This window comes from Balneola vulgaris DSM 17893 (genome assembly GCF_000375465.1).
GTDB classification, from domain to species: domain Bacteria; phylum Bacteroidota; class Rhodothermia; order Balneolales; family Balneolaceae; genus Balneola; species Balneola vulgaris.
The window spans coordinates 865,072-922,742 of the sequence record NZ_AQXH01000001.1 but is presented as its reverse complement, the minus strand read 5'-3'; the positions used below and the strand labels follow the sequence as shown (position 1 = coordinate 922,742).

Sequence of the window (57,671 nt, the reverse complement as noted above, 5' to 3'; positions counted from 1 at the left end):
TTTCTGATCGGAAACCATCGGGAGGTTATCCGCAGAACCTTGCCTTTGACGCCCTTTCAAGTACTTTTGAAGTCGCTCTGCGTCAATGAACTGTGACTTTTCAAGCACCACCAATTGCTCAGCTACGTTCCTAAGTTCTCTGATATTTCCCGGCCATCGGTAAGAAATAAGTAGTTCACGAGCTTCGTCAGAAAAGCCTTTGAATACAGAATCATACCTAGATGAAAACTCTTGAACAAATTTTCTGAATATTGGGATGATATCTTCTTGGCGGTCGCGTAGGGGTGGAAGATGAATTTGTACAGTATCTAAGCGATAGTAGAGGTCTTCACGGAAGGTACCATCTTGTACAAGCTTCCAAAGGTTTAAATTGGTAGCGGCAATTACACGAACATCGGTAGTTTGGACTTTACTCGAACCAACGCGGAAGAATTCTCCATTTTCAAGTACACGTAATAACTTTACTTGAACATTTTTTGGGGTATCACCGATTTCATCCAAAAAGATGGTTCCACCATTCGCCTTCTCGAAGTATCCTTCCCGACTTTCATTGGCTCCTGTAAAGGCTCCTTTTTCATGTCCGAATAGTTCACTTTCAATGATCCCTTCTGGTATAGCGCCACAGTTTACAATAATAAGATTATTACGTTTGCGCTCTGAAAGGGCATGAATTGCACGTGCGGTTACATCTTTTCCAACCCCACTTTCGCCCTGAAGAAGTACACTAATGTCGGTTTTTGCCACCTGCATGATCTTATCAATCACTTGGCGCATTTCGTTCGAAGTGCCTAATAAACCAAATTGCTCTTGAAAAACTTCGCGATCCATTTCTAGTTATTTTTTTCTGACATTATGACGCAAAGTTACACATTACTTCGCTCGTAAGTAACTTAAATCTCAATTAAATTCGTGGAGTTCGATTATTTAATAATCTCAGTTGCTTGCTCAATAGGCAACGAACGAGTTTCCTTAAAACTAGATAGAACGAGGTTCGAACGGGTTTTACTTACGCCTTTCCATGATTGAATACGAGAAAGTAAGCGTTCAAATGAGGAGGTGTTTTTAGTGCGCACTTTTAAGAAATGTGAGCCATCACCAGTTATAGAATGACATTCTAAAATTTCCTTTTCAGTAGCTGCTTCTTCCACAAATGAGGGATAATTCTCGGAACCATCTACCTGAACGAATATGAATGCAGTGATATCAAAGTGAAAGGCTTTGGCATCTAAAACCGCATTATAGCTCGATATAAGCCCCTTTTCTTCTAATTTTCGCATTCGTTCTGAAACCGATGGCACACTTAAGCCAACCATTTCTGCTATTTTATTTCTCTGTGCTCTACCGTTCTCTTGTAAATGATTTAAAATGGCGATGTCTATATCATCAAGTAAGTTGCTCATTGTTAGTATACCTTATTTATTATTTGGGTCTTTCCCTAGTTTCAAGACCTTTGTAGTAATAGGAAGTGTTAAGAACTTAATCAGGAATCTTTTAAAAAAAGGGTAAAAGAAAACAGTAATAGCTCTTATCTTCTTGTCTCAATAAAAATTATAGGAATAATGTTAGACATCAACTTTATAAAAGAAAACAAGGAAATTGTAAAAAAGGGCATGATCGATAAAGGTGAAAAAGACTCATCTTTGGTTGATCAAGTTATCGCAAAAGACGAAGAATGGAGATCACAAGTCCATAAAGTTGATGCATTGCGAAGCGAAAGTAATGCCAAAGCAAAGCAAATTGGTGCGTTGATGGGGCAAGGTAAAAAGGAAGAAGCTCAGGCTATAATTGCGGAGACTTCAAAAGATAAAGACACCATTAAGCAACTTGAAGAACAGCTTAAGACGCTTCAAGAGGAGCGAGAAGAATTGTTACTTCGTATTCCTAATGTGCCACACCCTTCTGTTCCTGTAGGGGCTTCTGAAAACGACAATGAGACGTTTGCTACTTGGGGAGAGCCAAATAAAGAAGAGTGGAGGAAGCCACATTGGGATATCGTGGAGCGATATGGTTGGGTAGATTTCGAGCGTGGTGTTAAAGTAACAGGTGCTGGTTTCCCATTCTATGTTGGGCCGGTAGCTCAGCTTCAGCGAGCTTTGATTAATTATTTTATTAATGAAGCAGGAGATGCAGGTTATACTGAATTACAAGCTCCATATTTCGTAAATGAAGATTCAGCGCGAGGTACAGGTCAAATTCCTGACAAAGAGGATATGATGTATGTAGTGCCTAGGGATGAGTTTTTTGCTATTCCTACTGCAGAGGTGCCGGTTACAAACTTCCACCGCGATGAGATATTAAGTGAAGAGCAACTTCCAGTTAAGTACGTATGTTATACCCCATGCTGGCGACGTGAAGCGGGTTCTTACGGAAAAGATGTTCGTGGATTAAATCGCCTGCATCAGTTTGATAAAGTTGAGTTGGTTAAAATCGTTAAGCCTGAAGAATCATACGAGGAATTGGAAAGTCTTCGCCTTCATTCTGAAAAACTACTACAAGCATTAGAACTCCCTTACAGAACCTTATTGATGTGTACGGGCGATATGGGCTTCACCCAAACAAAAAAATATGATTTAGAAGTTTGGAGTCCAGGACAACAGCGTTGGTTGGAAGTGAGCTCTTGCTCAAATTTTGAAAGCTTCCAAGCTCGAAGAATGCAGCTTCGCTATCGGAAAGAGGAAAAGAAAACAGAGATGGTTCATACCTTAAATGGATCGGCGCTGGCATTACCAAGAGTGGTAAGTGCAATCTTAGAAGCGTACCAAGAAGAGAATGGAAAGGTACGTGTGCCGGAAGTACTGAAGCCTTTCTTAGGAAGAGATTACTTATAAAGTAGCTTCCACTTAGAATGAATTAAGGTCAGTGTGTGGAGCTAAATGCTTTACAGGCTGACCTATTTTTTTTTGGCTAACCACCAGATTCCCCAACCGATGCCGATGAGTGCTAGAGCAATTCCAAAGCCTCCAAGGAATGCATAAAGTAAGTAGGGGATAACCATGCTAATAACTACACCAGCGATTGCCTTCACTGGGCTTGCTGCTACACCTGCAGTACCAACAATTGATCTTAAAACGCGTGCTAATCGTGCCAACATAATGTCTCCAATTTTTTAACTGGGGTGAGGGTACGAGGCTTTAATGAAAAAGATGCGTACTAGCTTAAAGCGTAAAACTCTTCTTCTTTGAAGTTCAGTAGAATTTCTAAAATAGGATCCATCGTGTCGTACTTCATGAGCTCTAAACGAAGTTTTTTACCATTTCTAACTCCTTTTAGGTACTGCCCATAGTGCTTCTTCATAATGATGACACCGTAACGTTCGCCTTGATGTTCAACAGACAGTCGAAGTTGATGAGCACAGGTCTGAAGTTTTTGCTCTAAGGTTGGTTCAGGAAGTAATTCACCCGTTTCAATGTAATGGCGAGATTGTTCAAAAATCCATGGGTTACCAATTGCACCTCGACCAATCATTACTCCATCAACACCTGTTTCATCAAACATTTTTTGGGCGAGTTGAGGTGTGGTAACATCGCCATTACCAATAATAGGAATTTCAAGACCGGGAGTATTTTTGAGTTTTTTTAGAAACTCCCATCGAGCATCGCCTTTGTATTTTTGGGCACGAGTTCGAGCGTGAACGGTGAGTGCTTTCACTCCAATTTTTTGAAGCATCAATGCTACTTCTTGAATACGAATGGTGTTGTCGTCCCAGCCGAGGCGTGTTTTTACAGTAACGGGGCGATCTTTTACAGCATCTACAACCGTGCCTGCCATGCGTTCCATCATGGCTAGATCTTTAAGACAAGCCGCACCGGCTCCTTTATTTACCACTTTATAAACGGGGCACCCAAAGTTGATATCAACCACATCTGGATTGTTATTTAGGGCCACTTGAGCAGCTCCATGCATCGCTTCTTCACGCCCTCCAAATATTTGAATTCCAAAAGGGCGTTCGATTTCATTATAACTCATTTTATGCAGCGCAACTTCTGAATCACGTATTAACGCTTCAGAACTGATGAACTCAGTGAATACAATATCTGCTCCCTTCTGGCGGCAAATTTGACGAAACGGGGAGTCCGTAACGTCTTCCATTGGGGCTAAAAAAAGTGGTTTTTCGGGTAATTGTAGATCGTCAATTTTCATGAAACAAAGATAAGGAAACTAAATCGTAATTTAGAATAGGCTTTCTTAAACAGGAGTTAGTCATTTCGTTGATTTAGTCCTATATTTTGGGCTTTCAATTCAACAATAATAAGGGAAGAAATATGTCACTTGGAACTAAAAGTATCGAAGAGCTTCTTGGAAGTGAAGCATCATACTTACTAGACCACGTTAGTCAAACTATAAGCAAAGATCGTTTGGTTAAGCCATCTGCAAGCTATGTGGATGATGTATGGTACCATTCAGATCGCAACAACAGAGTTTTAGGTAACCTACAATGGTTGCTAGATCACGGGAGACTTGGAGGAACAGGGTACGTTTCTATTTTACCTGTAGATCAAGGTATTGAGCATTCAGGAGGTGCTTCATTTGCTAAGAACCCAGATTACTTTGACCCAGAGCATATCGTAAAGCTTGCCATTGAGGCTGGGTGTAATGGTGTAGCTTCAACATTTGGAGCCTTAGCTAGTGTATCAAGAAAGTATGCACATAAAATCCCTTTTATTGTAAAGATCAATCACAATGAGTTACTGACCTATCCAAACTCATTCGATCAAATTATGTTTGGTAACATCGAGCAAGCGTATAACATGGGCGCTGCTGCTGTAGGTGCTACTATTTATTTCGGTTCGGAAGAAAGTGGCCGTCAGATTCAAGAAGTAGCAGACGCTTTTGCATATGCACACGAGCTTGGAATGGCTACCATTTTATGGTGCTACATGCGTAACAGTGCATTTAAAGTAGACGGTGTTGATTACCACACTTCAGCAGATTTAACAGGCCAAGCTAACCACATCGGTGTTACTGTTGGTGCTGATATCATCAAGCAAAAGCAGCCCAATGTGAATGGTGGTTATACGGCTATGAATGCATCTGAGAGCTTCGGTAAAACTGATGATTTAGTGTATTCTGAACTGAGTTCTGATCACCCAATCGACTTAACACGTTACCAAGTAATTAACTGTTATGCAGGCCGTGCTGGTTTAATTAACTCAGGTGGTGCATCAGGTAATAACGATTTTGCTGACGCTGTTAAAACGGCCATCATCAACAAAAGAGCTGGTGGCATGGGTTTAATTAGTGGTCGTAAAGCTTTCCAACGTCCATTGAAAGAAGGTATTCAGTTATTGAATATGATTCAGGACGTGTATTTAAACGACGAAATTACTTTAGCGTAATTTTTCGGATAATAACTTTGAGCCTTACTGGTTTACCGGTAAGGCTTTTTTTTACTTTACGATTCCAATCCAAATTTTTTGAGCACAGACACTATACATACATCTAAACCTCAGAACTTTATATCCAAAAAGTATCTGGTTCTATCGATTAGCTTGAGTGTTGCTACTATGGCGGGGGTAATATGGTATACCTATACCCCAGGTGTGTTAGATCATTTGGCTTTGAAACGATTGCCAGGACTTGGTATCGCGGTAGTGGTTTCATTTCTTCGAGTATGGTTTTCAGCTGCAAAAATCCGCTTCCTATCTGAAAAAACCATTGGATGGTTTGCTTCCTTTCGGATTATGTTGGCATGGGATTTTACCAGTGCAGTAACCCCATCAACTATAGGTGGGGCCCCCATGGCAACCTATGCTATGACAAAAGAGGGGCTTAAACTAGGTTCAGCCACAGCCATTATTTTATATGGGGTTTTATTAGATCAAATATGGTTTGCAACGGCAATACCGATTCTACTCATAGCTGGTGCATTTTATGAAGTAGTTCCACCAGAAATAGGTTTGGTTGGAGAAGCCTCTATGGTGCTCTTATATATTGGCTTACTGAGTTATGCGAGTTTACTTGCCTATGGAGTATTAGTGAATCCGGCGGCTATTAAAAAAGTAGTTCTGGTTATTTTCAGACTACCCTTTTTGAGAAAGTACAAAGATAAGGTAGCCGAAGAAGCAGAGAATTTAGAAGTATATGCCCATCAGCTAAAAGAAAAACCACCATCATTTTTATTGAAAGCATTCTTCTTATCCACAATGTCGTGGGTATGTAGAATTGCACTTGCTACCATTGTAGTATTGAGTTTATTACCAGCTCCCGAAGTCCTTTCTGTATTGAGAAGTTTAGCGATGAACTTGGCCTTTTTAGTGGTTCCAACACCTGGCGGTAGTGGGGGAGTTGAAGGACTGTTTGTGTTATTTCAAGGTCCGCTAATAGCAAGGCAGTCATTTATTGGATTAGCCGTATTCCTATGGAGGATAATCAGTTACTATATCACTATTGCCTTAGGTATGATGGCTACAACGTGGTATATCAATCGTTCTGTTGTTGAGAACTCCAATTCCGATGACTAATGGCAAAGCAACGATCTCAATTTGAGTGCAACGAATGTGGACACATCTCTCCTAAATGGTTAGGAAGCTGCCCTTCTTGTGGTAGGTGGAACACCTTTGAAGAAAAAAAGGTAGAGCAGAAACAAGTAGCTCACAAAGCAAAAGTTGCGGGTTTAGAAGCGGATGAAAAGCCCAAAAAAATATCAGAAGTAGAAACTTCAGAAAAGTCGCGATTCCAAAGTAAGATAAGCGAATTAGATCGTGTTCTAGGGGGAGGCTTTTTACCAGGAGCTTATATCCTAATAGGTGGTGAACCAGGAGTAGGGAAGAGTACCTTAACACTTCAGATAGCTCAGGCTAATCCAGAGCTAAAGATTTTATATTGTGCCGGTGAGGAATCGGCTGGCCAGATTAAACAGCGAGCTTTACGATTGGGTGTGAGTTCAGATAACCTATTGATCTATAATGAGACTCAGGTCAATAAGATTATTGATGAAGCTCAAAAGGTAAACCCAGATTTACTGATTGTCGATTCTATTCAAACGGTGTATAGAACAGAGCTGCAAAGTATGCCGGGCAGTATACAGCAGGTAAAAGAGTGTGCCGCTTTATTTCAGCAGTTAGCTAAAAAGAAAAATATAACCACTTTGGTTATAGGCCATGTTACCAAAGAAGGGGACATAGCAGGCCCTAGAGTATTGGAGCATATGGTAGATACGGTACTCCAATTTGAGGGCGATAAAAACTATACATACCGATTGCTGAGAAGTCTTAAGAATCGTTTTGGTGCCGCTCAAGAAGTTGGTGTTTTCGAAATGAAAGAGACCGGATTAGTGGAAGTATCTAATCCATCGGAGTTATTTATCTCCGATAAAACTACTGGCGTAAGTGGCAATGCCGTTGTATGTACGATGGAAGGTTCAAGGCCTCTGTTGATAGAAGTTCAGGCATTAGTTTCTCCATCGGCTTATGGCACACCACAGCGCACTGCAAATGGCTTTGATCGGAATCGATTAGCACTCTTACTAGCTGTGTTAGAGAAACGAGCAGGCTATGGGTTCTCCAATCATGATGTGTACTTAAATATTGCGGGCGGGTTTAAACTCAACGACCCTGCAGGAGACTTAGGAGTTTGTTGTGCCCTAGTATCTAGCTTAGTTGATGAGCCTATAAATCAACAAATGGCATTTATAGGTGAAGTTGGGTTAGGTGGCGAAGTGCGTGTGGTTCCTCATACCGAGCAAAGAATTAAAGAAGCTGCTAAACTTGGGTTTAACCATTCAGTGCATCCTCAATCAAAAGGTAAAGAGGGTATTCGATACGTAATTGAAGCCATAAAAAAAGCCTTACCGAAACGGTAAGGCTTAAATCTGTGACGACAGCGAGAATTTAGTAATTCTCACGTTGACGGCGACGTTGCTCGCGAACAGCCTTTTTCATGGCTTCACGGCGCTCAATAGATGGCTTAGTAAACTGTTGTCTGTCCTTGTATTCGTTTAGAATACGAGAACGAGTAACAAGCTTTTTAAACCTATTTATCGCGCGTTCAACACTTTCGTTGTCTTTAACTTCAACACCTAGCATTGAGTCTCACTTCCTTTCATTTGTTTTATTATTCCCATAATTGGGACGTCAAATATACGAATTTATTTCTGTTATTCGAAGGTGTGAAAAAATCCTAAAGTTCAACATTGTATCGTCGGATTAAATCGCCATCCTCTTCACTTTGATACACACTATATAACTGATTGCCAACCACATGATGAATTGTATCATACGTTGATAGCATGAGCTTGCCAACGGCTTGTCCTTCCATATCTAGCACCACAATTTCTTTGCCATCTTCATTAGTATCTGTAAGTAACCAGATATGAGTATTGGTAACCCAAGCATTTAAGTAGGTTGGTTTAACATCATGCATTCGTTGGGTGATTTCTGATTTAAAACGAGTATCAATATTTCGCGTTGAATATGCAATGTCAGCAGAAGAGAGTGGTCTTTCAACGGTTTTGAATGGAATGCGTTTAATTTCTTGATGCTGGTTATTAAACAGGGTGAAGAAAGCACTATCTGGTCGAGCTATCATATACTGGCTATCGTCTATAAATCGGATTCGATCAGTGTTTCGATAAGGAATAGTATTGATATGAATACCGCCATCAATTTGTGATAAATGAGGAAAGGGTACTTTTAAAAAGTGTACAGAATCCGTTGCTATTTCACCATGTCTATCCGTTTCAGCAATTAAACTCAAACGATAGTCATCTAGATTCTGAAAATATCGAGAAGCATCTTTGATGACTAAAGATTCGGTAGATAAGAACTTACCATCTCCAACGTAGCCATTTGGGGTAAAACGACGAGGGTTTTTATCTGGCATTACGGAATGTGAAAAAGCGAAAGTGCCATCCGCTGTAGGAGCGTAAGTATTAACTTGGCTAGATTGTTGTCGAACTACTAAAGTATCGTCGGGATTATAGCTCATCGAGAAATAGTTAGCTAGTTCACCAGGCCCGCCACCTTCTTGAGCTATACGAGCTAAGTGCGTTCCATTTTGATCGAACTGTTCAATGCTAATGGAGGAATAATCTGACACTAAGATGTGCCCATTCTGGGTAACGATAATATCGGCAATTTGACCGGGGAGGTAGTCTTCGCTCTCTTTGATCTCTAAATCAACATCTAAAGCCAAGGTTGATAGTTCAGAGTAGTCGATTACTGCAACTTGGTTTTGTTTAGAATTGCCGGAACAGGCTGCTAGCAAAATGCCGCCAATAATGATTAGAGCACCTACATAAGTTGATGTAGTGCGTTGAAACTTGTTTGATTTCATAAATCCCTGATAGTATTGTTTTTATAAGTTTAATACGCCTAAGCCAAATAAGGCGAAGTCGTATTTTGCTGGATCGTTTGGATCCAATATTCTTAAACGATTTGTGAGCTCTTCAACAGCTTTCCAGTCGTTTTGTTTGCGAGTTAATAGTTTTAATTCCCTAGCATGACGAGCTACATGAACATCTAGTGGTATCATGAGTTCACTTTTGTCCATAAAATTCATAATTCCTAAGTCAACTGGCCCATTTCGAATGCACCAGCGTAGATACATATAGAGGCGTTTGCAGGAACTATTTTTTTCGGAATTTGAGATGTGTTTGTACGAACGCGAAGGTATTTGTGGGTAGAACTGAAAAAACTGTTCTTTAAAAACAGCAATAAGTTCACGATCTGTTTGAGTGCCAATTTGGTAGCAATGTGCCCAAAATGCTTCAAATGACTGGTGTTTTTTGAGGATGGCTTGTAAACATTTTATGAACCAAAAAATATCAACCGGCTTGAAAGTTCGGTGTTTAAACCCATCCAATATCCCCAACTGTTCATCATCGAAATTGAGAATGAAATGATAGGGTTGATAATTCATACGAGATAGCAAATCATCTACTTTTGAAATCACTATATCTCTTCGTCCCCAAGCCATGATGGCTGCAAAAAAACCGGCTAGTTCCATATCTCTTTTATCTGGGTAGGCATGCATGAATTGAATGGGATCGTCATCTATAAAAGACGGAGTTTCAACTTTTGCTACTAACTCATCAAGAGTGGGTTTTAATTCTAAAAGCTTTTTCTTTGAAATGGGGCGCGGCATGATAACTAAGAATCGAGGAGCTTTTCGGTAAGTACTTTATTGGCTTTAGGAAATGGATATTTAGTAAGCTCGGATTTTGGCACCCATTTAATCTGTTGACTTTCTTTTGGTGATGGGGTGCCTTCGATAATTCGGCATAGGAAGGCATACATATTTATAGAGAAGTGAGAGTAGGTATGCTTTAAGTTCATGAACTCTTTCACAGGAGCAACAGTCACTCCAAGCTCTTCTTTTAGTTCACGAACTAGGGTATGTTCTAGCTCCTCACCACTTTCTTGTTTACCGCCAGGAAATTCCCATAAACCACCCAGCATAGCTTCTTCAGGTCTAAGAGCGATAAGCACTTCGTCTTGGTCGTTTTCGATGATTCCGACCGCAATATGATAATGTGGTTTTTTCTTTGCAGGGCTTTTGTAGGGGATGACATCCGTTTTTGCCAATTGGCTAGCAATACATCCAACCTGAATAGGACAGCTTGAACATGATGGATTTGATGGAGTACAAACTGTGGCGCCAAGTTCCATCATCGCTTGATTGAAGTCCGAGGGATACTCCGTATCAATCAATTCATTTACATGAGCTTGGACGGCTTTGGTAGTTTTTGAAGAACGAACGTCCTCTTCAATACCTAAATAGCGTGTAATCACTCGAACTACATTTCCATCTACAACGGCGTTGGGTTTGCCAAAGGCTATACTTGTAATGGCCGCAGCGGTATAAGGCCCAATGCCTTTTAGTTTAATAATCTCGTCATATTCTTCAGGGATTATTCCATTGTATTCATTTACAATAGTTTTAGCCGCATGATGCAGGTTTCGAGCACGGCTGTAATACCCTAAGCCTTCCCAAGCTTTTAATACTTCTTGTTGCTCGGCTTCAGCTAATTCAAAAACCGTATGAAAGGCCGACATAAATCGTTCAAAATAAGGCCAAGCTTGATCAACCCGAGTTTGTTGAAGCATGATTTCTGAGATCCAGATTTTATAAGGATCTAGTTCTCCACGCCATGGCATTTCACGTTTATTTTGGTGGTACCAGTCTAATAATTGTTTGTTGAAATCTTCTCGGGAAAGGGTTTCCAAGCTCAGTTGCCACCTCGTGTTATATCCAATACTGTAAGTGTTATGTCTTGTGAAGACGCCGCTCCGAGCTGATCGGTCGCAATTACTCTAAAAGTAAATTCACCTACTTGCTTTGCGGAAGGTTTCCAACTAAACATGCCAGTTTCTTCGTTCAATTTGGCTCCTTCTGGTAAATCAACACCTAAGTATCGAATCAGTGAATTTGAAGGCTCTTCAGGGTCTATAGCTTGAATCTGTAGTTCATAATCCTCGTTAATAGCAATGGCATTTGTACGAACCGGGCTAAACCTTGGAGGGGTATTAAATGAACGCACATCAACGGTAAAGCGAGTGCTGTCAACGTCGCCTGCTGTATTAGTAGCTAAAACGGTAAACCAATTCATCCCAATTTGAGAAGGGGATGGCTGCCAGTAAAAACCTTGCTTTTTCACACTTACATTTTGAGCATTTGAACGGATGGAAAACTCAACATTCTTTGGTGAATGCCCGTTATCGAGCTCAAGTGGTAATAGCAGCGCATTGGGGTAAGTCAGAATTTGATTAGGGATATCTTTGATTTTGAATGGCCCAGTTACTTGTTTCGCATCATTTGTTGTTACTGTTGAAGTAGCCACATTAGCAATCTTGTCATTTTCTGCAATCCATAATTGATTGCCGCTATGTGCGATTAGGTTTCCAGACACTGAGTCGCTTTTCCAAATTTTAAGAGCATTCCGGTTTTCTGAGTACCAGAGTTTCCCACTTTGAGTGCGAACCATTGTAAAGTTATTCCATTGGAGAATATTCAATACGGGTTCAGATGTAGACCCTAGTTTTTTACCGATACCGTTTGCGGTAATCTCAAATACGTCACCATTTGTAGTGCTTCCCCAAAGTTTATCTTCATCTATAAACAAGCGATTTAGGCGTTCATTAAGAGAAACACTTTTGCTTAGCGTTAACAAACTATCCGAACCATCTGAAGTATAGATTACAAGCTTGTTATTGTTGGTAAGTACAAATAATTGATTGGTTAATGGAGCTGCAGCTATATCTAAAACGGCAACATCGTTAAGTCCTTCGGTGATAATAGTAGGAGGTGAATCTACAGTTTCTGGCGACTCCAACGACAGTTGTCCAAGTCCAGCTTCGTTCATGGCTACATACAAGTAGTTATGCAAACGAACAGCTTTTGAAGGCTGTGCTGGTAGAAGAGTGGAGGAGTAAACTCCTAAAACGGAGGTAGGTTCAATTACAGTTAATCTTCTGGAGTCTCCATATAGGTAGGCAAATCGTGCATCAGCAGAAATAGTATTCCCACGGCGTTGCATGCCAGATGAAGTATATAACCATTGAAGGCCTGATGGTTTAATACGGAATACAGCAAGTCCTTCTTGTTGCGATAAAACATAGAGATGTGAAGAGGAAGCTCCCATCGTTTTGATGGCAGGTATACTCATGCTCTGAGCATAAACTTGCACTAAACTCAGTTGGCTAAATGTTGGTGTAGCCAATCCAATAACGATAAATAGAAAGAGGGGTATGAATTTTTTCATCATAGCTGATTTACAACCAATTGTGTTTTTTATACCAATGAATGGTTTTAGAAATTCCTTCTTCAATGCTCACCTTTGGTGAATAACCGAGTTCGTTTATGGCTTTTGTTGAACTGCATGTCCATTCCATCACTAACTCATTTGCTTTTTCTTTATTTACAACGGGGTATTTCCCAATTAATGATGCAGTGTTTTCAATTACCGCTGCTAGCTTTTTAACCATTGAAGGTTTTAACTTAATTTTGAGAGCTTTTTTACCCATCACTCTGCCTGTGATAGCACTTATCTGATTCCAGTTATAAGTATCGGCTCCACTGATAAAATACGTATGCACCCCAGTGTCATTTTTCTGAGCGGCTTTAAGTATCCCATCTACTAAGTCACTTACATACACCATCGAAAGCCTAGGATGGTTCCCGTCGCCCACCATAGTACAAATTCCTTTACTGTATGTTTTAAAAAAAGTATAAATCTGATCCTCTCTTGGGCCATATACAGCAGGTGGACGAATTATTTTAATAGAATCGTTTGGCGAAGCAATTTTATGAGTCATGCGCTCCATAGCCACTTTAGATCGCCCATACATGCTAATGGGGTTGAAGTCATCTGATTCATCAACTGGATCTCCAAAGCTAGGGCCAACCGCTGCTAAGGAAGATAAAAGCACTATGTTCTGAACCCCTTTGCGCTGAGCAACTCGAATTAAATTCTCTGTGGCTTCAACATTCGCGATCGTAAATTCTTTTTGTGTGGGTGCTTTTACTATAGCTGCCAGATGAAAAATAACATCCACACCATCAATGCCTTCAGTGATAGCTTGGATATTATTTAGATCTCCAGAAACTTTTTTAAAATCTTTCCCAGTTAACCATTTGTCGCTTGAACGAACTAAACAACGGATTTCGGTGTATGCTTGGGAGGCTATGAGAGCATCAACAAGATGACTTCCAATAAAACCCGTTCCACCAGTTACAAAGGCTTTCATTAATTCCTTATATTCTCAGGTTATTTATTTGAGCTAAAAAAAATTTGAACTCGATATCGTAAGATACATATCTACGATTTCCTTTTAAACTTTTATGACTGAACTTCGCGTTGCCTTATTTACTGGCAACTACAATCACATTAAAGATGGCGTTTCGCTAACTCTAAACAGACTAGTAAAGTATTTAGAGAGTCAAAATATCCCTGTTTTAGTATTCGGGCCATCCATAGAAAATCCTGTTATTGATCATAACGGAGAGTTAGTAGTAACCCCTTCCATTCCGATGGTAGTATCGGGTAGAGATGAGTATAGAATTGCTCTACGTTTCCCAGATTACGCACGAGAGCGTCTGGAAGAGTTTAAACCAACACTTGTACACGTAGCTACTCCGGATGGACTTGGATACAAAGCACTCAAGTGGGCACAGCAAAATCAAGTGCAATTGGTTTCTTCGTATCACACTCACTTCACATCATATTTTCAATATTATGGTTTAGAGCCTATTGAGTTCTTTGCTTGGAGATATTTTAACTGGTTCTATAGCCAGTGTACACACACCTATGTGCCTTCACAGTCAATGATTGATGAACTAGCAGATCATGGGATTGACAAGGGTATGAAAGTGTGGGCAAGGGGTGTTAATACGGCTCTGTTCAGCCCAGAAAAAAGAGATATGGATTTCCGTAGATCGGTAGGTTTTAAAGATGATGAAACGGTAGTTACATTCGTATCGAGATTGGTGTGGGAAAAGGAATTACGCACTTTTGTTGAAAGTGTGAAAAATGTACAAGCTAAAAATCCTAAAGTACGGGCAATGATTGTAGGCGATGGTCCTGCACGTGCTGAAGTTGAAGAGCTGCTACCTGAAGCTCATTTCACAGGATTCGTGAACGGTGAAGAATTAGCCAGAGCCTATGCAAGTAGCGATGTGTTCTTATTTCCATCGCATACAGAAACGTTTGGCAATGTAACACTAGAAGCTATGGCCAGTGGATTACCTTGTTTAGTAGCGGATGCTATTGGAAGTAAATCATTAGTAGATGATGGTGTGAACGGACGTTGGGCTAAAAAACAGAGCATTCGGGATTTTACCGATAAGCTGGAATGGATTATTGCAGACAAGGATAGAATGAAGGAACTAGGCGAGGCTTCCCGTCGGATGTCATTAAACTATGAATGGGACAAGATTAATGCAGGCCTTGTAAAAAACTATCGTGAAGCACTTAGCATGCCGAAACCGCAATTAAAGTTTTAAGACCTTGAGGATACTTTATATATCACATTTGCACCCGCCCAAAGATGCCACATTGAAAAATATTGGTGGTATGCAGCGTGTAAGTATGCAATTAGTGAGTGAGTTAGAAAAGCGGGATGATATTACCATCAAAACGGTTATTCAACATGCACCGTGGAAAGGCATTGAGCTACGAACGGTCTTCTTTTTGATTCGTTTGATAAGAGAACTGCCCAAAATGGTTGATGAGTTCAAGCCCGATGTGATTTTGTTTTCATCGATGGTAACGGCTTCATTAGCTAAATTTACACGAAGAAAAATTGAAGTGCCGATGGTTACTATAAACCATGGCCAAGATGTGAAAATGCCTATCGGTATCTATCAGAATTTTGTACCAAAGGTGTTTAACGCCCTAGATGGTGTGATTTCAGTTTCAAAAGCCACTCGTGAAGAATGTATCAAGCGCGGGATGCAACCCGATAAGGGGGTGGCTCTTCCTAATGGTTTCGATATGGAAGACTTTAGTGATGTGCCAGATAAAGAGTCTGCTATTCAAGAAATCGAAAAAGAGTTTAAAGTTTCACTAGAAGGGAAGTCGCTATTACTTACCGTTGGTAGGCAAGTAAAGAGAAAAGGCCATGAATGGTTTATTTCTGAAGTGCTCCCAAAAATTAAATCGAATGTGATTTATATGGCCATAGGTGATGGACCAGAGCATGAAAATTTAAATCAGCTTTTAGAAAATTCTTCAGTAAGAGATCAAGTTTTATTAGTAGGTAAGCAACCCGATAAAGTACTGAAGCAAGCATATGCGGCTGCTGATGTGTTTATCATGCCTAATATTCCGATACCAGGTGATATGGAAGGATTTGGAATTGTACTTCTAGAAGCCAATTTAGCGGGAACTCCTGCTGTTGCGGCCGACTTAGAAGGAATCAAAGATGTGGTGAAAAATGGCCATAATGGATATAAAATTGGCGTGAGGCAATCACAAGACTTTGCAAATACTGTTGATGAGTTGATACAGAGCAACTTAGAAGAAATGAGTGAGACAGCTCGTGAGTTTGTGCTCGAAAACTTTACTTGGAATAAAGTAGCACAGCAATATATTTCCTATCTTAAGGATGTTGTTGAGAAGAAAGTGCATCAGCTAAGTTAGCCTGAAGGCAGGCAGAATTTGATAGAAAATTAATACTAGGTATATTTCGCCGTTAAAAAAGAATATTTGAGGATCAATCGCATGGCCGATACTAAAACCGACGTAGCCAAAAACGACATTTTTGCGAAAGCATATAATTTTACCAAGGCCGATGAAGTAAAAGAGCTAGGGTTATACCCATACTTCAAGCCATTGGAGGCTACGGATGGAACTATCGTGGAAATTGAAGGCCACGAAGTAATTATGGCAGGCTCCAATAACTACTTGGGGTTAACCAACGATCAAAGAACAATTGAGGCTGCACAGAAAGCATTAACGAAATATGGTACGGGTTGTACTGGATCACGTTATTTAAATGGTACGCTTGATATCCATTTAGAGCTGGAAGAAAAGCTGGCTAAGTTTCTGAATAAAGAAAATTGTGTTCTCTTCAGTACCGGCTACCAAACTAACGAGGGTACTATTCAGACCATCGCTGGTAGAAATGACATTATTTTCTCTGACCGCGATAACCATGCATGTATTGTTGTAGGAACACTTTGCTCTAACGCTAAAACAGTGCGTTATCAGCATAACGACATGGGACAACTGCGTAAAATGCTTGAAAAAGCTGATCCTAATGCAGGTAAGATTATAATTTCAGACGGTGTATTCTCAATGTCTGGAACCCTTGCTAAAGTTCCTGAACTTGTAGCCTTGGCGAAAGAATTTAACGCACGCTTATACCTTGATGATGCTCACGCGGTGGGTGTAATTGGAGATGGAGGTAGAGGTTCTGCTTCTGTGTTCGGCTTAACAGATGATGTTGATTTAATTAGTGGAACCTTCTCTAAGTCATTCGCCTCTTTAGGTGGATTTATTGTAGGGGCCAGAGAAGTAATCGAATATATTCGTCATTCTTCACCCGCACATATTTTTAGTGCATCTATGCCTCCAGCTAACGTAGCTACGGTACTTAAGGCTCTAGAAATTCTGCAAGAAGAAACTTGGAGAATCGAACGTCTAGAAGAGATTTCAATTTACATGCGTACTGAGTTAAAGAAACTTGGATTCAACGTATGGTCGAGTGAGTCGCCAATTGTACCGGTTGTAATTGGAGACATGATGAGCTGCTTCAAGTTCTGGAAAGATCTATTTGAAGAAGGTGTTTACGCTAATGCCGTAGTTCCTCCAGCAGTGCCTAAAGGGCAATCTCTGCTTAGAACTAGTTACATGGCTAGCCACACTGATGATCATTTAAACCGAATTTTAGAGGCCTTCAGGAAAGTAGGTATCAAACATGGGATTATTGACCAAAACGGTCATTCAGCTGTATAAATAAACTGCTTGTATGAATACAAATGGGGTAACCATCGTCACAACCGACGATGAACGAAAGAAATTTATTGAGTTTCCATACGGCCATTATGCTGATAATGACGTATGGGTTCCCCCACTCCGAATGGATCAGAAAAAACTGATCGATACGAAGAAAAATCCTTACTACGACAACGCTGAAATCGCTTTATTCATCGCCGAGCACAACGGTGAGATTGCCGGTCGTATATCTGCAGTAGTAGATCATCGTTTTAATAAAGAGCATAATTCTAAAACTGGTCATTTTGGTTTTTTTGAATGTATTGATGATCAAAATACAGCCGATCTTTTATTCCGAGTGGCCTGCGATTGGTTAAAAGAAAAGGGCATGACCGACGTGCTTGGACCCGCAAGCCCTGGTATGATGGACACTATTGGACTTTTAGTGGATGGCTTCGACAAGCAACCATATCTGATGATGCCTTACAACAAGCCTTACTATGAGAAGTTAATTCTTGGTGCAGGCTTTGAACATGAGATGGACTTGTTAGCCTATGTGGTAGATCAGCAAGATATGGATATGTCTCGTTTTGAAAGAGCTTTGAATCTTGTTTATAAGCGATATCCAGGTTTGAAAATTCGTGAAGTAAATAAGAGAAAACTAAACGAAGAAGTTGAGATAGTACGTCAAATCTATAATCAAGCGTGGAAAGATAACTGGGGTTTTCTTCCACTTACAAAGGCTGAGTTACAAGCCACAGCCGAAGACTTTAAACTTATTTTAGATACAGATTTCGCTCATATAGCTGAAATTGACGGTAAGCCTGTTGCATTCTCCATTGCTTTGCTGGATTACAACCAGCTGTTTAAAACCATGAATGGGAATTTATTTCCATTTGGCTTCTTGAAAATTCTATTTCAGAAGAAAAAAATTACCCGATTAAGAACAGCGTTGCTTGGAGTAATCCCTGAATACAAAGGTAAGGGTATAGATGCGATTCTTACTCAAAAGGCTATAGAAAAAGGTATTCCAAGAAACCTAACCAGATCAGAATTAAGTTGGGTGTTGGGTACCAATACTAGCATGATTCGACTAGCTGAAAAGATCAATGGTCGTTTAGATAAAACCTATCGCATGTATCGTAAGCAATTGTAGGTTACCGTTGTATAGAATTTTAACCTATTCGTGTAATATTTTTAGAAAATATTGAATTAAAGGACTCTTTTTGTATCCTTAGTCTGTGAAAATCTTCAAACCACATAGCATTCTATCTGCTTTCGTAAGCATCAATATTCTATTGAGTATGACGGCTTCATTATGTTCTATGGAGATGGTAGATGCAATTTGTGATACAATGGAGACTTCTGAAGTTCATATGACCTCCAATGCTATGGAGCATATGAATCATCAAATGGATGACACTTCTAGCCACACTCAATCTCACGAATCGAAAGAACATTGTGATATGGCTATTGATTGTGAGTGTGAAATAGATACGAACAAGCAGGCCGTTATTTCATCCAAAAGTTTTGCTAAAGTTATCCCAACTAGATTTCTGATAAACTATCAGATTATCAACGATTCTGATACCTCATCTCAACAGCATTATAATCTTGCGCTAGATGAATCGTATTCGCCACCCCCGCTCTTCTTGGCGAACGAGACCTTCCTGATTTAGAAATAACTACGTCTAATATTTCTGCATTTCTGAATAGTGAGCTTTAGTTCAGAAACCAGAGTAGAAAAACAGTTATGCCATTTTAAGCAGGCCCGATTCTCGGTTACTTCAAACGAGATGGCTTATAAAACTCAGTCTTAGTTATTCTAAAATCATACCAATGTTAAATAAAACCATACGCTTTTTTCTGGAAAACAAATTAGTTGCAGTGCTATTGCTTCTTGTTTTGGTAGGATGGGGATTGGTTTCCACCCCATTTTCATGGAATTTGGATTTTCTTCCCAAAGACCCAGTTCCAGTTGACGCTATTCCAGACTTAGGTGAGAATCAGCAAATTGTTTATACCGAATGGGCAGGACAATCACCACAAGATGTAGAAGACCAAATCACATATCCACTAACAACCCAGCTTTTGACTGTTCCAGGAGTAAAGACAATTAGAAGTACTTCAATGATCGGTCTTTCTAGCATTTATGTGATCTTTGAAGAAGGTGTAGAATTTTATTGGAGTCGTTCCCGAATTCTTGAAAAATTGAACTCGTTGCCAAAAGGAACACTGCCGCAAGACGTACAGCCATCTTTAGGTCCCGATGCAACAGCACTTGGGCAAGTTTTTTGGTATACATTGGAAGGAAGAGATAAAGATGGAAATCCAGCTGGAGGATGGGATCCTCAGGAACTAAGAAGTATACAGGATTTTTATATTGGATATGCACTTTCAGGAGCGCAAGGAGTGGCGGAAGTATCACCAATTGGGGGGTTCGTAAAAGAATATCAGATCGATGTAAACCCAAATGCACTTTTAAATTATGATATTTCTCTTGCTCAGGTTTTTGATGCAGTTCGAAAAACAAACGCGGATGTAGGAGCTCAGACCATTGAGATCAATAATGCTGAGTATTTAGTTCGTGGACTTGGGTACATACAGAACATTGAAGACATAGAAGAAACGGTACTCAAAGTTGTTGATAATATTCCTGTTCGTATCAAAGATGTTGCTTTTGTAACTACAGGGCCTGCTCAGCGACGTGGAGCATTAGATAAAGGAGGTGCGGATGCTGTGGGGGCTGTTGTTGTGGCAAGACAGGGAGCAAACCCTCAGGAAGTGATTGACAATATCAAAGAGAAGATCAATGAATTGTCAACAGGTTTGCCATCAAAAACGTTGGATGATGGTACGGTTTCTAAAGTCACGATTGTACCGTTTTATGATCGTTCAGAATTGATTGGGGAAACATTAGGAACTCTTGAAGAAGCTTTATCTCTCGAAATATTGATTACTATTATTGTAATTGTAGTGATGGTAATGAACTTAAGAACTTCATTTCTGATCTCAGCTATGTTGCCTGTTGCAGTCCTCATGACTTTTATCGCTATGAAGTATGCGAATGTAGATGCCAACATAGTGGCGCTTTCAGGAATAGCCATTGCCATCGGGACGATTGTGGATATGGGTGTCATTCTGTCTGAAAATATGCTCCGACATATGGAGAATATGAAAGAAGGAGATTCTCTTTTAGAAGTGATTTACACAGCCACAGTAGAAGTAGCTTCTGCAGTAATAACGGCAGTTTCTACAACTATAGTTAGTTTTTTGCCAGTATTCACCATGATTGCGGCCGAAGGTAAATTATTTAAACCGCTGGCTTATACTAAAACATTTGCGCTGATCGCTTCCATTATAATTGCTATTACATTAATTCCACCTTTTGCTCACTGGTTGTTTTCAGTAAAGATCAGTAATAAGAAAATAAAGTTAGTTTGGAATAGCTTATTAGTTATTTCAGGATTGATATTCTTATTTACAGGCCCAGTTTGGGGCGGTATGGCATTAATTGGTTTTGGCTTAATTAACGGAACATCAACGTTTCTTGATTCTGAATATGAATCTAAAATTTCTTTGTTCAATAACGTCTTCAGTGTAATAATCGTAACGTGGTTATTAGCAATATACTGGCTTCCTTTCGGTCCTTCAGTAGCGTTGATATGGAATTTATTGTTTGTTGTTTTATTGATTGGCGCAATTCTGTGTTCATTTTGGTTAGTAATCAAATATTATGAGAAGCTTATTGCTTGGTGTTTGGATCACAAATTGGCCTTTCTTTCTATACCGACGTTCTTCATTGTTCTGAGTATGATTATTTGGCTTGGATTCTCGAATGTCTTCGGATTTGTAGACAGAGGTTTCGGTTCAATTGGTGTAGATATCAAGAACACGAAACTTTGGACTACTGCTTCACAGACATTTCCGGGATTAGGCAAGGAATTTATGCCGGCGCTGGATGAAGGAGCTTTTTTATTGATGCCTACAACATTACCTCATGCGGGAATTGAAGAATCTAAGGATGTAGTACGTAAAATTGATATGGCTGTATCATCTATTCCTGAAATCGAAAAAGTAGTTGGAAAACTTGGACGAACAAACTCGGCATTAGATCCTGCACCCATTTCTATGTACGAAAATTTGATTCAGTATAAATCAGAATATAAAACAGATGAAAATGGGCGTAGAATTAGATTTAAGATAAATGATGAAGGTATTTTTGAGCGAGATATAAACGGAGAATTAATTCCTGATGAAGACGGAAAATACTTTCGTCAATGGAGAGATCATATACAATCACCGGATGATATTTGGGATGAAATAATAGCTGTCACCAGAATTCCGGGAACAACCTCAGCGCCAAAACTCCAGCCTATACAAACTAGATTAATCATGCTTCAGTCAGGGATGAGGGCGCCAATGGGAGTTAAAGTAAAAGGCTCTGATCTTGAAACTATTGAGGATTTTGGTTTACAGCTAGAAGAAATTCTTCGAACTGTACCGGGAGTAAAACCCCAGTCTGTATTCGCAGACCGGATAGTGGGTAAACCATATCTTGAAATAGATTGGAATCGAAAACAATTAGCGCGATACGGCCTTACTATTCAAGACGTACAAAATTTTGTTAAAGTAGGAATCGGAGGAATGCAGGTTTCTACTTCAGTGGAAGGCAGAGAGCGTTATCCGATCAGAGTACGATACGCTAGAGAATTAAGAAACGATCCTCAAGCGATTTCAAATATGCTGGTACCAACCAAATCTGGAGCTCAAATTCCATTGAAACAATTGGCATCGGTTGAGTATCGACAAGGACCGCAAGCGATTAAAAGTGAAGATACTTTTTTAATAGGCTATGTAATCTTCGATAAACTGGACGGTATTGCTGAAGTGGATGTAGTTCGAAATGCTCAACAACTTTTTTCAGAGCGGATTGAAACAGGATATTTAGAAGTGCCTGCAGGTGTTAGTTTTGAGTTCGCCGGAAATTATGAAAATCAGGTTAGGGCCGAGAAACGATTAGGTATCATTTTACCGATTGCTCTCTTTGCAATCTTTCTGATCATGTATTTCCAGTTTAAATCAGCAGCAACTACCGGAATGATCTTCACCAGTATTTTTGTGGCTTGGGCAGGTGGCTTTTTAATGATCTGGCTGTATGGACAAGGCTGGTTCCTGAATTTCGACTTATTTGGACAGAATCTGAGAGATCTATTTCAGATGGGGACAGTGAATTTAAGTGTGGCTGTTTGGGTAGGGTTTATTGCCTTATTCGGGATTGCATCGGATGGTGGAGTTGTAATGGCTACATATCTGGATCAGATTTTTGATAAACGAAAACCTGTTAATAATGAAGAAATAAGATTAGTAGTGATTGAGGCAAGTTCACGAAGAATCCGCCCAACACTGATGACTACAGCGACAACTATACTTGCGTTGATCCCAATTTTAACTTCAACAGGTCGTGGAGCTGATATTATGGTTCCAATGGCTATTCCGAGTGTTGGGGGTATGCTTCTTCAGGTCATCACGTTATTTGTAGTTCCTGTACTCTATGCTATTTGGAAAGAATTTCAATTAAAAAGGAGTTTGAAATGAGACGATTATTTCAAAATATAGAATCGTATACCTCTCTGATCAAATTGGGAACAACCGGTTCGATCAGTTCCCCTAAAAGCGAGAATTACGAACAGTTTAAGAAAGCAAATCTCTCTTCGAAGGAACAAAAGAAAAAGTCCCCTCTTGAGAGGGGATTCAGGGGTGTGTTTTATATGCTGATAATCCTGTTACTTTCTTCAACTCTAAACGCCCAAAACCTGGAAAGCTACCAGCAGGAGGCTGCACAGAATAATCCCGAGCTTAAAGCTTCGTTCAACAGGTATTTATCAGAATTGGAAAATGGTCCTCAGGTTGGGGCTTTACCTGACCCCGAAGTGGCATTTGCTTATTTCATTAGTCCGATCGAAACCAGAGTTGGACCACAAAAGGCACGCGTTTCTGTAACTCAAATGTTTCCGTGGTTTGGTAGTTTATCTGAAAAGAGGTTGGTATCTGAAGCGAATGCAAAAGCACAATTTGAACAATTTCAGGAACAAAGAAATCGCATTTTCTATCAGATGGAAATGATTTGGAGCGATTTATTTGAAGTAGAGCAACAAATCAGAATTGCAGAAGAGCACCTCAGCATTATAAATACGTTGCTTGAAGTTAGTTTAAGTAGGTATGAAAATGGATTGACATCACAAGTTGATGTACTCAGGGCACAGATCGAACAAGAAGATCTTAAAACTCAAATTGAGTTGTTAAAGGACAATCGTGGTTTAATGATTGAGCGTTTTAATGAATTCAGAAATGTGGATAAAAGCTCGGAAGTTATTATTCCGGATAACTTATCCATGTCAATGTTAACAAAAGATAAGGATGATCTCAGGTTAACTATTATTCAAAAAAACCCGAATCTTAATAAACTCAGATACAGAGAAGAAGCATCAAAGGAAATGGTTTCTTTAGCTGATAGAGACGGAAAGCCTTCCTTTGGAATTGGTTTCGACTATATAGCAACCGGAGAAAGATCTGATGTTGCAAACCTTCCTGATAATGGAAAAGATGCTTTTGTAGCCCGAGCCAGTTTTAAGATTCCACTTTTCAGAAATAAGTATAATGCCAAAGTTCAGCAGGCAGAACTGAACCTTAATACAGTTCAGCAGGATATAATCACATTAGAAAATAAATTAGAGACCGATCTTTTAACTGCATTAAGGGATCGGAATGACGCTCAAAGAAGATTTAATTTATACCATACCAAACAAATTCAACGAGTTGAACAGGCCATCAACATTTTGATGGAATCTTATTCTACAGATGCTTCTGATTTTGAAGAAATTCTCAGGTTGCAACGAAAGCTACTCGAATACCAATTAAAACGAATTCAGGCTTCAGCCGATCTGTACATGGCGAATAGCTACATCAATTACCTCATGGGTGTGAATAACATCTCTGAAAATGAAATTAATTATTAATACGAACTATCATGAATAATTTAAAAAAATACGGTTTATATATACTAATCGGAGTTGTCGGGGTCATTCTAGGTGGGCTTCTTTTTGGTGAGAATGGGACAAATACTCATACGATGGAGCAGTCAGGTCAACTGGGGGAAATGGATCAGCATGTGGCTGAAAATCATACAGATGAAAAAGGAAATGTGATTTACTCGTGCAGTATGCACCCCAGCGTTCGTCAAAATGAACCCGGTGATTGCCCAATCTGTGGCATGGAACTCATAGAAGTACAAGAAAATACTGTTGTGAATGGAAACCCGAATGAAATACAGATGTCACTTGCAGCTATGAAACTAGCTGAAATTGAAACTTCTGTTATTAGCTCAGGAATTCCAGTATCAACAATCTATTTGCCGGGAAAAATAAAGGTTGATCAAAATAAGGTATCTAGTGTTACTGCTTTATTTGCTGGTAGAATCGTAAATCTTTATGTGGATTATGAAGGTGCTTTTGTTAGAAAAGGGCAAAAAATTGCTTCTATATACTCGCCTGAGTTGATTTCTGCTCAACAAGAATTGTTACAAGCGGCTAAATTCAAAGAACAAAATCCCGTGTTGTATAAATCGGCTAAACGGAAATTAGCTTTATGGGAATTACCTGCTCAAACTATAGAGAATATCGAGTCAACGGGTGAGATTAAAACCGAAATTGACATTGTATCTCCTGCAACCGGTTACGTAACAAAGCTAAATGTTTCCCGCGAAGACTACGTAAATCGTGGAAGTATGATGTATATGGTAGCAGATCTATCTAGTGTGTGGGTGATGTTTGATGCATATGAATCTGATCTATCCTTAATACAAGAAGGACAAAAGATTATGTTCACTATAGCAACGTATCCTGGAGAAAAATTTGAAGGAACGGTTAGTTTCGTGGATCCATCTGTCAATAATGTGAGCCGAACAGCAAAGGTGAGAGTGAAAGCAAATAATCCTGATAAGAAATTAAAACCGAACATGTTAGCTGAAGGAATATTGTCAGCTAATATCTCAAATCATAAGTCTTTATTGGTTCCTAAATCAGCTGTGCTTTGGACAGGGCCCCGTTCCATCGTATTTGTACAGATACCAAACAAAGAAGAACCCACTTTTGCAGCCAGAGAAGTTACTTTAGGTAAAAGAGTTGGAAATCAATACATCATCCTGGAAGGACTTGAAGTCGGAGAAGAAGTGGTTACACATGGCAATTTCAAGTTGGACGGAGCTGCACAACTTGCAGATAAATTCAGCATGATGAATAGAAACCCAGGAACGGGATCTAATCGAACTGGTCATGAAGGGCATAACATGGGTGCAGAAGATTCTGGTGTTATGAATATGGAGATGAATTCACAAATAATAAATGAGGAATCCATAAATAAGGAAGCGGAATCGGTTCCTGCAGAATTTAAATCTCAGTTAAATAATGTAGTTCAGGAATATTTGAAATTGAAAGACGCATTGGTAATGTCAGATAAATCCAAAGTTACTGCATATGCGAATAAACTTGAGAATGAACTCAAAAATGTAAACATGACGCTGGTGAAAGGAGAACAGCATACCACATGGATGAAACAACTTGAAAAAATTGACTCATCTAATAAAGAGCTAAAACAATCTCAGAACATCGAAGCTCAAAGGGCTGCCTTTCTAATGCTTTCATCAACCCTGATAGAGAGTGTTAAAACCTTTGGCTTACCGGGTGTGATATTCCAACAATATTGCCCTATGACAGATGAGGGAAAAGGAGGGTATTGGCTAAGTGAAACTGAAGAGATTGCCAATCCTTATTACGGAGACCAAATGCATAATTGCGGCGAAACCATATTAAAAATCGAATCATAATTCTAAATACAATATATAATACTATGAAAACTTATCTAATTGCACTTATAGCTTTATTAATGAGTACTGCAAGTGTACAAGCTCAAGATAAAAATAAGCACGCTCACGACGATCATTTATCAATTTTGATCAGTGAATACATGGATTTTAAAAATGCTCTGGTAGTAGATGACTTTGATAAAGCACAGAGACATATTTCTAAATTTTCTAAGGAAGTAAAATCTAATTATGAGATGAATGAGCACAATGAGCATCAAAAAAAGCATGGTACTCATCATCAAAAAATGCTCACAGCTGTTGAATCTGCATCTGAAGCAAAAAATATAGAAGAGTTGAGAAGCTCATTACTTTTGATTACAGAAGAGCTTGTGAAGGCAGTGGAAAATCAAGGGTATGATAAAAATGCCTTATATGTTCAATTCTGTCCAATGGCGAATAATAGACAAGGAGCGAAATGGTTGAGTGAAAGTGAGAAAATTGCTAATCCTTATTTCGGACAGAAAATGCATAAATGTGGTTCAACTGTAAGAGAAATAAATAAGTAATTAATTGTAAGTGAATTTAACAAAGAAAACACTATTACTATGGAACCGTCAAAACATGAACATGGAAACTATCTGAAATTTTTCATCATGATAGGAACATCAATGATAGCGATGTTCTTTTTAATGTACCTGCATTCATATGAGCTAATAAACCACGCTTGGTTTAGTGAAACGCGTTTATTTATGACCATGATAATGGGCGGCGCAATGATCATAATTATGTTGGCCTTTATGTTGAATATGTACAAGAATAAAAAAGCCAACATGATGATTTTTATAAGTGGATTTATATTAATCATATCATCCATTTGGCTAGTTCGAAGTCAAAGTACAGTTACGGGAACAGACTATATGGAAGGCATGATTCCTCATCATTCGATTGCCATTTTGACTAGCGAACGTGCAAATATCAAAGATGAAAGAGTTCGAAAACTAGCCGACGAAATCATAAAAGCTCAGCTTAGAGAAATAAAAGAAATGGAATGGCTCATTGAAGACATTAAAAAAAATGGAATTGCTGAAACAGCAGAAGAAGCGAATTCAAGACCGGTTCCAATCTTTGAAGGGAGTTTGAATTAACCGCTTTCAAAGCATGTAAAATAGATGCTAACTAAACATACACTAACATAAATCTAATTTAAAAAACTATGGAATTTATACCAGAATGGGCTCCGAATATCCATCCACTATTGGTTCATTTCCCAATCGGGATTATCATATTAGCGGTATTAATGAACTTTGTTTCACTATTCATTTCTGATGAATGGTGGGATGAAAAGAAAAGTACAATTATATATTTAGTGGGGTCTCTTTCTGCAATAGGAGTTTATTACTCCGGTAAATCAGCAGCTGATAGTGTTTTTCTTCCTGCAGAAGCACAATCAGTTTTAAACAATCACGCAGATTGGGCTTTTTGGTTGGTATGGTTTTTTATAGCATTTGCCATATTAAGAATCGGACTACATTATTTTAAACAATTTGAAAAACCGATTACAAAATATTTGGCTTTTGTAGCGGTACTTCCAGGGCTCTTTATATTGTATGAAACAGGAGAGAATGGGGCTGAAATGGTATTTGGATATGGCGCTGGCACCGGACAATTGCTTGAAAAAGTAGAGGCTACTTCTGATGTAATAGATTTAAGTTCTAATTCTTATGAATCTTCTTTTACACAAAAAGAGAATGGTGATTGGTTTTGGGAAATAAACCAAAATGGGGTTACGGATTTGATTGGAAACTTTCATTGGACACAAGGTTCAGTTAATGACCTAAATCCTGAAGTTTTAGTTTCGAATAGTACTCAATATTTGAAGTTAAGTATAACAGAAGGATCAAACACATTCGTCTCACATAGCAATTATCAAAATGTTCAAGTCGACTATTATATCGACATGACTGATTTCGATGGGGATTTGACGTTGATTCACCATTTCATTGATAATAATAATTTTGATTATGTACAGCTCAAATCTTCAGGTGTAATAATACAGGGAAGAAAAGAGCAAGCTGAAGATAATGTGTTTCAGGAAGGTAAATTTGAACCAGTTGGAAATCAGTTTTTCAGAGTTGTTGGAAATGATACTCATTTCAGGGGATATGTAAATAAAGAAATGGCTGTTCATGGACATGGAGACGCTCCAGAATCGGGAGCTGTAGGATTAAGAATTGAAGGAAAAGGAAGTATACTTATTTCAAAAATCGAATTATCACAACTAAAATAATCAGGTAAAAAACATGAAAACAATATTACTAACAGGTTTATTAATACTTTCAACGGGATACATATCAGCTCAGAATATGAATCATGAGAATCATAAAAAAATGGCAAATTCTGAGGAAGTGGAAGCAGTAAAAAAAGTTCTGAAAGCGTATAAAAATGCTCTTGAGGCTTTAGATGTAACTGGTACTCAAAGCCTTTTTACAGAAGATGCTGATGTCTTTGAGAATGGAAAATATGAAGGAAGCTATCAGAATTATTTAGATAATCATATTGGACCTGAGTTAGGTCATTTTAAAGAATTTTCGTTTATCGATTATAAAGTGAATGTACAAATTGAAGGAAAGATTGCAGTTGCCTTTGAGACGTACAACTATAAAATCGTAACGGGAGGGGAAGACAGCAGAACTATCGAAAGACAAGCGGTAGCTACTTCGGTTCTTAAAAAAACAGAAAAGGGATGGAAGATCATGCAAAATCATGGTTCATCCAGAGCTGTACGAAATTAAAATTCTGTATTTAAATTTCTACAATGACACTCAAGTTTATAATTAAACGAGTTTTTCTTTTTGGATTCACTACGGTTTCTTTCTTTATGATTGGATGTAGAGAAAAACAAGAAGAATCTAAGGCTAAAGATGGAGCAATCACTTTTATTGAAAGTCGTTGGTACACCAAAGAACAATTTGAATTAGGGGATCGCGTATTCAGTGCCAATTGTTCTCATTGCCACGGAGGCTTGGGCCAAGGATTGGTTGAAGACTGGAAAACACCCAATCCGGATGGCCAATTTCCTGCTCCACCACTAAATGGTACCGCACATACGTGGCACCATTCAAAAGAGGTTCTTATTGAAACCATTAACAATGGAGGGATTCCATTTGGTGGAAGTATGCCGGCTTTTAAAAACGTATTAACAGAGGAAGAAAAGGAAGCCGTGATTGCTTTTATACAAAATCTATGGGACGACGAGATATACCGTAAATGGGAAAAGACATATCCCGTCAATTAATTGAATAACAATAATAAATACTACTATGAAAAATTTACTAAGCATAACTTTTATCTTACTTATATCGGGGACCACACTTTTTGCACAAGCAACAACCGACAGAGAACAAGTTGCTAAAGCATTACAGAACCTAGAAGATGCAATCGTATCTAATGATGGAAAAACTGCTTCAAGTTTACTTCATGATGACGCTGTGATACTTGAAGGTGGAGGAATTGAAACCAAAGCTGAGTATCTATCTCACCATTTTCATTCCGACGGGAAATTTTTGAGTGCTATAAACCGTGAAGAAGTATCTAAAACTATTAAAATTGAAGGGGACGTAGCTTGGGTGTCGTCAAAAACTAAAATGACTGGAACCTATTCAGGAAGAGAAATTGATATGAATAGCTTAGAGTTGGCTGTGCTTAAAAAAGAAGATGGAAAATGGTTTGTTGTAGCACTTCATTGGTCATCTAGATAATACATTAACAAATTCAACAACAATCTCTGCCTTTCTGAATAGGAGGGCAGGGAACATTTCCATAAGAACAAAATACACAGCAGTCTCCCTGTTTGGGTTTAAGCACCTCTTTACATTCAGGGCATTCCCAGAAAAACTGGCAAGAATCTGTGGGCATGGTTTCTGTGGATTGATTTCCACATTTAGGGCATGATATGGTTGATTCAGCAATGGTGGTTGTCATATAAACTTAATTAAGTTTAGCACTTTCTGAAGCTATAAAACCGGTTTTGTTTATCGCTTCAATAATAGTTGGGACTGTCGTTTTCTCTTTATTAAATTTGACAACAGCATTTTGTTTTTCATATGAAGCAGAAGCTTCGAGTACACCTTCTACGCCATGAGCGGCACTTAAGACTGCTGCTTCACATCCAGCGCAGGTCATTCCATCAATATTGAATGAAACAGTTTCAACCTGATCTTTCTGTACGTAGATAACTTTCTGATCCGGTTTCGAAGTAAAAATAGTCGAATAGTAAGGGAAGCTTATTAACAGTGCAGCAACTACAGTTACTATTCCTAAAAAGCTTTTAGAATTCAGAAAAGATGGATTTTCTTCGCAAGCACAATCCGGATCCCAATTGGGTTTTAATTTTCGATACCATGCATAACCAAGCAATAGTGCGGTAAGCCCGATTATATAAGGTCTGAATGGTTCGATCCAGGAAAAAGTGGCTGCTACTCCGCTTACACCGGCTACTAAAGCTACAACAGGAGTGATGCAGCATAAAGAAGCTAAAAATGCGGCAAAGATTCCCGCTCCAATCCACTTGGTCTCTGTTTGATTGTTTTTTTGTTTACTCATGCTGCTAAAACTTTTAATAGTTGGTTGTTATTAATGTGTCCAAAAATTGGAGACAGAATTTTTTTATAAACAGGATTCAAAGAATAAAAAATGACCTGCCCATCTCGGGTGGTACCGACTAAACCACCATCTTTTAGTTTTCTAAGATGTTGAGATATAGCAGGTATACTCATATTCAGGATATCCCCAAGATCACAAGGACATAATTTTTCCTCAGCATTTAACAGAAAAAGAATTTTAAGCCTGACGTCATTCGCTGCTAGTTTTAGAATATCAGTTAATTTATAAATAGATGTATCTACCTGTTCTAAGGAATTTATACATCGGTTTATTTGATTGAGGTCAGCTACCTCTCTTATACAATCTTGTTTACTCATAATATGGGATAAGTTTATTCAATTGTATACTAATTTTATTATTTAAGCAAATACTTAAATAAATTAATTCTCAATTGACTCCTGTCAGAAATTGAAAAGCCCCTAACATAGTTAAGGGCTTTTTTGGAACTATAGTTTAACGGCTTTAAGTCGAAGGGCATTACCAATTACCGAAACAGAGCTAAAGCTCATGGCTAAAGCGGCAATCATTGGCGAGAGTAGTAAGCCAAAGATTGGATATAATACTCCGGCTGCTACTGGAACCCCAAGGGTGTTATAGATGAGCGCAAAGAATAGATTCTGTTTGATATTCTTNACTACTCGCTCACTAAGGTTTAGAGCTTTTACTATACCTTTTAGATCCCCTTTAACTAAGGTAATCATAGCGCTTTCCATGGCAACATCTGTTCCCGTTCCCATAGCTATTCCAATGTCGGCTTGAGCTAATCCCGGCGCATCATTAGTTCCATCGCCAGCCATAGCTACTATCTTACCTTCAGCTTGTAGGTCTTCAATCACTTTGAGTTTATCTTGAGGTAAGCATTCAGCCTGGAATGAAGAAACCTGAACCTCGCCAGCTACTGCCTCAGCCGTTTGAGGATTATCGCCAGTAAGCATGATAACTTCTATACCTCGATTTTTTAATGCAGCAATAGCATCCTTACTGCTGGACTTGATACTATCCCCAATCACCACAAAACCGGCAATGGTTTTATCAATGGCTAACCATGACACTGTTTTGCCTTTTTGAGCATATTCATCGGCTTTCGATTGCTGTTCAGAAGAGGGCTTTAGATCATTTTCTTCTAATAGCTTCTTATTTCCAAGCAGGATTGATTTTTGGTCAACTTCAGCCTGAACACCTTTCCCTGTCACAGAATTGAAGTTCTGAACTTTAAGGAATTCCACTTCTTTATCCTTTGCAAATTGAACCGTAGCGTTAGCCAGTGGGTGCTCACTTTCGTTGTTAACCGAAGCGATGAACTGTAAAACTTCACCTTCAGTATACGCATCTGAAACAGTGATCACCGATTCAACCGAAGGCTTTCCTTCAGTAATAGTCCCTGTTTTATCGATAATGAGCGTATCCATTTCTTTAAAACGTTCAAGTGCCTCTGCATTTTTGATTAGTACACCGTTTTGAGCTCCTTTCCCAACACCTACCATAATCGACATAGGTGTGGCTAAGCCCAGTGCACATGGACATGCGATAATGAGAACCGCAATGGCATTAATTAAGGCATAAACATAAGGAGGTTCAGGCCCAAAAATCGCCCAAACGGCAAAGGTGATCAACGATACCAATATTACGATAGGTACAAAATAGCTGGATATTTTATCTGCCAAATTCTGAATAGGAGCTTTACTTCTGCTGGCCTTGTTCACCATATCAACAATTTGAGCAAGCAACGTCTCATCACCCACTTTCTCAGCTTTCATGATGAAGCTACTATTTCCATTGATAGTGCCCGAGTTAACCGAATCGCCTTCCGATTTATCTACCGGTACTGGTTCCCCCGTAATCATAGACTCGTCGATAGAAGATTGACCTTCAATGATAACTCCATCTACAGGTACTTTATCACTTGGCTTGACCTTTAGATGATCACCTTTTTTGATTTCGTCAATATGGATCTCTTCTTCCTTTCCATCTACAACACGAATGGCGGTGTTTGGGGCGAGCTTCATCAACTCCTTCACGGCATCGTTGGTCTGTGCATGTGCTTTAGCTTCCATTACCTGCCCAAGAAGTACGAGGGTGAGAATTACAGTAGCCGACTCGAAATAGAGGTGTACAGTGCCAGCGTCTGTTTTAAATTGCTCGGGGAATACATCAGGAAAGATTAATGCCACTACACTGAACACCCAAGCAATACCTGCTCCAATCCCAATAAGTGTAAACATATTGAGGTTCATGGTTTTTATAGATCTATAGGCTCTTTCAAAGAACATCCATGTAGCATAAAAAACAACGGGTAGTGATAAAAAGAACTGAAGCCAATTCCATTTGGTGATGTCTACCAACTCATATAAGGGATTCGGCTCAACCATCTCCGACATAGCGATGATGAAAATAGGAAGCGTAAAGGCAACGGCAATCCAGAATTTTTTAAGTAACTCTTTATACTTTTTTTGTTCTGCAGATGCATTGGCTGCTTTTGGGACCAAGTCCATGCCACATATAGGGCAGTCACCCGGTTTGTTTACTTCAACCTCCGGATGCATAGGGCAAGTATAAACGGTATCAGAAGAGGAACCCATTCGTTGTTCTTCTACTAAATCCATTCCACAAACAGGACAATCTCCGGGCTTGTCGTAGGTTTTATCTCCCTCGCAATGCATAGGGCAGTAGAAAACACCATTTCCATTTGATGTTTTCTTTTTTGGGGAAGAGGGGCCCTTATTTGAACAACATGAACTACCGGGCTCGCTAATTTTGTAGCGCTCACCAAGTTCACTTAATGCGTCTTGGAAAGTATCAGTTTCAATATGTTCAGTCATTTCAATTTCTGCCGACTTTTCCTCTAAGGATACTTCGACATTTTTTACCCCTTCTATAGAAGAAAGAGCTTTTGTTACATGGCTTTTGCAGCCGTTGCAACTCATTCCAGAAATTTGATAGGTGTGCTTCATTACTAATAGATTTAATTCGAAGCTAATATCAATGTATTTGACGCTAAAGTATTACAGAATTATTGATAGGATGTGTAGGATTCTAGGAGTATCGGAAATTGGTCAGATCTCATCCAGTGGTTTTCGTGGTTTAGATGACAACTTTCTAAACTGTGTAGGCGTTAATCCTGTCTCACTTTTAAACTGATTAGATAAGTACTGGGCGCTACTATAGCCAAGTTCATAAGCTATTTCGCTAATGGTTTTTTCGCCGTAGATCAATAGTTCTTTTACGCGTTCAACACGTTGTTGAATCGTGAATTTTTCGATGGTACGACCTTCATTCTTGGAAAATAGTACGCTTAAGCTAGAGTAGCTCTTCCCAATTTCCTTTTCTAGGTAATCGGTTAAATTGTGAAATGCCTCACCACTTGAATGATGGTGAACATGATTGATTACAGAAGTCTTAATGCGATTGATGAGTTGGGAAGTGGCGTCGTCGATTAATTCAAAGCCTTCTTCATTTAATAAAGTTGAAAGTTCTTCAACATCAATCTCGATGGGGTAACTGAGTTTAACTTTCCCCAATTCAATATGCCAAAAGGGATAGTTCAGCTCTTCAAAAATTTCTCGAACTACCTTTATGCAACGGTTACAAACCATGTTTTTAATTCGTACTTCGGTAGTCTTTTGCATATAGATCTGATTTTGATTCCCTCAAATGTAACTAAATTTTAAAGAACAGAAATCAACAGAATATCGCCTGCTCATCAGGCATAAAAGTATTATCTTAAAAGGAACCAAAAAACTTAGAGGAGACTATGAGCGATTTCAGAATTGAGAAAGATTCTATGGGCGACGTTAATGTACCAAAAGATGCATTATATGGAGCTCAAACCCAACGTGCACACGATAACTTCCCAATAAGCGGCATTCGATTTAGCCGTGAGTTTATTCAAGCATTGGGGTATGTAAAAAAATCTGCGGCGCTCGCCAATTCTAAGTTAGGCACTATCGATGCAAAGATCGGAGATGCCATTGCCGCTGCAGCTCAAGAGATCATCGATGGCAAACACGATAAAGAATTCGTAATCGATATTTTTCAAACGGGTTCGGGTACATCATCAAACATGAACTCGAATGAAGTAATTGCACGTAGAGCAAACGAACTCAGTGCAAACGAACTAGGCATTCACCCAAACGACCACGTGAATTTTGGCCAAAGTTCAAATGATGTAGTACCAACAGCGATTAGAATATCAGCGGTATTAGCGGCTAAAAACAATTTAATACCAGCGTTAAAGCATCTTCAAGAGACATTCCTAGCCAAAGGAAAAGAATATGCTGACGTAGTTAAAACAGGTCGAACGCATTTAATGGATGCGATGCCGGTGACTATCGAGCAAGAGTTTGGGGGATATGCTCGCCAGATTGAGCTTGGTATCCAACGTGTTGAAGCAGCTCTCGAAAGAATGATTGAGCTACCACAAGGTGGAACGGCTGTAGGAACAGGAATTAATACACATCCAGAATTCGGTTCAACTTTCGCATCGAATGTAACAGAATTAACGGGTGTAGATTTTAAAGAAGCAGTGAACCACTTCGAAGCACAAGCAACAGTTGATGCTCCTGTGGAGCTAAGCGGCCAATTAAAAACCATTGCTGTTAGCTTGATGAAGATCGGTAACGATCTGCGTTGGATGAACTCAGGTCCAAATGGCGGTTTAGGTGAAATCCAGTTGGCAGCACTTCAGCCAGGATCATCGATTATGCCGGGTAAAGTAAACCCAGTTATCGAAGAGTCCTTAACCATGGTGTGTGCTCAGGTAATCGGTAACGATACTACAGTAACAGTAGGTGGGCAAGCAGGTAACTTCGAGTTAAACGTAATGCTTCCTGTAGTGGCGCATAACTTATTACAGTCTATCGAGATTCTAGGGAATGCCTCTAGAAACTTAGCCGATCGTTCAGTATCGAAGTTAACTGTTCGTAAAGATGTAATTGCTGACATGGTAGGGCGTAATCCAATTTTAGTTACAACTCTAAATCCAATTATTGGGTACGATTTAGCCGCTAAAATTGCGAAGAAGGCATTTGCTGAAAGCAGACCACTTAAAGAAGTGGCAAAAGAAATGACCGACTTATCGGATGAAGAATTAGAGAGTGCATTAGATCCGATGAAAATGACCAAAGGTGGATTTACCGAGTAAATCCTTTCACCTGTTAGGGTTAGCTAAGTACAGGTAATTATATAGTAAACAGAAGGCGTTTTCTTTGAAAGAAAAGCGCTTTTCTGTATACTTGAGCCCCAATTTAAAATGGGCCTTTCCAGAGTATATTGAACAACTTATAGAACACACGAAATGGCAAAAGCAAAGACTAAGAGTACTAAAACTGCGTTCAGTGCAGCTAAAAAGAAAGAAATTCTTTCAGATTACAGAATCGGCTGGTTAAGCCGTCATATGTCTTTGATAGGCCGAAAAGAAGTGTTAACTGGAAAGGCAAAGTTTGGCATTTTCGGTGATGGTAAAGAGATGCCACAAATAGCGATGGCTAAAGTTTTTAAGAATGGTGACTTCCGTTCGGGTTACTATCGCGACCAAACTTTTATGTTAGCAATTGATGGCGTTACTCCCGTTCAGTTTTTTGCGCAATTATATGCTACTCCTGATGAGAAGCTAGAGCCTTCTTCAGGCGGTAGACAAATGAATGCTCACTTTGCTACACGTTTACTCAACGAAGACGGTACTTGGAAAGAGCTTACTAAAATGAAGAATACCTCTGCGGATATGTCGCCAACGGCAGGGCAGATGGCTCGACTATTAGGCCTTGCTCAAGCTTCGAAAGTATACCGCAATGAAAAAGCATTAAAAGGCAAAGAGTGGACGAAGTTTTCGAAAAAAGGAAATGAAATCGCTTTTGGAACCATTGGTGATGCAAGTACTTCAGAAGGCGTGTTCTGGGAAACTATAAATGCGGCAGGTGTACTTCAGGTACCTATGGTAATGTCGGTTTGGGATGATGGTTACGGAATATCAGTAGCTAAGAAATATCAAACCACAAAAGAGAGTATCTCAGAAATTTTAAGTGGTTTCCAAAGAACAGAAGACAAGGCGGGCTATGAAATTTTAACCGTTAAAGCTTGGGATTATGAAGCTTTGATGGAGACTTACAAGAAAGCCGAGAAAATCGCTCGTGATGAGCATGTGCCGGTACTTATTCATGTTCAAGAAGTAACACAGCCACAAGGGCACTCAACGTCAGGATCACATGAGCGCTATAAGAATGAAGATCGTCTCAAGTTTGAAGTAGATTTTTGCTGTTTAGCAAAAACTCGTGAGTGGATTCTAAAGAACAAGATTGCAACGGCTAAGAAATTAGACCAGATTGAAGAAGAAACACTTAAAGAAGCTACAGAAGCACGCAAAGAAGCTTGGAATAATTACAGTGGTCCTATAAAGGAAGAGAAGAAAGAAGTAATGGGACTGCTTGAAGAGCTTAAAGCAGAATCAGGTGTTGATGCCATCGACGGTGTTATCAAGAAATTAAAGATGGCTCAAAATCCTATTCGTAAAGATGTGTTATCAGCGGCGCGAAAGGCTCTATACGCTACGAAGGGGACGGAGTCGGAAGTACGTTCAAAACTATTGGCATGGACCAAAGAAAGTGTAGAAGCCAACAAAGAGCGTTTCAACTCACATTTATTAAGTGAAACAGAGTTTTCACCACTAAAGATTGAAGAAGTTAAACCAGAGTACAGCGACAAGCCAAAATCAGTGGATGGCCGTGTAGTATTGCGTGATAACTTCGATAAGATTTTTGAGAAGTACCCAAACACTTTAGTATTCGGTGAAGATGCGGGTAAACTTGGTGATGTAAACAAAGGCCTCGAAGGCATGCAAGATAAGTATGGGGAAATCCGTGTGACTGATACGGGTATTCGCGAAGCTACGATCTTGGGCCAAGGTATTGGGATGGCACTTCGTGGACTTCGTCCTATTGCCGACATTCAGTACTTAGATTATGTATTGTATTGTTTCCAAGGCATGAGTGATGATCTTGCCTCGCTTCGTTACCGTACCAAAGGTGGCCAAGCGGCTCCACTTGTTGTTCGTACTCGAGGTCACCGCCTAGAGGGAATCTGGCATTCAGGCTCACCAATGGGTGTGCTCATAAACGGACTTCGTGGTGTACACGTGTGTGTGCCACGCAACCTAACTTCCGCAGCGGGTTTTTATAACACTTTACTACAAGGGGATGACCCAGCACTGGTTATTGAACCATTGAATGGCTACCGCTTAAAAGAGAAAATGCCTGAGAACTTAGGTGAGTTTACTACTCCATTAGGCGTGCCGGAGATTGTAAGTGAAGGTTCGGATATTACCGTAGTATCTTACGGCGCTACTTTCAACATGATAGAAGCTATGATCCCTCAGTTTGAAGAAGCTGGAATCTCAATTGAATTGATTGATGTTCGTACTCTTCTTCCATTCGATAAAGGGCATATGATTGTAGAGTCTTTAAAGAAGACCAATCGCCTTCTCATTGTAGATGAAGACGTACCTGGTGGTGCTTCAGCGTTTATTATGCAACAAATTGTGGAAGAACAAGAAGGCTATAAGTTTTTAGATTCTAAGCCGATTGCATTGTCTGCTCAGGCACACCGTCCAGCGTATGCTACCGATGGTGATTACTTTAGCAAGCCTAACGCTGAAGACATCTTCGAGGCTGCCTATGAAATGATGCGCGAAAGCGACCCCGCTAAATACCCTGAATTGTATTAAATAAACTTAGATACGATGAGCTCAAATCAACCCTTTTGCTTTGAGCTCTAAGTATTTATTGATGGCATTCACGGAAAGCTCTTTAGGTGGGGTAAGGATCGTATGAATCCCTCGTTGGTTGAGCGCCTTCACAATCTGCTTCTTTTCATAGCTGAATTTCTCTGCAATGGCTTTGGTATATACCTCGCGGATGGTCTTCGACTCTTGGGTAAGCAGAGACGAAAGCTCAGTGTTTTCAAAGAATATGGTAACTAGCAGATGATCTTTTGCCAATCGTTGGAGGTAGGGGAGTTGCCGTTCCAAGCCCGAATAAGTCTCAAAATTAGTGTAGAGTAAGATGAGGCTACGCTGATTCAAGTTACGCTTTAGCCCCAAAAGCATCTGCTGATAGTTAGACTCCTTAAAGTTGGTGTCTACCTTATAAAGTTGCTCTTGAATTCGATGTAAATGAGGCTTTCTTTTCTCGGGTTTCACGAAGTTAATCGCATCATTGGTAAAGGTTAGCAAGCCCGCTTTATCTTCCTTTAATAGCGCAATGTTTGATATCACTAAACTAGTGTTGATGGCATAGTCTAACAGCTTCAAGCCATCAAAAGGCATTTTCATTACACGCCCTAAATCAAGTACACTTACAATCTGTTGCGAACGCTCATCTTGGTATTGATTCACCATCAAGTCGCCAGATCGAGCCGTGGCTTTCCAATTGATTGAACGAACATCATCCCCACGTACATATTCCTTGATACGTTCAAATTCCATGGTATGTCCAACACGACGTATTTTCTTGATGCCCAAGTCAGTTAAACGATTTGAGATAGCATACATCTCAAATTTCTTCATTTGAATGAAGGAGGGGTAAACCGGAACTAATGTGTCTTCTTCAAAGGTGAATCTACGCTGAACCAAGTTAAGTGGTGAGCGAATAAACACTCGTAGTTTCCCGAATTTATACTCCCCTCGTTCTGTGGGTTTCACATTATAACTGAAGGAAGCAGCGGAATTTGGTTCAATACTTATGGAGTGTTCAAAATTCCGAACCTGAAACTGTGCGGGCAATTCATCTATAATTCGAGCTTTTACTGAGAATGAAAACCGATTTTCTAAGGAGATTGAAATCGGATTATCATCTCCATTTGATAGTCGTTTTGGCAACGGACGCTCAGCCTCAAAACCATTCTTTGATTGGAACAATATTGCTACATCTAAGAGCGTAAAAAAGAGGGATGCCACTACGAGTAATTCACCCACAGGAAGTAACACAGGGATGAAGTAACTAAATAGAAATACACACCCAATTACGCTGAATACGGCGAAAAAACGAGCATCTAAGAATATTTCAGAAAAGAACCGTTTTATCGGGGTACCTCCACCTTGTCTACCGTTAGATCAATAACATGATCAGGTGAAACGCCTTCCATTTCTTTTTCAGGGGTTAGGGTGATACGATGGCGTAACACAGGTTTAATAACCGATTTTACATCTTCAGGAGTAATAAAGTCACGGCCTCTCATCACCGCCCATGCTTGAGAAGCACGCATCACAGCTACCGTTGCTCGAGGCGATGCTCCAATCGAGATGGAACTAGAATTTCGTGTTTGGTGGATGATTTGAGCTATGTACTTCATGAGCTCTTTTTCTACACGAACTTGGCTTACAATGCCACGTTGCTTTACGATTTCAACCGCATTGGTAACCTTCTCTAATACACTAAAATCGATAGCATTGCCTCGAGAATGGCTCCCTTCAAGAATGCTTATTTCTTCTTCCAATGAAGGGTAGGGGACATCTATCTTAAATAGGAATCGATCGAGCTGTGCTTCCGGTAGTCGATAAGTACCTTCGTGTTCAATGGGGTTTTGGGTGGCAATAACCATAAATGGGGCATCTAGCGAATAGGTAATCCCATCGGTTGAAATCTGCCGTTCTTCCATTACTTCAAACAGGGCGGCCTGAGTTTTAGCCGGAGATCGATTGATCTCATCAATCAGCACGATGTTAGAGAAAATAGGGCCTTGTTTGAATTCGAAATCCGTGGTTTTAGGATTGAATACCGAAGTACCGATTACATCCGAAGGCATTAAATCGGGAGTGAACTGTATGCGCGAAAAATCAGCATCTATAGTGCCTGCTAACAATCGTGTGGTTAGGGTCTTTGCTACGCCTGGCACTCTTTCAATTAGCACATGACCTTCCGCCAATAGAGCAGCAATTAAATAATCGACCATCTGCGTTTGCCCTACGATGATCTTTGCAATTTCTTTCTTAACGGATTGCACGAGCGTTTGGGCTCCTGATAGTTCTAGCCGAGATTCGAAAGTTAATTCCGAATCCTCGGATGGGTTTTGATCCGTATTATTTTGTTCTGTTGATTCACTCATCGTTGTGTGTTTTTATAGAATTCGTCAATTTTTTTGGTCACTTGCATAAGCTCTTTATCCGATACGTTTTCCGCATCCTTAACCATATGAATGGTATCGATTAAGCGCTGAATTTCATTTCTCTCAATCCCTGATCTAAATGCTAAATCAGTGATAAAGGCGTCTTCAGTAATATCTGAAACATCTAACCTCAGATTGTGGTGCACATACTCCATAAAGAACTGAATTTTCTTTTCAACTAGGTCTTTGTGAGTCCCTTGCTCTAAATAAAGATCGCCGATGGTTTCAGCAAATTGAATACTGGAATTTTGTAGAGGTTTTATCACCGGTATAGCCCGCTGTTCACGTTTACTTTTAAACAACATGGCAAGCAATGTTAATCCTATTAAGGTAAACCATGCATATCGGAGACCTTCTGAGTTTAACACCACATAAAGGGGCGTAGAGGATACATTTCGCCCATCCTTGTAATAGCTATCCCATGTAGTATTTGCCACAGGAAGATAAGAGAGGGCGTAGAAGGCGTAGGGCGCAAAGTTAGGGTCGCGTAAGTAGTAGTTGGTAAAAAGATGGGGTGCTGAGTTCAAATAAAAGGTCCCTTCCCCGAACTGAACCTGAATAAAATTGGGATATGAATTATTCCAATTGCCTAATACATGCGTATGGGCGGTATCATAGGAAGTAAAGTAATAGAACTCTGACTTCGACTCATGAACCCAGCTTTGGTTCTCATTTAACGTAGAGTCGGTTAATGAAAGGTGAAAGTTTTTCTTATCAGATAAGCTGTCAAAAAACGGGTAGTAGAAATTGTATTCTAGCTTCAGTGTATCTGCAAGTTTTCCATTCACAATACCAGCCATGAATACCTTTTTCCCTTTCGATACATAATCGAGTAACACTTCGGTTTCAAGGGGGTCGAAAGCGAGGCCTGAATTAATAAAAATGAAGTTATCTAAGGTGTCTGATTCCTCGTAGTTATAGAGTGAGACATTGTTGAAATCCACCTTTTGCCCAGGGAAAAGAGTCTCAATCTCATTGAATAAAATTTCGGTTCCAAAGGGTATAGAAGTATACCGCGTGAAATCATTTCTGAAGTCAATAGGCGTTGGCTTAATGCTTTCAACAATTACATAGAGTAGAAGAACGATACCTAAAAAAGTATAGTAGAATTTTTCTTTACCCATGCAGCCTCCTCAAAAAGGTATCGAATACCTCTTTTATTTTATGGAAGCGTGGTTCATCAATCTCAAATTCACCATAATCCACATACTCATGGAAATAGGTTAAACGGTCGAAAGTTTGCTCTACCGGGTGACCTCTTAATTCCTGGAGGTAATCGTAGTTTGTTTTGGCTTCTTTAACAACGATTAGCTCCTTTTGATCTAGTTCCTTCAGCGCTTTTAAGTATAGATACCGAACGGCGAGACTAAAGCTTTTTTGGTTTATAGCTTCATTAATTAACGAATCAAAATCTTCAACATGAATAGATGAAGTATTGTAGTTTAGGTTTAGCAGAGTACGATTATTCTTTCTTTTAAATATATGCCCAAGGTTGCCTTTAAAAATCTGACTTAATAGGAGGTAGGCTATCGAAAGGAATAGTACAATCAGTATGGCTTTCACTAAGTAGTTGATCCATGTGATTGACATTTTTTCGCTGATAGTGTCTAATAACCACATGATGAAGCGATCCCATAGTGATAGTGATTCCGCCTTAACCCCATAGGTATAAGCGTCCATTTGCTGAATTTCCTGCAACCTTTCATCCGTAGGAATTCTTAGCTCTGGAGTAGAAGGTGGTGGTACGCTCGACTCCGAAGTTTGGGCGTGTGCCTTCATCCCGAGCGAGATAACGCAAAGCAAGAGAAGGAGGCAACTTCTATAAATACGACTAATGGATATGGAAAACTCTGAATACAAGTGTTTTTACTGATCTCCTAAGGATTCAATTTTATCAAACATGGTGCGGCCACTTTTTCGCTCTACACTATTGAAGTACACCAAGGCTTGAGACACTGCTGGGAAACAATACAGTAGCACAGGTACAATCATTGAAAGGCCATATAGCATGCTAACAACGGAACCTAAAACGGTATTCGAGGCGTCGCCTGATGTAAATGAAATAAACCCTATAAGGATGTACATCGGTACTAGGAATATGTATGAGGCAAAATTTACAATCATGCTCATCACAAAGCTCATTCCAAAAGTAAACCACCAGAATCCTTCTGTGGCTTGCCAAGATTTATTTAGTGCCCCTCCAATGGTTTCATCTTCAATAATATAAATAGAAGGAGCTAGGGAGAGCTTAGTAGAGAGATAGATGCCCGGTATAATTAAGAGTAGGAAACCAATAATAGTTGCAATACCGATTACAACAAAGATAGCGGCTAAACCAAATACATTACCTACGATGTTTTGGGTAAGCATCTTCAGGTCGATATCACGAGTGTCGATGCCTTCATCGATGAGTGAGATATGCTTGTATACGATTACACATATCACCAAGAAATTGAGGAAGAATGCGATTAAGCCCAGAAACATTTGCCCAACAATTTTGACAGATTGGTTAGGATTTTCTTGGATGTAGAAATCATTCTGGGCCATCATTAAGTCACCAAACGAACCACTGAAGAAAATGGCAAAGATGACGATGATTGGGAATCCTAAAAGTAAAAGTGCTTTACCTAAACTTACGATATGAATGCGAAGGTACGTAAAGCTGTCGGATAGAATTTGCCCAAAATCTCGGACACTTCTTAATTCATAATTATTCATAAATCTCCGTATTAGTTGTTCGTTTTAGTCGCTGAGGATATACCACAAAATAGTAGATGATGAAAGTAAATGAGCCAAAAATGATACATAAACTTAAAAGTATTGGCATCTCTGTATATCGTGTTACAAAGCTTTCCAGAAATCCAGCCATCACAAAAATGGGAACCAACCCGACAACCATCTTCACACTTTGCTTTCCTGCTTTTTTGAAAGACTCCAGTCTAGTGTAAGTGCCCGGAAAGAGGAAGCTATTGCCAATCACCATGCCTGCGGCCCCAGCAATTACAATCACGGATAGCTCTAGCGCTCCATGTATAAATACTACTAGAAATGCTTTGTTGAAGATGCCGTAGGTGTAAAATAGATGGAAGAATGACCCTACCATGATGCCATTTCTAAAAAGGATATAAGCGGGGCCTAATGCGGTTACTAACCCAGCTGCAAAGGCCAAAAAGGAAACTCGAATGTTATTAATGGTGATGCCCAAGAACATGTTTAACTGCGACTCACTCTTATAAACCGCGAGTGGATCCCCATTTTGGATATTTTCAATGGTCATATTCACATAGTAGTCGCCCAAAATGCTTCGAATGAAGCGAGCATCGTTTGCTGACGAAAAAGCCCCTATGGTTATAGCTAATACAAATACTAAAAATGAAATGAGCAACGGCTTTTGATGCTTTGAATAAAGAAGCGGTAACTCTGTACCCCAAAACTCTTTGAATCTACCAGAGCTAACTTTCTTGCTCTTATACAAAGTGTCGTGAGCACGAACGGTGAGTTCATTTAAATAGCGCGTTGTTTTACTAGTGGGATAATTGCTCTGAGCAAAGGAAAGGTCGTTAGTGAGCTCTATATATAAGTCCGCAATGCTATCAGCAGAATGTCTTTTAGGATTCTTTAAGGTCTCTTCAAAGGCTTGCCATTTGGCTGCATTTTTTTTCAAAAAGGCGACTTCGCGCATGGGCTAATTTTTTCTGCTTTTCTTTTGAAAAGGTTGGACTTACTTTAGGGCGAATAGTACCCTAATTTCAGAATAAATAAAAACTACTAGATGGCTAAAGTTGGAATAGAAACCACCCAGCATGTACAATTATCACAAGACCCAGCAGGCGTTACAGAAAGAATTCTAGCCTACATCTTAGACTTCATTGTTTTAGGCGTGTTCTACTTTGTGCTATGGTATATCACCGTAGATTCAGGTTTACTTAACAACGTCATCGAAAATCAGTGGGTTATTCAATTGGTAATCTTCCTGCCCATCATGCTTTATCATTTATTGATGGAGATTTTTTGGAATGGCTTTACCGTGGGTAAATGGTTTGTTGGAATAAGAGTGGTACGAGAAGACGGGGGGCGACCTAGCGTAAGTAATTTTCTTGTGCGATGGCTCATTCGATTGTTTGAAGTGACTTTAACTTCTGGGGTTGTGGCCTTTTTCGCCATACTCATTAATGGAAAAGGACAAAGATTAGGTGATTTAGCCGCCGGTACACGAGTAGTTAAAATCCTTAGAAAGACCTCCCTAGAAGATACCGTGCTGGATTTCGTGGATGAAGAGTATGAACCTGTAATAGCTCAGGTAGTTGAATTAAAAGACGAGGACATCAGTATTATCAACGAAGTGTTGAAGAGTAGAGGGGATTACGACAAAAGTACGTGGTTGCATATGGTTGCAAGAACAAGAGTATTGATTCAGAATAGAATTGGGAATGTTGCTAACGATATGGGCGATACTCAGTTTCTACGGCAAGTAGTTAAAGACTACAACGCTACTTATGGAAGAATTGAATAAGGGAAGGAAATAATCGATTTAGAATAATCGATCGATAAACACAGCTACCCAAACCAGTGGGAGGTAAGCAATAGATACAAACATCAGCTTACGTGCATTTTCTTTGGTTCTTTCTTTAAGAAATAGGATTGCATACACCAAGAAGAAGAGAGCAAGTAGCATTCCTAGAATTAAGAACACCCATCCTGTGAGTTGCATCCCAAATAATAGGTAGGTTACAGGGAATAGAAGAATGGTACAAATCAGTGAGTAGATCGAAGTTTTAATTCCAGTCTCATCTCCTTTGGGTAACATCTTAAATCCAGCGCCCGAGTAATCGTCTTTACACATCCATGCGATCGCCATCACATGAGGTACTTGCCAAAAGAACACGATGGCAAACAGTAACCACATTCCGGGCTCACTAATAGTACCACTAGCCGCTGCCCATCCACCTACTGGAGGTAATGCACCAGGAACTGCCCCAATAGCGATATTAATCGCAGACACTTGCTTCATCGGTGTGTAAGCCGCTAAATAGATCAAAGTAGTAGCAAAACTAACGGCACCTGCTATAGGGTTTACCATTAACACTAAATACAGTAAACCTGAGAAAATGAGTGTGAGGGAAAAGATCATCCCTTTTTTAGGCTTGATGCGACTGTCTGGTAAGGGACGTTTTGCCGTTCGTTTCATTAAGCCATCGAGTTTGCGCTCCATGAACTGATTATGCGCTCCCGTACCGGCTGCAATTAGATAGGTACCGATGATGGCATGAATCATGATGGCGTAGCTAATCGAATCCCCACTACCTAGTACAAAACCTACTAGCATACTAGAAACCACTGCCAACGTAATACCAGGTTTTGTTAGCTGGTAATAGTCAGAAAGCGTCTGAGTAAATGAACGATTTAATGGGATTTTATCTTCGAAAGAGCTCATGCTGATATTTGGAGAAAGCCTAAAATTCTCGGCCCAAAAGTTAATCATTTTAAACGAGTATTGTTACCTTTGGATATGAAATTAAATGCGTATCAAAAGACAGCTATAACCACCGTTTTTGCCACTATATTTCTCATCTTTGTGGGAGGAGTGGTGCGTAGTACTGGAGCGGGAATGGGATGCCCAGATTGGCCTAAGTGCTTCGGGCAGTGGATACCACCCACTCAAGCCTCCGAATTACCCGCCGATTACAAATCGCTTTATTCTGAAAAACGAGTAGATAAAAATCGTAAAGTAGTAGCTTATCTTGAGAGGTTAGGATTTTCTGAGACCGCAGCTAAAATTGAGAATGACCCTACAATCAAAATTGAAGAAGACTTCAATGTTGTAAAAACGTGGACAGAATATGTCAACCGCTTGATCGGCGCTATAATAGGGCTACTCATCTTTGCCACCTTCTTGCTATCCCTTAAATATTGGAAGACCAAAAAGGTAATCCCTATCCTTTCTTTCGCTACTTTTTTCTTAGTTGGATTCCAAGGTTGGCTCGGCTCAATAGTGGTGAGTACTAAGTTATTACCCGGCATGATTAGTACGCATATGATACTGGCAATGCTCATAGTGATGTTTCTCATCTACACGACCTTCAAAGCAACCGAAGATCAATTAGTAGTAAAAGTAAACGCACCTTTGAAGAAGAATATGGAGCTATTACTTATTGCTTTGTTAGGCATCACACTTATTCAAATGGTATTCGGAACTCAAGTGCGTGAAGAAATTGATATCATTAAAAATGCCATTGATTCCGTCCCACCACGGTCTACATGGATTGAGCAACTCGGAGATATGTTTGAGCTTCACAGAAGCTTCTCTTGGTTATTTGTGATTTTTGGTGCTGTACTCGCATGGTTATTATATCAGAAACCAATGCCTGCCAAGCTGATGAAAATAGGCTGGTGGAATGTAGCCTTAATATTTGGGCAGATTTTAATTGGGATAGGCATCGCTTACTTAAACGTCCCTAAAGTACTACAGGTGTTGCACCTCACAGGAATCGCGTTAATGATCGCCTTCCAATATTATATGTACTTACTTGTACGAAATGCAGATGCAGTAGAAGGAGGGGCTTAAAGCTTCTCTAAAAGCTCGTTTAGGAATACTTTTATTTCAGTGAGATCTTTTTTTACGTCAACGGGTACGTTCTCAGAAATCGGAGCCGTTGGATCTAATTCACCTCGCAGTACTTTCTTTACACCCGCGGTTGTGAATTTTTTCTCCATCAATAATTCCTTAATGCGAAAAATGAGTTCCACTTCTTCGTCTTTGTATGCTCTATTCCCAGCACTATTTTTCTTAGGGCTGAGTTCATCAAAGCTCTTCTCCCAGTTCCTTAAAACATGTGGAGCTAATCCGGTGAGTTTACTTACTTCACCCATAGAGTAATACAATTTTTTCATAGCTGGCAGAAAGTGTATTTTAACGCGTTCAATTCACCAAAGTAAACCATTTCTGAACTTTTATAAAAGGGCAACATTTTGGAAAATAAGCTGGATGACGGTAAAGTAGATGTGAGCATAGTAGTTCCTCTCTATAATGAAGAGGAATCTTTGCCAGAATTAACGAAAGCCATCGAAGAGGCCTTAGCGGCAACATTTAAGTATGAAATTATATTTGTAGATGATGGTTCTACCGATCGCTCGTTTGCAGTTGTACAACAATTAAGCATCAACGATAAGCGTGTAAAGGGCATATCCTTCCGCCATAACTATGGAAAAAGTGTGGCATTACAGGCAGGCTTTGAGCGCGTTCAAGGCGATTATGTAGTTACTATGGATGCCGATTTACAAGACGATCCTAACGAAGTGCCCGAAATGATAGCTATGCTCAAAGGTGGACTCGACCTAGTTAGTGGTTGGAAAAAAGAACGCTTTGATCCCATTTCAAAAACGGTGCCATCTAAGTTTTTTAACTTCGTAACTCGAAAAGCGGCGGGCATTCATCTACATGATTTTAACTGTGGCTTGAAAGCCTATCGCAAAGAAGTGGTGGAGAATATCTATCTCTATGGAGAGCTACACCGCTACATCCCTATGTTAGCCAAACAGGAAGGCTTTACACGCATTGGTGAGAAAGTGGTAAAGCATCATCCACGAAAGTATGGGAAAACGAAATTTGGACTTTCTAGATTCATTAACGGCTTTTTGGATCTCATCACCATTCTATTTGTTCAGAAATACTTTCAGAAACCTATGCACTTCTTTGGATCCGTAGGGATACTGTTACTAAGTGCTGGTACCGTCGTTAATCTGTATTTAGCAAGTATAAAGATTTTGTTTGGCGTTGGTATTGGAGACCGACCATTACTCTTTTTAGGAATACTACTGATGGTTCTAGGTGTACAATTTTTATCAACGGGACTCATTGGTGAGTTGGTCAACATCAATCATGTGAGAAGGCAAAAGCCGAATATAAGGGAGCAGTTTTAGTGGATACTAAATTAGATCTTCAAACCGAAGAAGACGTTCGTGTATTAGTTCATTCCTTTTACTTCAAAGTTCAGCAAGATGAACGACTCAATTATATTTTTAGCAGCTTTGCAGATGTAGATTGGGACGAACATTTAGGAACGATGGTAAATTTTTGGTCGAACATCCTATTTCAAACAGGGAAGTATAAAGGGAGTCCATATAGGCAACATGTTCCTCTACCAATCATAAAAAGTGATTTTCAGCGCTGGTTGAATTTATTTTTTGAGACTGTAGACGAACACTTTCAAGGTAGTAATGCCGATTTAGTGAAAGAAATAGCTGAGCGAGTAGCGGTGTCGTTTACCTCAAGAATGGAATATGAAGGCAAGTTCAACTAGAAGAATGTTGCTGTATTGCGGTAGAAAGTGAAGGGCATAAAAAAAGCACTAACTCGAGAGAATTAGTGCTTCTTGTACCGCGTACGGGATTCGAACCCGTGCTACCGCCGTGAAAGGGCGGCGTCCTAGGCCTCTAGACGAACGCGGCTAGGAAAAATCAATAATAAGGGAGCCTGATGGGAATTGAACCCACGGCCTCTGGTGCCACAAACCAGCGCTCTAACCAACTGAGCTACAGGCTCCATCTACTATCACGCTAAGCGTGGTTGGTACCGCGTACGGGATTCGAACCCGTGCTACCGCCGTGAAAGGGCGGCGTCCTAGGCCTCTAGACGAACGCGGCATCAAAACAACAAGTCAGTAATTCAAAGTCTAAAACAACATCACCAAAAGTGTGAGGCGACAGGCGGATTCGAACCGCCGTACAAGGTTTTGCAGACCTCTGCCTAGCCACTCGGCCATGTCGCCTAGTAAAAACTAGGTCATTGTACGCCCGTCAGGACTCGAACCTGAAACCTACTGCTTAGAAGGCAGTTGCTCTATCCAGTTGAGCTACGGGCGCTCAACTTCATTAAGTCAATAATTGTCGGGGAGACAGGATTTGAACCTGCGACCCTTCGCTCCCAAAGCGAATGCGCTACCGGGCTGCGCCACTCCCCGATTCTGTTTCCGAAACAGATTCCAAAGATACGGTTTGGTTAATTTTATGGCAAGCTTTTTCTCATCTATCTTTCATAATTTTTTCTAACTGCCCCAAAAAATTGCTCCATGAAAGCTCAGACTTAAGTTGAGCTAAATTATCATGGATCTCTGCTCGCTTTTCTTCATCCCCTAAAAGGCTTTTAAGCTGAACTAATAAATCATCTTCATCCAAGTTTTTAAAGATAAGTCCGCTTCCAGTGCTTTGGATGTGCTCGGTAAGTCCGGGGTGATTAGAAGCTATAGTAGGCACCTGAAAATTGATGGCATCGGCAAAAACCCCACTCTGGCTGGCCGACTTATAAGGAAGTACTAATACATCCGAAGCTTTAAAAACACCTGCGATTTCACTGTTATCTACAAAGCGATCAATTATGAGATATTGCTCGCGTTGCGTAGGATCGATGAGTTGGATGTATTCCTCTTTGTCTACATAAAACTCGCCTACGATTAATGGACGAATACCCTCACTTTTTAAATCTATTTTATTAAGTGCTTTTATGAGTATATCCAAGCCTTTGTACTCGCGCACGAGTCCAAAAAAGAGCACTACTTTTTCATCTTCAGCTATGCCTAATCGCTCTTTGGCCTCTACTTTTGAAAGAATAGGGCCTTCATGTTCATATATAGGGTGAAACAGTTTACTTACAGGCGTTGTAATCTGAAGCTCTTCACATTCCTCTACTGTTTGATCTGACAAGGTGATGATATGATCCGCTTTATGAAAGAAACTTCGAATGAGCGTATCACTAAACACAAAAGGTTCATGCGGTTTTATGTTGTGTGCTAACACGATGACCTGCGTATCGGGCGAATTCTTTTTCACCACCTTCAAAATGGTGTTGAAGCAAAAAATGAAAAAGGGGTGCCAATAGGTGATCAGCAGGGTAGAGGGTTTCTGTTGAGCTATTTCAATAGCCGTAGTTCGCCAAGAAAAGGGATTGTAAGCATGAACACCTTCTAAGGAATACTGCTCATCGGTACGCTCAAACTGTGTAGTGCCAGGGAATAGGAAATCAGGATATAACTTCTGGTAATTCACAGCCTCTACCTGGAAGCGCTGCTTCAAATGTCGAAGTAAGAAATCACTAAAACGAGAAATACCTCCTCTATAAGGCGGAAATACACTTAGAAAGCTAATCACAAAGAATTTCGTGTAGTTATCATTTGCCTAGAATATAGAATAATTAGTAGGAGAATCTGAATAGGAATAATAGGAGATGAAGAAATGGCCTACTTCAAAAAAGAAAGATTGAGCAAGGAAATATTCTGTAAAAATCCCGTTCTTTAAGTGTATTTAAAAATTAGACTATTTATGAAGATTCTCACTATTTCTCTTATCAATCTCCTGTTCTCTAGCGTACTTGTAGCACAATCGGTATCGCTTTCATTTTCATCAAACAGCACTACAAAACCTGTTGCGGTATATGAAAGTGGTGAAGTTCAAGTGAAGGAGGTATCTGGTTCTCTTATTAACACAGTAGCACATACTAAACCGTCTAGCGATCCTTCCTTTAAGACCTACGGACTAGCAAATGGATCTATTATCGTGCGTGAAAATATTGCTAATTTTGTGAAGTACAATGTGCTTGGTAAAACAGAATGGGCGATTTCGAACAGTACCCAAAGTAGTGGGGGAGAAAGCATTTCGGAGTTAGCAACCGACCCACAGGCACGAACTATTGTACTGTATAACCCCAAAGTGAAGAGCAGTGGCAAAGATGGCTCGCGCGCTAAAGTTGTGGGGATTGGTAAGAATGATGGGACCACCGATATCTATTACAGCGCAGACCGAATTATAAGAACGGTGCGAGTAGCAGAATCGGGCGAGTTTATCGCCATAGCGACCGGCAAAGCAGGCACTGACGATGAAATTGTGATTGTTGATCGATTTGGAAATCAAATTCAGACTATAACCTTCGATCAAGAAGTTAAAGGCTTAAATCTATACGGCAGTGGAAGCACACTCACAGTGTTCTCAGCAGGTAGAGTTGCGGTGTATTCAGTAATGGACGGTAAACGTATTGCCAGCAGTAGCTTCAGAAATGGTGAAGTTCAATTCGCCAACTACAGTTCATCTGATCAAAGCATTATTGCACTCACAGGAACGGTAGAAGGTGACCTTATTAAAGAAGGAGAAGTACGTATTGTAAACGTGGCGGCTCGTAAGATCGCTTCCAAAGAAGTAGCAGGAGCCCTGCAGTTTGTTAACTTAGATGATATCACTCTAAATCGTACAAGTCGCTTTACTTACCGTATCACGGGCTTCGACAAAGACCTGAGAGTAAACGCTAAGTTTTAATAGATATTAAAAGCCACGTAGTTATATACTTATAACGTGATTGCCTTACTCAGTACCAAAAACTTTACCATTTAAGGTATGAGTACAGCAATCACAGAATGGCTTTAAGTCTTTTGCTTCTAGATCAGGATTAACTCTTCGAAGTTTTTCGTTTTCATCCACATATAAACCAGAAAAGTAGGAGGATTCCCCGACTCTTACGTAATCCTCTTTTTCTTCATCTGTAAGCGCTACTATCCAAAAAATTGGATCTTCTTTGTCAAGTCGAGAAGTTGCTTCGCGATATACATCACTCCAATCAGAACCTACTTTTGATAACAGAAATCTAAATAAGGGGGTGTAATCTAACCCTCTTTTCTTTTTCCCGTGCATGGATCCTTTTACCTGTTCTATAGTGTCTCGCTTAATTCTTCTTGAATATTTGAAATCACCCCCAAAATCGTGACGTACACCTCGTGCTTTCGTATTCACCTTTCTATAAAGTGGTTTTTTGTCTCTATTCATTATTACAAAAGTAGAATTTAGTTTTTCGAAACCTTATCAAATTTCAACTTAACAACCCACCAAAGTAATAGTTTGTTTAATGGAATTCATAAGATCTGCTTCCGATCTATCACACATTCATAAGGTGATAATATCTTGGGGCGCAGGGGAATGAAATGATTGAAATATAATTATATTTCTAACACATAAGAGGTTATGGCTTTAATCTGTGTGCCACTTGCCCCTTTAAAAGTATAGAAGTCGGCAAAGGCATATTGTTGACCGTTCTGCATACGAATAATGCCATTGGCCGCTCCTTCCTTACCGTGGGATAATATCTGCTCAATGATTAATTCAGCGGTCTCTAAAGACCTCATTTTTTCTAGCTCTTTAGTGAAGTGCTCTTTTCCCTTAATCTTTTTGTCGCCTATTATATCCCAAACGATATCATCGGTAACGCTGGTGATGATCCGTTCAATGTCTCCATTAGCAAAGGCAATATTAAACTGTTTAATGAACTCCATTTTTGGAGAATTTCCACAATTCGGACTGGATGTGATTTTTGTCATGATTGAATCCCTAAACTAAATAACATTAAGTAGTGTGAGCAGGTATTTTATAAAATATCGGGTTGGTACTAATTGAACTAGCACCGATGCTTTGCTTATTCTTTTAATTCCTCTTCAATCATCCTCAATGTGAGTTCAATTTCCTCCTTTGTTGGAAGCATAATCACATAAGTCAATACTTGAGCAGTGTTTCGGGTCGTTTTGAATAGGGATATAAATTCATGGTCTGCCCTCAACTTAGAAATATTGGTTACTTTTATAGGCCTTATCCAATCTACTTCACTGAAATGTTCAAATGAATGAGGTATAAATTGCTCTTCTATCATTCTTGCATAAAATTCATCTACGAGGTAATAATATGGATAGGTGATATTATATAATTTCGATATTTGATTTCGCAGTGAATCGTTGCGGATGTTTCGCATTCCAATTTGCTTCAGAGTTTCATAGGGACCTTCATAAGCCGCAAAATAGGTATTGAGATATACCCTTGATATATGTGAAGAAAGGGTATCATTAAAATCCTCATCGCTTTCAATCCAATCTATTACAATTTCTTGGCTATCTATTGTTTTTTGTTGAGCTCGAATGTTGGTATTAACATCAATTAGGTCTTTTAATAAGCTGTTATGGACCTCCTTTAGTAAATCCTTTTCTAGCTCCTTAAGTTTAGTATTCTCATTCCAATTATTGATTTGTAGCGCGATTAATATCCCAATTACAACCAGAACAATTTCGCCGATAGCATAAATCAGATACTTACTGAGTTTATTATCAGACAGTAGCTTCTTGCGGATTCTTCTAAAGAATTTAAGCATGGCTTAGTGGTTGGTTAAAACTATACCCTAACTAACTCGAAACCGATGTTGCAGCACCCGAAGACTGCCATGCACTATTTAAATGTATACTTTAGCGCTTACTTTATTTATTGATTCCCTGTTCAATATCCATGGATTTTAATTCCGCATGGTAGACTTCCATTCTCGAGTACGCTGTTCCGTCAATTAATAAAATAACAATCAACATAGCAATAGATGTGATACTGATAGCCCTCCAAGTCGGTGTATTTATAAACAGAATGAGTAGAGCCGCCACAATGATAAGAAGAGGAATCACTTTAAATACTACAGTGTACTCCTTTAATGTACTTTCTGTGCGCTGCAATTCAGATTGATAAAAGCTTGAAATATCAGCCTTAAACTCTTCTTCAAATTGGGTAATTCTAGATTTATTGGTGAAAAATAGTCCGAGTCCTATGGTCATCAGTAATAAGCCAGCTACCAAAGTTGGAATGATATATGCTTTAGCTAAATCCGTTTTTCCTAACTGCCAAAATCCAAAACTAGCGAGTAAAAAGAGGATGGAGAAGATGATGAAGAATCGAGTGGAGAAAACTTCGGCTTTTGCCCAATCGGTAGCTAAATGTAGTAGGTCCATAATTTAATTCAGTTTGTATTTTTCTCGGTACTCGGAGGGACTTATTCCTTCTTTCTTTTTGAATAATCTCGAAAAATAGGGGGGATACTCAAAACCTAACTCATAAGCCACTTCTGATATACTTTTATGAGGATGTAAAAGCGAATTCTTTGCTACATCAATTAAGTGTAAGTGTAGATGTTCGGTAGTTGTTTTACCCGTTTCTTTTTTCAACGTGTCGCTTAAGTAGCGTTGTGATACCAACAATTTCTCAGCAATCTGTTCGATGCTTGGTATTCCATTTTCTTCCAATTTTCCTGATTCAAAGTATTCCGTTAAATACTGATTAAATTGCTCAGAAAGGTCGTTAGATATTTCTTTCCGGTTTAAAAACTGTCGTTCATAGAAACGATTGGCATACTTAAGCAAAGTGTCTAACTGTGAGATGATAATATCTTTACTGAAAGCATCTTGGTTGTTCTGATATTCAATGTCGATGTTTTCCACGATCGCCTCTATTTGTTTTTCTTCTTTTGGCGAAAGATGAAGTGCTTCATTAACAGAATAAGAGAAGAAGCCGTACTTTTTAATTTGTTGAGCTAGTGGCGTTCCTTTTAAAAAATCTTCGTGGAAGTTTATAGAAAAGCCTTTTTGCTCAAAAACCACACTACTATCCCATTGTAGAACTTGTCTTGGTGCAATGAATATCAAAGCGCCATTGGTAAAGTCATATTTTGTTCTTCCGTAGTTTAAATCGCCCTCCACATACTTTTTAAAACTTATGGAATAGCAATCATTAGTAATTGGGGGTGAACTTTCTTTCGGGCATGGTAAGAAGCCATCACCTTTCGAGTTAAACACACTTAGCATAGGGTGCTCAGGGCGAGGCAGTTCCAGATAAGCTAAATATGATGATAATGTTTTAAAATGTTGCATAGTCTGAGATTAGATGTTCCATCTTATATCTGTTTCTTTTTCTGAGATATCCCACAGTTTTTTAGCAACGGCTTTATCTTTAGCATGTGGTTCAATGTGATGTGCTCCAACAGGGCCAGTCCAATTATTTTTACCCGTTGGGCCATAAAAGCCTTTTTGATCAAGGTCAGGCTCTGTAGCACACATCAATTGTGGATAAGCTCCTCTTTCAGCCGATTGTGTTAAAGGGGAGAGTTTCATCAGATTAAAGACAAGTTTCATCATAAAACTACCACTGGTATTAATTAAGTTGGTTCTAGATGATCCTGGATGGCATGCATAGGCTTTAATATCGGTGTTACCAGCTTCTTGCAATCTATCTTGTAATTCATAGATGGTCATAATTTGTGCCAGTTTACTTTGACTATACGCATTGTTTGGGGTGTAATCGGTATCCCAATTCAAATCCTCAAATTTGATGGTTTTAATACCCATATTATATCCCATACTCCCCACTGTTACAATTCGGCCTTTGGATTCTTTAATAAGAGGAAACAGCAAAGCTTGAAGGGTAAAATGCCCGAAGAAATTCGTTCCCATTTGACTTTCCCAGCCGTCAACCGTTAATTTTTGTTCAGGAACCTGAGCAATGGCTGCATTGCAGATTAAGGCATCAATCTGAGAAACTGTTTCGAGAACTTCTTCAGCTGCTTTTTTCACTGAAGCTTGATCAGCTAAATCCATTTTAATAGCGGATACATCAATGTGGCTTCCAAGCTCTTGTTTTAGAATTTTGATGGCGTTTTCTGCTTTCATAGGATTTCTATTAAGCATAACCACTTTTGCACCTTTGGTTAACAATATCCGAGTAGCTTCAAAACCTGTTCCGCTTGTTGTTCCAGTTACAACGAAAGTTTTTCCTATTAAGCTTTTTATTCGATCAGGGGTCCAACCGTTCTTACCAAATTGATTTGATTCCATCTTGTCTCTTATTCATGTTTAAAATTATAACATAAAGGTAAGACAGTTGACCGCTCACCAACTTATACACATTTTCGAATGTCGTATACTTTTTGGTTGGTTTTTGAAATAAAGAACGCTTTGGCTTTGAGGCATCAATATTTATTCAAATGCTTTATCCAAATTCAGATACTCCGTTTCAATAAAGAAAATACTCCACTGTCCATATTCATAATCTCCTAAGTTTTCGGCTCTACTAAAAAAGAAGTACTTCCCGTCTCTAGAAAATCTTGGACTACTTTCTTCATCTTTGGTATTTACCAAATCGCCGATGGGTTTTGCTTTGCTCCAACCCGTGGCTGTTTTTCTAGAAACAAAGATATCTTCGCCGCCTGATCCCTCGGGAGCGCCATAAGAGTTAAATACTAAATATTTACCATCGGGTGAGAGTACAGCCGAGTAAACCCAATACTCGTCATTATCCCATATTCCGGTTATTGCCTTAGGGTCTGAAAAGTATTCGCCATCGAATGTAGTTTGGTAGAGTTTTATAGTGCTATCACCGCGAAACATTGTGGTGAAATAGTAATTCTCGTTGTCGTTGGTGAACAGGAAATTATTATTTGATGAAGGCCATTGTTCACCTTCAACTTGTACCGCATTGATGGGCTCGGGTAATGGACTTGGTTCGCTCCAACCATCCTCAGTAGCTTCCATCATCCATATATTCATATCAAAGTTACCTTTGTTCGGTTTATTTGGGATTTCACGTTCAGAACCGAAAAACATAAACTTTCCATTCGGCGTGATCATAGGCGTTTCATCTCGATCTGTAGAAAAACTAGCGAGCTGTGGTGGAGTCCATGTGCCGTTTTTAAATTCACTTTCGTAAATCATCTGCTACCCAGAAGGTGGACGTCTTGAAAAATAGACTTTTAGACCATCTTTCGAGAAAGCTAATTCAAATTCGCTATTG

General features: G+C 39.5%; 57 protein-coding genes and 6 tRNA genes (2 of these 63 only partly in view). 25 read left to right on the top strand and 38 right to left on the bottom strand.

Translation table 11 applies throughout. The features are described from left to right. Both B155_RS0104070 and B155_RS0104065 read right to left on the bottom strand, forming a co-directional pair. On the bottom strand, window positions 1-828 hold the 5' portion of the coding sequence (locus B155_RS0104070; protein WP_018126969.1) for a sigma-54 interaction domain-containing protein. It extends 465 nt beyond the left edge of the window; 828 of the gene's 1,293 nt are visible here — the first part of the coding sequence; the start codon lies at window positions 826-828; its stop codon lies beyond the left edge, outside the window. 92 nt (window positions 829-920) lie between these two features. Further along, a complete protein-coding gene (locus B155_RS0104065) occupies window positions 921-1,400 on the bottom strand; it encodes an Lrp/AsnC family transcriptional regulator (RefSeq protein ID WP_018126968.1) in 480 nt (159 codons plus the stop codon). 159 nt (window positions 1,401-1,559) lie between these two features. Between B155_RS0104065 and serS the strand changes: the two genes are divergently transcribed. Beyond that, complete coding sequence (gene serS / locus B155_RS0104060) at window positions 1,560-2,828, top strand: serine--tRNA ligase (protein WP_018126967.1); 1,269 nt, start codon at window positions 1,560-1,562, stop codon at window positions 2,826-2,828. Between the two features lie 62 nt (window positions 2,829-2,890). Here serS and B155_RS0104055 read toward each other — a convergent pair whose 3' ends face one another. After that, window positions 2,891-3,091, bottom strand: coding sequence for a hypothetical protein (locus B155_RS0104055; RefSeq protein ID WP_018126966.1), 201 nt, complete (start codon window positions 3,089-3,091; stop codon window positions 2,891-2,893). A gap of 59 nt (window positions 3,092-3,150) precedes the next feature. After that, on the bottom strand, window positions 3,151-4,140 hold the full coding sequence (gene dusB / locus B155_RS0104050) for a tRNA dihydrouridine synthase DusB (protein WP_018126965.1): 990 nt from the start codon (window positions 4,138-4,140) through the stop codon (window positions 3,151-3,153). 122 nt (window positions 4,141-4,262) lie between these two features. Between dusB and B155_RS0104045 the strand changes: the two genes are divergently transcribed. From B155_RS0104045 to radA, 3 genes are all read left to right on the top strand, one after another. After that, window positions 4,263-5,336: a class I fructose-bisphosphate aldolase gene (locus tag B155_RS0104045; RefSeq protein ID WP_018126964.1), complete on the top strand. Its 1,074-nt coding sequence runs from the start codon at window positions 4,263-4,265 to the stop codon at window positions 5,334-5,336. Window positions 5,337-5,414: 78 nt separating this feature from the next. Then, window positions 5,415-6,461 (top strand): lysylphosphatidylglycerol synthase transmembrane domain-containing protein, encoded by a 1,047-nt coding sequence (locus B155_RS0104040; protein WP_240386242.1) that lies wholly within the window; start codon window positions 5,415-5,417, stop codon window positions 6,459-6,461. Next, window positions 6,461-7,801, top strand: a complete 1,341-nt coding sequence (radA, locus tag B155_RS0104035; protein ID WP_018126962.1) for a DNA repair protein RadA — start codon at window positions 6,461-6,463, stop codon at window positions 7,799-7,801. Before B155_RS0104040 ends, radA begins: the two co-directional genes overlap by 1 nt. 28 nt (window positions 7,802-7,829) lie before the next feature. Here radA and rpsU read toward each other — a convergent pair whose 3' ends face one another. The 6 genes from rpsU to B155_RS0104005 form a co-directional block, all read right to left on the bottom strand. Then, window positions 7,830-8,024 (bottom strand): 30S ribosomal protein S21, encoded by a 195-nt coding sequence (rpsU, locus tag B155_RS0104030; protein ID WP_018126961.1) that lies wholly within the window; start codon window positions 8,022-8,024, stop codon window positions 7,830-7,832. 94 nt (window positions 8,025-8,118) lie between these two features. Continuing rightward, on the bottom strand, window positions 8,119-9,273 hold the full coding sequence (locus B155_RS0104025; RefSeq protein ID WP_018126960.1) for an NHL repeat-containing protein: 1,155 nt from the start codon (window positions 9,271-9,273) through the stop codon (window positions 8,119-8,121). A gap of 21 nt (window positions 9,274-9,294) precedes the next feature. Next, window positions 9,295-10,083, bottom strand: a complete 789-nt coding sequence (locus B155_RS0104020; protein WP_018126959.1) for a TIGR02757 family protein — start codon at window positions 10,081-10,083, stop codon at window positions 9,295-9,297. A gap of 5 nt (window positions 10,084-10,088) precedes the next feature. Next, the gene (gene mutY / locus B155_RS0104015; protein WP_018126958.1) at window positions 10,089-11,165 is read right to left on the bottom strand and encodes an A/G-specific adenine glycosylase; all 1,077 of its coding nucleotides are present in this window, start codon (window positions 11,163-11,165) and stop codon (window positions 10,089-10,091) included. Between the two features lie 2 nt (window positions 11,166-11,167). After that, window positions 11,168-12,703 carry an Ig domain-containing protein gene (locus B155_RS0104010; protein WP_018126957.1) on the bottom strand — a complete coding sequence of 512 codons (1,536 nt, stop codon included), beginning with the start codon at window positions 12,701-12,703 and terminating at the stop codon, window positions 11,168-11,170. Between the two features lie 7 nt (window positions 12,704-12,710). Then, window positions 12,711-13,685, bottom strand: a complete 975-nt coding sequence (locus tag B155_RS0104005; protein ID WP_018126956.1) for an NAD-dependent epimerase/dehydratase family protein — start codon at window positions 13,683-13,685, stop codon at window positions 12,711-12,713. 94 nt (window positions 13,686-13,779) lie between these two features. Between B155_RS0104005 and B155_RS0104000 the strand changes: the two genes are divergently transcribed. From B155_RS0104000 to B155_RS0103935, 14 genes are all read left to right on the top strand, one after another. Next, window positions 13,780-14,940, top strand: coding sequence for a glycosyltransferase family 4 protein (locus B155_RS0104000; RefSeq protein ID WP_018126955.1), 1,161 nt, complete (start codon window positions 13,780-13,782; stop codon window positions 14,938-14,940). A 4-nt stretch (window positions 14,941-14,944) separates the two neighbouring features. Next, a complete protein-coding gene (locus tag B155_RS12935; RefSeq protein WP_040368044.1) occupies window positions 14,945-16,078 on the top strand; it encodes a glycosyltransferase family 4 protein in 1,134 nt (377 codons plus the stop codon). An 81-nt stretch (window positions 16,079-16,159) separates the two neighbouring features. Next, window positions 16,160-17,395, top strand: a complete 1,236-nt coding sequence (locus tag B155_RS0103990; protein WP_018126953.1) for an aminotransferase class I/II-fold pyridoxal phosphate-dependent enzyme — start codon at window positions 16,160-16,162, stop codon at window positions 17,393-17,395. Window positions 17,396-17,408: 13 nt separating this feature from the next. Continuing rightward, window positions 17,409-18,530, top strand: a complete 1,122-nt coding sequence (locus tag B155_RS0103985; RefSeq protein WP_018126952.1) for a GNAT family N-acetyltransferase — start codon at window positions 17,409-17,411, stop codon at window positions 18,528-18,530. Between the two features lie 85 nt (window positions 18,531-18,615). Then, on the top strand, window positions 18,616-19,053 hold the full coding sequence (locus tag B155_RS0103980) for a hypothetical protein (RefSeq protein WP_157464718.1): 438 nt from the start codon (window positions 18,616-18,618) through the stop codon (window positions 19,051-19,053). A gap of 160 nt (window positions 19,054-19,213) precedes the next feature. Continuing rightward, on the top strand, window positions 19,214-22,972 hold the full coding sequence (locus B155_RS0103975) for an efflux RND transporter permease subunit (RefSeq protein ID WP_018126950.1): 3,759 nt from the start codon (window positions 19,214-19,216) through the stop codon (window positions 22,970-22,972). After that, on the top strand, window positions 22,969-24,393 hold the full coding sequence (locus tag B155_RS0103970; protein ID WP_157464717.1) for a TolC family protein: 1,425 nt from the start codon (window positions 22,969-22,971) through the stop codon (window positions 24,391-24,393). The genes B155_RS0103975 and B155_RS0103970 overlap by 4 nt, the downstream gene beginning before the upstream one ends. An 11-nt stretch (window positions 24,394-24,404) precedes the next feature. Beyond that, window positions 24,405-26,258 (top strand): efflux RND transporter periplasmic adaptor subunit, encoded by a 1,854-nt coding sequence (locus B155_RS0103965; RefSeq protein ID WP_040368043.1) that lies wholly within the window; start codon window positions 24,405-24,407, stop codon window positions 26,256-26,258. Between the two features lie 23 nt (window positions 26,259-26,281). Then, window positions 26,282-26,803 (top strand): DUF3347 domain-containing protein, encoded by a 522-nt coding sequence (locus tag B155_RS0103960; protein ID WP_018126947.1) that lies wholly within the window; start codon window positions 26,282-26,284, stop codon window positions 26,801-26,803. Between the two features lie 39 nt (window positions 26,804-26,842). Next, complete coding sequence (locus B155_RS0103955) at window positions 26,843-27,382, top strand: DUF305 domain-containing protein (RefSeq protein WP_018126946.1); 540 nt, start codon at window positions 26,843-26,845, stop codon at window positions 27,380-27,382. Window positions 27,383-27,450: 68 nt separating this feature from the next. Beyond that, window positions 27,451-28,524: a DUF2231 domain-containing protein gene (locus tag B155_RS0103950; protein ID WP_018126945.1), complete on the top strand. Its 1,074-nt coding sequence runs from the start codon at window positions 27,451-27,453 to the stop codon at window positions 28,522-28,524. 13 nt (window positions 28,525-28,537) lie between these two features. Then, window positions 28,538-29,029, top strand: a complete 492-nt coding sequence (locus B155_RS0103945; protein ID WP_018126944.1) for a nuclear transport factor 2 family protein — start codon at window positions 28,538-28,540, stop codon at window positions 29,027-29,029. Between the two features lie 23 nt (window positions 29,030-29,052). Further along, complete coding sequence (locus tag B155_RS0103940; protein WP_018126943.1) at window positions 29,053-29,532, top strand: c-type cytochrome; 480 nt, start codon at window positions 29,053-29,055, stop codon at window positions 29,530-29,532. Window positions 29,533-29,557: 25 nt separating this feature from the next. Beyond that, window positions 29,558-29,995, top strand: coding sequence for a nuclear transport factor 2 family protein (locus B155_RS0103935; RefSeq protein WP_018126942.1), 438 nt, complete (start codon window positions 29,558-29,560; stop codon window positions 29,993-29,995). Between the two features lie 13 nt (window positions 29,996-30,008). Here the strand turns inward: B155_RS0103935 and B155_RS14055 are convergent, their stop codons facing one another. From B155_RS14055 to B155_RS0103910, 5 genes are all read right to left on the bottom strand, one after another. Further along, window positions 30,009-30,218, bottom strand: coding sequence for a GDCCVxC domain-containing (seleno)protein (locus tag B155_RS14055; protein WP_071594794.1), 210 nt, complete (start codon window positions 30,216-30,218; stop codon window positions 30,009-30,011). A gap of 6 nt (window positions 30,219-30,224) precedes the next feature. Further along, on the bottom strand, window positions 30,225-30,839 hold the full coding sequence (gene merTP / locus B155_RS0103925) for a mercuric transport protein MerTP (RefSeq protein ID WP_018126940.1): 615 nt from the start codon (window positions 30,837-30,839) through the stop codon (window positions 30,225-30,227). Continuing rightward, window positions 30,836-31,216 (bottom strand): ArsR/SmtB family transcription factor, encoded by a 381-nt coding sequence (locus B155_RS0103920; protein WP_018126939.1) that lies wholly within the window; start codon window positions 31,214-31,216, stop codon window positions 30,836-30,838. Before B155_RS0103920 ends, merTP begins: the two co-directional genes overlap by 4 nt. A 129-nt stretch (window positions 31,217-31,345) precedes the next feature. Next, complete coding sequence (locus tag B155_RS0103915; RefSeq protein WP_018126938.1) at window positions 31,346-33,850, bottom strand: heavy metal translocating P-type ATPase; 2,505 nt, start codon at window positions 33,848-33,850, stop codon at window positions 31,346-31,348. 102 nt (window positions 33,851-33,952) lie between these two features. After that, on the bottom strand, window positions 33,953-34,525 hold the full coding sequence (locus B155_RS0103910) for a helix-turn-helix domain-containing protein (protein WP_018126937.1): 573 nt from the start codon (window positions 34,523-34,525) through the stop codon (window positions 33,953-33,955). A gap of 125 nt (window positions 34,526-34,650) precedes the next feature. On the opposite strand from B155_RS0103910, the gene B155_RS0103905 reads away from it, so the two are divergent. Continuing rightward, window positions 34,651-36,039: a class II fumarate hydratase gene (locus tag B155_RS0103905; protein WP_018126936.1), complete on the top strand. Its 1,389-nt coding sequence runs from the start codon at window positions 34,651-34,653 to the stop codon at window positions 36,037-36,039. Between the two features lie 153 nt (window positions 36,040-36,192). Beyond that, a complete protein-coding gene (locus tag B155_RS0103900) occupies window positions 36,193-38,613 on the top strand; it encodes an alpha-ketoacid dehydrogenase subunit alpha/beta (RefSeq protein ID WP_018126935.1) in 2,421 nt (806 codons plus the stop codon). A gap of 21 nt (window positions 38,614-38,634) precedes the next feature. Here the strand turns inward: B155_RS0103900 and B155_RS0103895 are convergent, their stop codons facing one another. From B155_RS0103895 to B155_RS0103870, 6 genes are all read right to left on the bottom strand, one after another. Next, entirely contained in the window at window positions 38,635-39,861 is a 1,227-nt protein-coding gene (locus B155_RS0103895) for a DUF58 domain-containing protein (RefSeq protein ID WP_240386241.1), read from the bottom strand. Between the two features lie 104 nt (window positions 39,862-39,965). Continuing rightward, entirely contained in the window at window positions 39,966-40,991 is a 1,026-nt protein-coding gene (locus B155_RS0103890; protein ID WP_018126933.1) for an AAA family ATPase, read from the bottom strand. Continuing rightward, window positions 40,988-42,175, bottom strand: coding sequence for a DUF4350 domain-containing protein (locus tag B155_RS0103885; RefSeq protein WP_018126932.1), 1,188 nt, complete (start codon window positions 42,173-42,175; stop codon window positions 40,988-40,990). Before B155_RS0103885 ends, B155_RS0103890 begins: the two co-directional genes overlap by 4 nt. Next, window positions 42,168-42,830, bottom strand: a complete 663-nt coding sequence (locus B155_RS13540) for a DUF4129 domain-containing protein (RefSeq protein ID WP_018126931.1) — start codon at window positions 42,828-42,830, stop codon at window positions 42,168-42,170. Before B155_RS13540 ends, B155_RS0103885 begins: the two co-directional genes overlap by 8 nt. An 87-nt stretch (window positions 42,831-42,917) precedes the next feature. Beyond that, window positions 42,918-43,769 (bottom strand): hypothetical protein, encoded by an 852-nt coding sequence (locus tag B155_RS0103875; RefSeq protein WP_018126930.1) that lies wholly within the window; start codon window positions 43,767-43,769, stop codon window positions 42,918-42,920. Beyond that, a complete protein-coding gene (locus B155_RS0103870) occupies window positions 43,762-44,733 on the bottom strand; it encodes a stage II sporulation protein M (protein WP_018126929.1) in 972 nt (323 codons plus the stop codon). The genes B155_RS0103875 and B155_RS0103870 overlap by 8 nt, the downstream gene beginning before the upstream one ends. A 90-nt stretch (window positions 44,734-44,823) precedes the next feature. Between B155_RS0103870 and B155_RS12925 the strand changes: the two genes are divergently transcribed. Next, the gene (locus B155_RS12925) at window positions 44,824-45,564 is read left to right on the top strand and encodes an RDD family protein (protein ID WP_018126928.1); all 741 of its coding nucleotides are present in this window, start codon (window positions 44,824-44,826) and stop codon (window positions 45,562-45,564) included. An 18-nt stretch (window positions 45,565-45,582) separates the two neighbouring features. Here B155_RS12925 and cyoE read toward each other — a convergent pair whose 3' ends face one another. Continuing rightward, the gene (gene cyoE / locus B155_RS0103860; RefSeq protein ID WP_018126927.1) at window positions 45,583-46,533 is read right to left on the bottom strand and encodes a heme o synthase; all 951 of its coding nucleotides are present in this window, start codon (window positions 46,531-46,533) and stop codon (window positions 45,583-45,585) included. A 27-nt stretch (window positions 46,534-46,560) separates the two neighbouring features. Here cyoE and B155_RS0103855 point away from each other — a divergent pair, with 27 nt between their 5' ends. Continuing rightward, window positions 46,561-47,616, top strand: a complete 1,056-nt coding sequence (locus B155_RS0103855; RefSeq protein ID WP_018126926.1) for a COX15/CtaA family protein — start codon at window positions 46,561-46,563, stop codon at window positions 47,614-47,616. On the opposite strand, the gene B155_RS0103850 is transcribed toward B155_RS0103855, so the two are convergent. Further along, window positions 47,613-47,942 carry a MerR family transcriptional regulator gene (locus B155_RS0103850; RefSeq protein WP_040368042.1) on the bottom strand — a complete coding sequence of 110 codons (330 nt, stop codon included), beginning with the start codon at window positions 47,940-47,942 and terminating at the stop codon, window positions 47,613-47,615. The genes B155_RS0103855 and B155_RS0103850 overlap by 4 nt on opposite strands. 78 nt (window positions 47,943-48,020) lie before the next feature. Between B155_RS0103850 and B155_RS0103845 the strand changes: the two genes are divergently transcribed. Continuing rightward, a complete protein-coding gene (locus B155_RS0103845) occupies window positions 48,021-48,971 on the top strand; it encodes a glycosyltransferase family 2 protein (RefSeq protein ID WP_018126924.1) in 951 nt (316 codons plus the stop codon). Further along, window positions 48,971-49,351, top strand: a complete 381-nt coding sequence (locus B155_RS0103840; RefSeq protein WP_018126923.1) for a group III truncated hemoglobin — start codon at window positions 48,971-48,973, stop codon at window positions 49,349-49,351. Before B155_RS0103845 ends, B155_RS0103840 begins: the two co-directional genes overlap by 1 nt. A gap of 75 nt (window positions 49,352-49,426) precedes the next feature. Here the strand turns inward: B155_RS0103840 and B155_RS0103835 are convergent. From B155_RS0103835 to B155_RS0103805, 7 genes are all read right to left on the bottom strand, one after another. Then, window positions 49,427-49,499: transfer RNA gene (locus tag B155_RS0103835), tRNA-Glu, on the bottom strand. A gap of 20 nt (window positions 49,500-49,519) precedes the next feature. After that, window positions 49,520-49,593 (bottom strand) — tRNA-His (locus B155_RS0103830). A gap of 25 nt (window positions 49,594-49,618) precedes the next feature. Continuing rightward, window positions 49,619-49,694: transfer RNA gene (locus B155_RS0103825), tRNA-Glu, on the bottom strand. A gap of 54 nt (window positions 49,695-49,748) precedes the next feature. Further along, window positions 49,749-49,819, bottom strand: a tRNA-Cys gene (locus B155_RS0103820). Between the two features lie 20 nt (window positions 49,820-49,839). After that, a tRNA-Arg gene (locus tag B155_RS0103815) sits at window positions 49,840-49,913 on the bottom strand. A 24-nt stretch (window positions 49,914-49,937) separates the two neighbouring features. Further along, a tRNA-Pro gene (locus tag B155_RS0103810) sits at window positions 49,938-50,011 on the bottom strand. A gap of 61 nt (window positions 50,012-50,072) precedes the next feature. Next, window positions 50,073-51,194: a glycosyltransferase gene (locus B155_RS0103805; RefSeq protein WP_018126922.1), complete on the bottom strand. Its 1,122-nt coding sequence runs from the start codon at window positions 51,192-51,194 to the stop codon at window positions 50,073-50,075. A 171-nt stretch (window positions 51,195-51,365) separates the two neighbouring features. Here B155_RS0103805 and B155_RS0103800 point away from each other — a divergent pair, with 171 nt between their 5' ends. Further along, entirely contained in the window at window positions 51,366-52,352 is a 987-nt protein-coding gene (locus B155_RS0103800) for a hypothetical protein (protein WP_018126921.1), read from the top strand. Between the two features lie 45 nt (window positions 52,353-52,397). On the opposite strand, the gene B155_RS0103795 is transcribed toward B155_RS0103800, so the two are convergent. The 8 genes from B155_RS0103795 to B155_RS0103760 all read right to left on the bottom strand — a co-directional run. Next, window positions 52,398-52,856, bottom strand: a complete 459-nt coding sequence (locus B155_RS0103795) for a hypothetical protein (protein ID WP_018126920.1) — start codon at window positions 52,854-52,856, stop codon at window positions 52,398-52,400. Between the two features lie 170 nt (window positions 52,857-53,026). Further along, window positions 53,027-53,404, bottom strand: coding sequence for a nuclear transport factor 2 family protein (locus B155_RS0103790; protein ID WP_018126919.1), 378 nt, complete (start codon window positions 53,402-53,404; stop codon window positions 53,027-53,029). A 95-nt stretch (window positions 53,405-53,499) separates the two neighbouring features. Next, window positions 53,500-54,222 (bottom strand): DUF6090 family protein, encoded by a 723-nt coding sequence (locus B155_RS13535; protein ID WP_018126918.1) that lies wholly within the window; start codon window positions 54,220-54,222, stop codon window positions 53,500-53,502. 103 nt (window positions 54,223-54,325) lie between these two features. Next, window positions 54,326-54,841, bottom strand: a complete 516-nt coding sequence (locus B155_RS0103780) for a hypothetical protein (protein ID WP_018126917.1) — start codon at window positions 54,839-54,841, stop codon at window positions 54,326-54,328. Between the two features lie 3 nt (window positions 54,842-54,844). Further along, window positions 54,845-55,756, bottom strand: coding sequence for a helix-turn-helix domain-containing protein (locus tag B155_RS0103775; protein WP_018126916.1), 912 nt, complete (start codon window positions 55,754-55,756; stop codon window positions 54,845-54,847). Between the two features lie 9 nt (window positions 55,757-55,765). Further along, complete coding sequence (locus B155_RS0103770) at window positions 55,766-56,716, bottom strand: SDR family oxidoreductase (RefSeq protein ID WP_018126915.1); 951 nt, start codon at window positions 56,714-56,716, stop codon at window positions 55,766-55,768. Window positions 56,717-56,857: 141 nt separating this feature from the next. Beyond that, window positions 56,858-57,592, bottom strand: a complete 735-nt coding sequence (locus B155_RS0103765) for a TolB family protein (RefSeq protein ID WP_018126914.1) — start codon at window positions 57,590-57,592, stop codon at window positions 56,858-56,860. 3 nt (window positions 57,593-57,595) lie between these two features. After that, window positions 57,596-57,671: the end of a hypothetical protein gene (locus tag B155_RS0103760; protein ID WP_018126913.1), read on the bottom strand. 146 nt of this gene lie beyond the right edge of the window; the window shows 76 of its 222 coding nt (coding positions 147-222); its start codon lies beyond the right edge, outside the window; the stop codon is at window positions 57,596-57,598.

Excerpts from the sequence above, each read along its gene's own strand:
- B155_RS0104065 (WP_018126968.1), bottom strand. The coding sequence starts at position 1,400 with ATGAGCAACTTACTTGATGATATAGACATCGCCATTTTAAATCATTTA.
- serS (WP_018126967.1), top strand. The coding sequence starts at position 1,560 with ATGTTAGACATCAACTTTATAAAAGAAAACAAGGAAATTGTAAAAAAG.
- B155_RS0104055 (WP_018126966.1), bottom strand. The coding sequence starts at position 3,091 with ATGTTGGCACGATTAGCACGCGTTTTAAGATCAATTGTTGGTACTGCA.
- dusB (WP_018126965.1), bottom strand. The coding sequence starts at position 4,140 with ATGAAAATTGACGATCTACAATTACCCGAAAAACCACTTTTTTTAGCC.
- B155_RS0104045 (WP_018126964.1), top strand. The coding sequence starts at position 4,263 with ATGTCACTTGGAACTAAAAGTATCGAAGAGCTTCTTGGAAGTGAAGCA.
- radA (WP_018126962.1), top strand. The coding sequence starts at position 6,461 with ATGGCAAAGCAACGATCTCAATTTGAGTGCAACGAATGTGGACACATC.
- rpsU (WP_018126961.1), bottom strand. The coding sequence starts at position 8,024 with ATGCTAGGTGTTGAAGTTAAAGACAACGAAAGTGTTGAACGCGCGATA.
- B155_RS0104025 (WP_018126960.1), bottom strand. The coding sequence starts at position 9,273 with ATGAAATCAAACAAGTTTCAACGCACTACATCAACTTATGTAGGTGCT.
- B155_RS0104020 (WP_018126959.1), bottom strand. The coding sequence starts at position 10,083 with ATGCCGCGCCCCATTTCAAAGAAAAAGCTTTTAGAATTAAAACCCACT.
- B155_RS0104010 (WP_018126957.1), bottom strand. The coding sequence starts at position 12,703 with ATGATGAAAAAATTCATACCCCTCTTTCTATTTATCGTTATTGGATTG.
- B155_RS0104005 (WP_018126956.1), bottom strand. The coding sequence starts at position 13,685 with ATGAAAGCCTTTGTAACTGGTGGAACGGGTTTTATTGGAAGTCATCTT.
- B155_RS0104000 (WP_018126955.1), top strand. The coding sequence starts at position 13,780 with ATGACTGAACTTCGCGTTGCCTTATTTACTGGCAACTACAATCACATT.
- B155_RS0103990 (WP_018126953.1), top strand. The coding sequence starts at position 16,160 with ATGGCCGATACTAAAACCGACGTAGCCAAAAACGACATTTTTGCGAAA.
- B155_RS0103985 (WP_018126952.1), top strand. The coding sequence starts at position 17,409 with ATGAATACAAATGGGGTAACCATCGTCACAACCGACGATGAACGAAAG.
- B155_RS0103975 (WP_018126950.1), top strand. The coding sequence starts at position 19,214 with ATGTTAAATAAAACCATACGCTTTTTTCTGGAAAACAAATTAGTTGCA.
- B155_RS0103970 (WP_157464717.1), top strand. The coding sequence starts at position 22,969 with ATGAGACGATTATTTCAAAATATAGAATCGTATACCTCTCTGATCAAA.
- B155_RS0103965 (WP_040368043.1), top strand. The coding sequence starts at position 24,405 with ATGAATAATTTAAAAAAATACGGTTTATATATACTAATCGGAGTTGTC.
- B155_RS0103960 (WP_018126947.1), top strand. The coding sequence starts at position 26,282 with ATGAAAACTTATCTAATTGCACTTATAGCTTTATTAATGAGTACTGCA.
- B155_RS0103955 (WP_018126946.1), top strand. The coding sequence starts at position 26,843 with ATGGAACCGTCAAAACATGAACATGGAAACTATCTGAAATTTTTCATC.
- B155_RS0103950 (WP_018126945.1), top strand. The coding sequence starts at position 27,451 with ATGGAATTTATACCAGAATGGGCTCCGAATATCCATCCACTATTGGTT.
- B155_RS0103945 (WP_018126944.1), top strand. The coding sequence starts at position 28,538 with ATGAAAACAATATTACTAACAGGTTTATTAATACTTTCAACGGGATAC.
- B155_RS0103940 (WP_018126943.1), top strand. The coding sequence starts at position 29,053 with ATGACACTCAAGTTTATAATTAAACGAGTTTTTCTTTTTGGATTCACT.
- B155_RS0103935 (WP_018126942.1), top strand. The coding sequence starts at position 29,558 with ATGAAAAATTTACTAAGCATAACTTTTATCTTACTTATATCGGGGACC.
- B155_RS14055 (WP_071594794.1), bottom strand. The coding sequence starts at position 30,218 with ATGACAACCACCATTGCTGAATCAACCATATCATGCCCTAAATGTGGA.
- merTP (WP_018126940.1), bottom strand. The coding sequence starts at position 30,839 with ATGAGTAAACAAAAAAACAATCAAACAGAGACCAAGTGGATTGGAGCG.
- B155_RS0103920 (WP_018126939.1), bottom strand. The coding sequence starts at position 31,216 with ATGAGTAAACAAGATTGTATAAGAGAGGTAGCTGACCTCAATCAAATA.
- B155_RS0103910 (WP_018126937.1), bottom strand. The coding sequence starts at position 34,525 with ATGCAAAAGACTACCGAAGTACGAATTAAAAACATGGTTTGTAACCGT.
- B155_RS0103905 (WP_018126936.1), top strand. The coding sequence starts at position 34,651 with ATGAGCGATTTCAGAATTGAGAAAGATTCTATGGGCGACGTTAATGTA.
- B155_RS0103900 (WP_018126935.1), top strand. The coding sequence starts at position 36,193 with ATGGCAAAAGCAAAGACTAAGAGTACTAAAACTGCGTTCAGTGCAGCT.
- B155_RS0103890 (WP_018126933.1), bottom strand. The coding sequence starts at position 40,991 with ATGAGTGAATCAACAGAACAAAATAATACGGATCAAAACCCATCCGAG.
- B155_RS0103885 (WP_018126932.1), bottom strand. The coding sequence starts at position 42,175 with ATGGGTAAAGAAAAATTCTACTATACTTTTTTAGGTATCGTTCTTCTA.
- B155_RS13540 (WP_018126931.1), bottom strand. The coding sequence starts at position 42,830 with ATGAAGGCACACGCCCAAACTTCGGAGTCGAGCGTACCACCACCTTCT.
- B155_RS0103875 (WP_018126930.1), bottom strand. The coding sequence starts at position 43,769 with ATGAATAATTATGAATTAAGAAGTGTCCGAGATTTTGGGCAAATTCTA.
- B155_RS0103870 (WP_018126929.1), bottom strand. The coding sequence starts at position 44,733 with ATGCGCGAAGTCGCCTTTTTGAAAAAAAATGCAGCCAAATGGCAAGCC.
- B155_RS12925 (WP_018126928.1), top strand. The coding sequence starts at position 44,824 with ATGGCTAAAGTTGGAATAGAAACCACCCAGCATGTACAATTATCACAA.
- cyoE (WP_018126927.1), bottom strand. The coding sequence starts at position 46,533 with ATGATTAACTTTTGGGCCGAGAATTTTAGGCTTTCTCCAAATATCAGC.
- B155_RS0103855 (WP_018126926.1), top strand. The coding sequence starts at position 46,561 with ATGAAATTAAATGCGTATCAAAAGACAGCTATAACCACCGTTTTTGCC.
- B155_RS0103850 (WP_040368042.1), bottom strand. The coding sequence starts at position 47,942 with ATGAAAAAATTGTATTACTCTATGGGTGAAGTAAGTAAACTCACCGGA.
- B155_RS0103800 (WP_018126921.1), top strand. The coding sequence starts at position 51,366 with ATGAAGATTCTCACTATTTCTCTTATCAATCTCCTGTTCTCTAGCGTA.
- B155_RS0103795 (WP_018126920.1), bottom strand. The coding sequence starts at position 52,856 with ATGAATAGAGACAAAAAACCACTTTATAGAAAGGTGAATACGAAAGCA.
- B155_RS0103790 (WP_018126919.1), bottom strand. The coding sequence starts at position 53,404 with ATGACAAAAATCACATCCAGTCCGAATTGTGGAAATTCTCCAAAAATG.
- B155_RS13535 (WP_018126918.1), bottom strand. The coding sequence starts at position 54,222 with ATGCTTAAATTCTTTAGAAGAATCCGCAAGAAGCTACTGTCTGATAAT.
- B155_RS0103780 (WP_018126917.1), bottom strand. The coding sequence starts at position 54,841 with ATGGACCTACTACATTTAGCTACCGATTGGGCAAAAGCCGAAGTTTTC.
- B155_RS0103775 (WP_018126916.1), bottom strand. The coding sequence starts at position 55,756 with ATGCAACATTTTAAAACATTATCATCATATTTAGCTTATCTGGAACTG.
- B155_RS0103770 (WP_018126915.1), bottom strand. The coding sequence starts at position 56,716 with ATGGAATCAAATCAATTTGGTAAGAACGGTTGGACCCCTGATCGAATA.
- B155_RS0103765 (WP_018126914.1), bottom strand. The coding sequence starts at position 57,592 with ATGATTTACGAAAGTGAATTTAAAAACGGCACATGGACTCCACCACAG.